36 protein-coding genes are annotated in these 40,823 nt (G+C 65.6%); 21 read left to right on the top strand and 15 right to left on the bottom strand.

The genetic code is table 11. The features are described 5' to 3' along the window. Positions 1-142: 142 nt before the first annotated feature. From ACYPYD_RS05480 to ACYPYD_RS05470, 3 genes are all read right to left on the bottom strand, one after another. Positions 143-823: a DUF2490 domain-containing protein gene (locus tag ACYPYD_RS05480; RefSeq protein ID WP_008828843.1), complete on the bottom strand. Its 681-nt coding sequence runs from the start codon at positions 821-823 to the stop codon at positions 143-145. Between the two features lie 176 nt (positions 824-999). Next, on the bottom strand, positions 1,000-1,641 hold the full coding sequence (locus tag ACYPYD_RS05475) for a class I SAM-dependent methyltransferase (protein WP_069707565.1): 642 nt from the start codon (positions 1,639-1,641) through the stop codon (positions 1,000-1,002). A 6-nt stretch (positions 1,642-1,647) separates the two neighbouring features. Next, positions 1,648-2,874 carry a BtaA family protein gene (locus ACYPYD_RS05470; RefSeq protein WP_069707566.1) on the bottom strand — a complete coding sequence of 409 codons (1,227 nt, stop codon included), beginning with the start codon at positions 2,872-2,874 and terminating at the stop codon, positions 1,648-1,650. Positions 2,875-3,129: 255 nt separating this feature from the next. On the opposite strand from ACYPYD_RS05470, the gene ACYPYD_RS05465 reads away from it, so the two are divergent. The 6 genes from ACYPYD_RS05465 (at position 3,130) to ACYPYD_RS05440 (ending at position 9,583) form a co-directional block, all read left to right on the top strand. Then, positions 3,130-4,341, top strand: a complete 1,212-nt coding sequence (locus ACYPYD_RS05465; protein WP_459662370.1) for a saccharopine dehydrogenase family protein — start codon at positions 3,130-3,132, stop codon at positions 4,339-4,341. Next, positions 4,341-4,769, top strand: coding sequence for a hypothetical protein (locus tag ACYPYD_RS05460; protein WP_459662369.1), 429 nt, complete (start codon positions 4,341-4,343; stop codon positions 4,767-4,769). The genes ACYPYD_RS05465 and ACYPYD_RS05460 overlap by 1 nt, the downstream gene beginning before the upstream one ends. A 5-nt stretch (positions 4,770-4,774) precedes the next feature. Further along, on the top strand, positions 4,775-5,125 hold the full coding sequence (locus tag ACYPYD_RS05455; RefSeq protein WP_008828838.1) for a DMT family protein: 351 nt from the start codon (positions 4,775-4,777) through the stop codon (positions 5,123-5,125). 16 nt (positions 5,126-5,141) lie between these two features. Continuing rightward, positions 5,142-6,320, top strand: a complete 1,179-nt coding sequence (locus ACYPYD_RS05450; protein WP_459662368.1) for a carboxynorspermidine decarboxylase — start codon at positions 5,142-5,144, stop codon at positions 6,318-6,320. Positions 6,321-6,735: 415 nt separating this feature from the next. Further along, positions 6,736-7,959 (top strand): type III PLP-dependent enzyme domain-containing protein, encoded by a 1,224-nt coding sequence (locus tag ACYPYD_RS05445; RefSeq protein ID WP_285021843.1) that lies wholly within the window; start codon positions 6,736-6,738, stop codon positions 7,957-7,959. A 166-nt stretch (positions 7,960-8,125) separates the two neighbouring features. Next, positions 8,126-9,583 carry a hypothetical protein gene (locus ACYPYD_RS05440; protein ID WP_459662390.1) on the top strand — a complete coding sequence of 486 codons (1,458 nt, stop codon included), beginning with the start codon at positions 8,126-8,128 and terminating at the stop codon, positions 9,581-9,583. On the opposite strand, the gene ACYPYD_RS05435 is transcribed toward ACYPYD_RS05440, so the two are convergent. The 4 genes from ACYPYD_RS05435 to murI form a co-directional block, all read right to left on the bottom strand. Continuing rightward, the gene (locus ACYPYD_RS05435; protein WP_069707571.1) at positions 9,573-10,673 is read right to left on the bottom strand and encodes an NADH:flavin oxidoreductase/NADH oxidase; all 1,101 of its coding nucleotides are present in this window, start codon (positions 10,671-10,673) and stop codon (positions 9,573-9,575) included. The two genes, ACYPYD_RS05440 and ACYPYD_RS05435, sit on opposite strands and share 11 nt — an antisense overlap. Positions 10,674-10,838: 165 nt before the next feature. Further along, a complete protein-coding gene (hemA, locus tag ACYPYD_RS05430) occupies positions 10,839-12,053 on the bottom strand; it encodes a 5-aminolevulinate synthase (RefSeq protein WP_069709120.1) in 1,215 nt (404 codons plus the stop codon). A 128-nt stretch (positions 12,054-12,181) separates the two neighbouring features. Beyond that, complete coding sequence (locus tag ACYPYD_RS05425; protein ID WP_459662367.1) at positions 12,182-12,979, bottom strand: hypothetical protein; 798 nt, start codon at positions 12,977-12,979, stop codon at positions 12,182-12,184. 23 nt (positions 12,980-13,002) lie between these two features. After that, positions 13,003-13,854 carry a glutamate racemase gene (gene murI / locus ACYPYD_RS05420; RefSeq protein ID WP_459662366.1) on the bottom strand — a complete coding sequence of 284 codons (852 nt, stop codon included), beginning with the start codon at positions 13,852-13,854 and terminating at the stop codon, positions 13,003-13,005. Between the two features lie 107 nt (positions 13,855-13,961). On the opposite strand from murI, the gene plsY reads away from it, so the two are divergent. The 4 genes from plsY to ACYPYD_RS05400 all read left to right on the top strand — a co-directional run bounded on the left by plsY (position 13,962) and on the right by ACYPYD_RS05400 (position 18,626). Continuing rightward, positions 13,962-14,549 carry a glycerol-3-phosphate 1-O-acyltransferase PlsY gene (plsY, locus tag ACYPYD_RS05415; protein ID WP_008828830.1) on the top strand — a complete coding sequence of 196 codons (588 nt, stop codon included), beginning with the start codon at positions 13,962-13,964 and terminating at the stop codon, positions 14,547-14,549. After that, positions 14,546-15,655 (top strand): DNA-processing protein DprA, encoded by a 1,110-nt coding sequence (gene dprA, locus ACYPYD_RS05410; protein ID WP_459662365.1) that lies wholly within the window; start codon positions 14,546-14,548, stop codon positions 15,653-15,655. The genes plsY and dprA overlap by 4 nt, the downstream gene beginning before the upstream one ends. Positions 15,656-15,813: 158 nt before the next feature. After that, positions 15,814-18,450, top strand: coding sequence for a type I DNA topoisomerase (gene topA, locus ACYPYD_RS05405; protein WP_459662364.1), 2,637 nt, complete (start codon positions 15,814-15,816; stop codon positions 18,448-18,450). Then, complete coding sequence (locus ACYPYD_RS05400; protein ID WP_008828827.1) at positions 18,447-18,626, top strand: hypothetical protein; 180 nt, start codon at positions 18,447-18,449, stop codon at positions 18,624-18,626. Before topA ends, ACYPYD_RS05400 begins: the two co-directional genes overlap by 4 nt. A 34-nt stretch (positions 18,627-18,660) precedes the next feature. Here the strand turns inward: ACYPYD_RS05400 and ACYPYD_RS05395 are convergent, their stop codons facing one another. From ACYPYD_RS05395 to lepB, 5 genes are all read right to left on the bottom strand, one after another. After that, the gene (locus ACYPYD_RS05395; protein ID WP_459662363.1) at positions 18,661-20,094 is read right to left on the bottom strand and encodes a glycosyltransferase family 39 protein; all 1,434 of its coding nucleotides are present in this window, start codon (positions 20,092-20,094) and stop codon (positions 18,661-18,663) included. A 198-nt stretch (positions 20,095-20,292) separates the two neighbouring features. Beyond that, positions 20,293-21,381: an SGNH/GDSL hydrolase family protein gene (locus tag ACYPYD_RS05390; RefSeq protein ID WP_172704977.1), complete on the bottom strand. Its 1,089-nt coding sequence runs from the start codon at positions 21,379-21,381 to the stop codon at positions 20,293-20,295. Beyond that, positions 21,381-22,274, bottom strand: a complete 894-nt coding sequence (era, locus tag ACYPYD_RS05385) for a GTPase Era (protein WP_036522661.1) — start codon at positions 22,272-22,274, stop codon at positions 21,381-21,383. Before era ends, ACYPYD_RS05390 begins: the two co-directional genes overlap by 1 nt. A 175-nt stretch (positions 22,275-22,449) precedes the next feature. After that, positions 22,450-23,118, bottom strand: a complete 669-nt coding sequence (rnc, locus tag ACYPYD_RS05380) for a ribonuclease III (protein WP_008828823.1) — start codon at positions 23,116-23,118, stop codon at positions 22,450-22,452. Continuing rightward, a complete protein-coding gene (gene lepB / locus ACYPYD_RS05375; RefSeq protein ID WP_459662362.1) occupies positions 23,119-23,961 on the bottom strand; it encodes a signal peptidase I in 843 nt (280 codons plus the stop codon). Positions 23,962-24,109: 148 nt separating this feature from the next. On the opposite strand from lepB, the gene pgi reads away from it, so the two are divergent. Further along, positions 24,110-25,630: a glucose-6-phosphate isomerase gene (pgi, locus tag ACYPYD_RS05370; RefSeq protein WP_156799750.1), complete on the top strand. Its 1,521-nt coding sequence runs from the start codon at positions 24,110-24,112 to the stop codon at positions 25,628-25,630. 64 nt (positions 25,631-25,694) lie between these two features. Here pgi and ACYPYD_RS05365 read toward each other — a convergent pair whose 3' ends face one another. After that, complete coding sequence (locus ACYPYD_RS05365; protein WP_459662361.1) at positions 25,695-26,357, bottom strand: RBBP9/YdeN family alpha/beta hydrolase; 663 nt, start codon at positions 26,355-26,357, stop codon at positions 25,695-25,697. A 189-nt stretch (positions 26,358-26,546) separates the two neighbouring features. Here ACYPYD_RS05365 and gor point away from each other — a divergent pair, with 189 nt between their 5' ends. The 10 genes from gor (at position 26,547) to ACYPYD_RS05315 (ending at position 38,923) form a co-directional block, all read left to right on the top strand. Continuing rightward, positions 26,547-27,905, top strand: coding sequence for a glutathione-disulfide reductase (gene gor / locus ACYPYD_RS05360; RefSeq protein WP_459662360.1), 1,359 nt, complete (start codon positions 26,547-26,549; stop codon positions 27,903-27,905). 293 nt (positions 27,906-28,198) lie between these two features. Beyond that, on the top strand, positions 28,199-29,725 hold the full coding sequence (locus tag ACYPYD_RS05355) for an acyl-CoA carboxylase subunit beta (RefSeq protein ID WP_285021866.1): 1,527 nt from the start codon (positions 28,199-28,201) through the stop codon (positions 29,723-29,725). A 93-nt stretch (positions 29,726-29,818) separates the two neighbouring features. After that, complete coding sequence (gene bktB / locus ACYPYD_RS05350; protein ID WP_459662359.1) at positions 29,819-31,000, top strand: beta-ketothiolase BktB; 1,182 nt, start codon at positions 29,819-29,821, stop codon at positions 30,998-31,000. Between the two features lie 5 nt (positions 31,001-31,005). Next, on the top strand, positions 31,006-31,443 hold the full coding sequence (gene mce / locus ACYPYD_RS05345) for a methylmalonyl-CoA epimerase (RefSeq protein WP_459662358.1): 438 nt from the start codon (positions 31,006-31,008) through the stop codon (positions 31,441-31,443). A gap of 185 nt (positions 31,444-31,628) precedes the next feature. Continuing rightward, a complete protein-coding gene (gene scpA, locus ACYPYD_RS05340; protein ID WP_459662357.1) occupies positions 31,629-33,779 on the top strand; it encodes a methylmalonyl-CoA mutase in 2,151 nt (716 codons plus the stop codon). A gap of 82 nt (positions 33,780-33,861) precedes the next feature. Next, a complete protein-coding gene (gene bioB, locus ACYPYD_RS05335; protein ID WP_069707583.1) occupies positions 33,862-34,914 on the top strand; it encodes a biotin synthase BioB in 1,053 nt (350 codons plus the stop codon). A 17-nt stretch (positions 34,915-34,931) separates the two neighbouring features. Beyond that, positions 34,932-35,768, top strand: coding sequence for an alpha/beta hydrolase (locus ACYPYD_RS05330; protein ID WP_459662356.1), 837 nt, complete (start codon positions 34,932-34,934; stop codon positions 35,766-35,768). Next, positions 35,750-37,771 carry an acetyl-CoA carboxylase biotin carboxylase subunit gene (locus ACYPYD_RS05325; RefSeq protein WP_069707585.1) on the top strand — a complete coding sequence of 674 codons (2,022 nt, stop codon included), beginning with the start codon at positions 35,750-35,752 and terminating at the stop codon, positions 37,769-37,771. The genes ACYPYD_RS05330 and ACYPYD_RS05325 overlap by 19 nt, the downstream gene beginning before the upstream one ends. Position 37,772: 1 nt before the next feature. Then, positions 37,773-38,144 (top strand): tRNA-binding protein, encoded by a 372-nt coding sequence (locus tag ACYPYD_RS05320; RefSeq protein ID WP_069707586.1) that lies wholly within the window; start codon positions 37,773-37,775, stop codon positions 38,142-38,144. Beyond that, entirely contained in the window at positions 38,144-38,923 is a 780-nt protein-coding gene (locus ACYPYD_RS05315) for a thioesterase family protein (protein ID WP_069707587.1), read from the top strand. Before ACYPYD_RS05320 ends, ACYPYD_RS05315 begins: the two co-directional genes overlap by 1 nt. Positions 38,924-38,925: 2 nt before the next feature. Here the strand turns inward: ACYPYD_RS05315 and ACYPYD_RS05310 are convergent, their stop codons facing one another. Both ACYPYD_RS05310 and ACYPYD_RS05305 read right to left on the bottom strand, forming a co-directional pair. After that, a complete protein-coding gene (locus tag ACYPYD_RS05310) occupies positions 38,926-39,102 on the bottom strand; it encodes a hypothetical protein (protein ID WP_197524417.1) in 177 nt (58 codons plus the stop codon). After that, on the bottom strand, positions 39,102-40,487 hold the full coding sequence (locus ACYPYD_RS05305; RefSeq protein WP_459662355.1) for a peptide MFS transporter: 1,386 nt from the start codon (positions 40,485-40,487) through the stop codon (positions 39,102-39,104). Before ACYPYD_RS05305 ends, ACYPYD_RS05310 begins: the two co-directional genes overlap by 1 nt. Positions 40,488-40,823: the final 336 nt, after the last annotated feature.

The following is a 40,823-nucleotide window of genomic DNA, read 5'->3' as shown; positions in this document are numbered from 1 at the left end:
TCCGCAGGAATGGGGAGGGGGACCGCACGCGTAGCGGGTGGTGGAGGGGGAGAAACCCCTCCGTCAGCCCTGTGGGCTGCCACCTCCCCATTCCTGCGGAACAGGGAGGATAAGGCGGCATCTTTCCATCACGTCTCCCGTTTCAGAAATTGAACCCCAGTGAAACCGAGGCGACATTGTCGTTGCTGTCGTCGGCATCGGGCCGGAAGCCATGCTGGTGGAGATAGCCGACCTCGAGGTTCACATTCTTCGCCAGCGGGGTCGTCACGGCGATCATGTTGCGCATACGCTCCTCGCCCTGGACGCGCTGGAAGTTCGTTTCGTTGAGGTCGATGAAGCTCTCGTGGCTGAGTACCAGCGCGGTCTTGCTGTCCTTGCGGAAGGGCAGGACATATTTGACGTAAGGGCGCAGCCGGTAGGCGGTGCCGCCGATGCCTTCGCGCCAGCGTTCCTCGACGCGCAGGCGGGCGCTCAGCTGCCCGGGGCCGATCTTCACGATATTATCGAAGGTCACCTGCTGGCGGCCGCGGTGTTCCATCACCGAGAAATGGCCGGCTTCATAGTTCGGATCGTGGGTATAGCCGACCCACACGGTCACCTTGTCGGCCACCCTGTAGCCGATCAGGGAGTTCGATTCGACTTCGTAGAGCCCGTCGCGATCGTCGCTGAAGCGCCCGATCACTTCCTGTGAAAAGCGCCACTTGTCGCCTAGCTTTACCGTCGCGGTGCTGCCCAGCCAAAGCTGCTCATCCTCCGATGCGCAGGCGGGCGCGGCGATGAAGACCACCGCGAGCGTGCATAGGCCATGGATGATCGAGCGCATTGGTTATCTCCCTCCCGAATGGAGTGCGCCGACTATGACTCAATTGTGACAGTTTAATGTCTGTAAGTATTCTGCAGTATGACTCTTTGGTTACAGTCAGCGAAAAAAGCTGCGTGCTCAGCGTGGCCAGTTCCGGGAGCGCGAGGGCAATGGCCCTCTCTTTTCCCTTTCAGCCTTCAGGTCCGCGAAAGTCGCACCATCTGGTAATATCCGAGAGGCCCGCGCCAAACCTCCAGTTCCAACCCCTGCTCATGCGCGACGCGGCCCGCCACGTCGGCAAGGTCCAGCCGGGGCGTGACGTGGAAGCGAGCCAGCCAGCCGAGCAGCAGCTTGCGCAAGGGGCCGGGCAGGCCGGAGCAGTCGCCGAAGTCCACGACGTGCAGCCGTCCGCGCGGAGCAAGCGTCGCGGCGGCCTGTGCAAGCGCGGCCTGCCAGTCCGGGATCATCGAGACGGCGTAGGATAGCATCACGCGCTCGAAGCCTTCGCGGCCCAGCAGCGCGGCGGCGTCGAAGCGGGTGGCGTCGCCCAGCGCCAGTGTGCCGTTCGTGCCCAGCGTCTTGCGCGCGGCGCGCAGCATCTCGCTGGAGATGTCGAGGCCGAACAGCTTCACCCCGCGCCACGTTCTGCCGACATGCGCGAGATTGCGGCCGGTGCCGCAGCCGATCTCCAGCACCGCCATGCCGGGCTTGGCGTCGAGTTCGTCGATCAGGCGGTCGCGGCCGAATAGGTAGTATTTGCGGGTCAGGTCGTAGATCGGGCGCTGCCAGCGGTAGATGCGATCCATCAGCGCGGCGTGGTCGGGGGCGAGAGTTGCCATGCGGGCTCAGCCCTTGAACACGTAAAGGTGGACGCCGCCGTAGATCGACGAGCGGTCGGCCAGCGTCGCCGTCTGCGACTGCTCGACGCGGTAGTCCCAGCGGTCGAGGATGGCATCGGGCACGCGGCCGGGAAGGAGCGAGGGTTCGGCAGCGGTGCGGAACAGCACGCGGGCGCCGGGCTTGGCGGTGCGGGTGATCTCGGTCCACAGTTCGGTAAGCTGCGCGTCGGTCATCCAGTCCTGCGCGTCGAGTAGGACGTAGCGATCGTAGCTGGCGTCGTCCGCTGCGGCGAGGACATGGGTGAAGTTGGCGTGGCGCAGGTCCAGCCGGTCGAGCCGGTCGCGGACCAGCGGCAGGTTGGCTTCCTGCAGGTACGGGGGCAGGGGGGCCTCTGTGCCCTTGCCGTACCCGCGCGAGAACGCCTGCCATGCAAAGTAGTTATCGTTGACCGGGAAGTGGCAGGCCAGCTTCTCCAGCCGGCCGCGCAGCACGTCCGCCATCGACTGGCCGCCCGCCAGCGCGTCGTACTGCGCAGGGGGGATGCCGAGGCCGAACAGCGAGGCGGGGTGCTTGGTCAGCCAGCGCACGAAGCGGCGTTCGAACACCGGGGCGAAGCGCTCGTCGAAGATGCGGCGCTGTTCTTCCATCGATGCAGCGTCGAGGATTTCGGCGGGGTTCACCTTGTGCAGTTTCGCGATGACGTGCGCTGCGCCGATGAAGCCGCCGAGGAGGCCATGGCGGTAGACGCCGCGCGTGAAGGCCCCAATGCGGCGGCGGCCGACGAGGTCGCGGCCTTCCCAGTAGCGGCGCGTCGCCTCGTCGAGGTGCGGGGCCAGCTTCTCGCGGTAGAGGGCGACGTTCTCGGCACGGTCGGCCTCGGCGATGAAGCGGCGCACTTCGACATGGCTGAGGTGGCGCACGGCGGCGTGCTTCAGGTTGTTGAGCGCGATGTGCGCGGTGTTGAGGTCCACCACGGTGATGCCCGCCGGGTCCGCGGTCAGATACGACAGCGCGTTGCAGCCGCCGCTGGCGATGGTGATGATGCGGCTGTCGGGCGTGATCTCCATCGCCGCCATGTCGGCGACCGGGTCCTCCCAGATCTGTGCGTAGACGAGGCCCTTGAAGGCCATGGCGAACGCCTTGTCGAGCAGCTTGCTCTTGCGCGATGCTTCGTCGCGGACGACCGCGTTCTCGATGAGATTTGAACGGTTGCCGGAAAGAGGGCTGGTCATGGCACTGGCTCCTGCGAAGGGATGCGGCGCGGATGACACCGTGGGGTGACCGGGTGATGACGGGTTGAAGGCGGTTTATGACACTTCGGGGCGGCCTGTGCGGCGTTTGCGGTTGCGTTGTGTGCCGTTAGGGTGCCTTTGGGTGCCGTTATGTGCACCTTGGGTGCCGGACAGTTGAGTTGTCACAGAACGGCCCTATATGGCCCGCTTTCGATTGGCCTCGTTCAATCGGCAAGGCGCATTGGAGACAGGTTGATGAGCAAGGTTCTGGTGATCGGTGCGGGCGGCGTTGGATCGGTCGCGGTCCACAAGATGGCGATGAATCCCGATATCTTCTCGGACATTCACCTCGCCAGCCGCACGGTCTCGAAGTGCGAGGCGATCGCGGAATCGGTCAAGGCGCGCACCGGCGTGACGATCGGCACTTACGCCATCGACGCCGACGACGTGGCGGCGACCTCGGCCCTGATCCGCGAGATCGGTCCGAAGCTGGTGGTTAATCTTGCCCTGCCTTATCAAGACCTTGCGATCATGGATGCCTGCCTTGCGACCGGCACGCACTACGTGGACACCGCGAACTACGAGCCCAAGGACGTGGCCAAGTTCGAGTACCACTGGCAGTGGGCCTACCAGGAGCGCTTCAAGGAAGCGGGCCTGATGGCGCTGCTCGGTTCGGGCTTCGACCCGGGCGTCACCAGCGTCTTCGCGATGTGGCTCAAGAAGCACAAGCTGAAGACCATCCGCACGCTCGACATCCTCGACTGCAACGGCGGCGACCACGGCCAGGCCTTCGCGACGAACTTCAACCCGGAGATCAACATCCGCGAAGTGACCGCGCCGGCCCGCCACTGGGAGAACGGCGACTTCGTCGAGACCCCGGCGATGGCCAAGAAGGTGAGCTTCGACTTCGAGGGCGTCGGCCCCAAGAACATGTACATGATGTACCACGAAGAGCTTGAAAGCCTTGCGAAATTCCTGCCGGAAATGGAGCGTGGCCGCTTCTGGATGACCTTCGGCGATGCGTACATCCAGCACCTCACCGTGCTGCAGAACGTGGGCATGACCCGCATCGACCCGGTGATCTACAACGGTGTGGAAATCGTGCCGCTGCAGTTCCTGAAGGCGGTCCTTCCCGAGCCTGCATCGCTTGGCCCCACGACCAAGGGCAAGACCAACATCGGCGACATCGCGACCGGCGAAGCGCTCGACGGTTCGGGCGAAAAGACGTTCTACATCAAGAACATCTGCGACCACGAAGACGCCTATGCCGAGACCGGTAACCAGGCCGTCAGCTACACGACCGGCGTACCCGCGATGATCGGCGCGGCCATGGTCGTGACGGGCGCATGGTCGGGTGAGGGCGTGTTCAACATGGAGCAGTTCGATCCCGATCCCTTCATGGACATGCTCAACAAGCACGGCCTGCCGTGGACCGTCGAGGAACTGTCCGAGCCGCTTCCGTTCTGATGGGCGGCCGCTCGCGCCTCCTGTTCCTGACCGCGCTGGGCGCGCTGGCGCTGGGTGGCTGCACCCCCGCCGCCGCGCCCCAACCCGGGCCGGTCACGCCCACGGCGCCGACCGGTCCCGCCGAGCCTGCAGGCAACCAGTCCTATGCGCGCGAGATGAGCGCGGCGGACAAGGCGGCCTGCACCTCCGGCGGCGGCACGGTGCAGCGGCGCGGGATGCTCGGCATGGAGATGTGCGTGCACGCCTATGCCGATGCGGGCAGGCAGTGCACCGATTCCGCGCAGTGCGAGGGCAAGTGCGTGGGCAGCGCGGGTTCGGTAGCGCCGGACAAGGCGGCGACCGGGCAATGCCAGGCCGATGATCGCCTGTTCGGCTGCTATGCGGAGATCAAGGGCGGCAAGTCCGCCTATGCGATCTGCGTCGACTGAGCGGCATGAACTGGTCCTTCGTCGCCCCCGTGGCTTTGCTGGCGGGCTCCAACCTGTTCATGAATACGGCGTGGTATCTCCACCTCAAGGTGCCCGGAAAGGCGCTGTGGGTGGCGATCGCGATGAGTTGGGGCATCGCCTTCTTCGAATACTGTCTGGCCGTTCCCGCCAACCGGATCGGCAGTTCCGCCTATTCGCTCGGCCAGCTCAAGGTCATGCAGGAGGCGTTCTCGCTGCTGGGCTTCGTGCTCGTGGCCTGGGCGCTGTTCGGGCAGAAGCCGGGCTGGAACGAGATCGTCGGCTTCTGCCTTGTCGGGGCAGGGGCGTGGTTCATTTTCAAAGGCCCGCTGGGCTGACTTGGGACTAAGCATCATGGAAACCAGAGCCGGCGATCCGGGCGCTTTCGCGAACTTCGACCTGTCGCGCGTCGACAGTCCTGCCTTCGTGATCGATGCCGCCAAGCTGCGGTCGAACCTGCGCATCCTGAGCGACATCGGCGAACAGTCTGGCGCGAAGGTGCTGTCGGCGCTGAAGGCCTTCTCGATGTGGTCCACCGCGCCGATCGTGGGCGAGTATCTCGACGGCGTCTGCACCTCGGGCCTGTGGGAAGCGCGCCTCGCCTCGGAATTCTACGACGGCGAGATCGCCACGTACTGCGCGGCCTACAAGGCGGAGGACATGGACGAGATCCTGCGCCTTTCCGATCACGTGATCTTCAACTCGCCCGCCCAGATCGAGCGCTTCTGGCCCTTCATCGAAGGCGCCCGCGCGCGCGGAGAGAGCTTCGACATCGGCCTACGCGTCAACCCGCTGCACCCCGAAGGCGAAGTCCCCAAGTACGATCCGAGCGCGCCGCATTCGCGCCTTGGCTTCCCGATCGACCAGCTTACCGAGGACCATGTCGGCCTGATCGACGGCATCCACTTCCACAACTTGTGCGAGCAGGACTTCGAGCCGCTCAAGCGGACGTGGGACAAGGTTTTCGACTTCCTCGAACCGTTCTTCGGCCAGATCAAGTGGATCAACATCGGCGGCGGCCACCACGTCACCCGCGCGGATTACCAGCGCGAGGAACTGATCGAATTCCTGGCCGACATGGCCGAGGATACCGGCGCCGAAATCTACATCGAACCTGGCGAGGCGGTTGCGCTGGACGCCGGGATTCTCGTGGGTACCGTGCTCGATGTGGGCTGGAACGGCATGCCGGTGGCGATCGTCGACATTTCCGCCACGTGCCACATGCCCGACGTGATCGAGGCGCCGTATCGCCCCGCCATGCTTGGCGAACGCGGCGAGGATGAAGCCGAGGCCATACGCCTCGGCGGCCCGTCGTGTCTCGCGGGCGACGTGATCGGCGACTATGTGCTGCCGGCCGATCCCGAAGCCGGACAGCGCTTCGCGTTCCTCGACCAGGCGCATTACTCGATGGTCAAGACGACGACCTTTAACGGCGTGCCGTTGCCGTCGATCTGGCTGTGGGATTCGGAAACCGACGCGCTCGAATGCGTCCGCCGGTTCGATTACGAGGACTTCCGCAGCCGTCTGAGCTGATCCCCGGAGGTATCCTGACGCGGGCGTTAAGCATGAAAGGGGCGGGTGTCTGCGAAGCTGCAACCACCCGTCGTGCCCATGATGCAGCCAATCCCGTTAAGGCGAATCGTCCGGGACCGATCCTACGCCTTGCCGCGTTGCAAACGATGACACGGACGGCCTGACTGTCACTGGGGTGTCATCACGCTGCAATGGAGTGGATCAATGCAAACCGCTGCAGAAAAACGGAATTTCCTGAGATCGTACGCCCGGTTCGGCGCCCTCTTCCGGCTAGATGACGTTTTTGTGAAAGTCCCCGTTTTTCACTTGCGATTCATGTCCTGAGCCTTATATCCCGCCCCTCGCTGCCCCATGGGGACTTCCAAACCGCAAGGCAGCTCTTGTCTGTTAACACACCGTTTGGGGGTCCCTTGAGTTGCACGCATTCCTCGACGCACCGGCCGTAGCGCGCACCCTCGCGCCTGACGAACCAGTCATTCTGAACCGCCCGCATGCTGCGGCGCGCGCTGCCCGATTCTTCGCCACGAAGTTTCCGGGCAAGTCGCTCTATGCGGTGAAGGCGAACCCGTCGCCCGACCTCGTCCAGATCCTCTGGGACAATGGCATCACGCACTACGACGTCGCCTCGATCACCGAGGTACGCATGGTGCGCGGCGTCCTGCCGGACGCGACCCTGTGCTTCATGCACCCGGTCAAGACCGCCAGCGCGATCCGCGAAGCCTACTTCCAGCACGGCGTGCGTACCTTCAGCCTCGACACCCTTGAGGAAGTCGAGAAGATCGTCGAAGCCACCACCGATGCCGAGGGCAACACCGCCACCGACCTGCGCCTCTGCGTGCGTCTGCGAGTGTCGTCCGAGTATTCGGAACTGAGCCTCGCGTCGAAGTTCGGCATCGACGTCGCCGATGCGGGCGAACTGCTGCAGGCCACCCGTCAGGTCGCCGACTGGCTGGGCGTGTGCTTCCACGTCGGTTCGCAGGCGATGACGCCGTTCGCCTATGTGCAGGCGCTCGAGCGCGCCCGTGCGGCCATTGCGGCCGCTGGCGTGGTCATCGACATGGTCGACGTCGGCGGGGGCTTCCCCTCGTCGTACCCGGGCATGGAACCGCCGCCGCTCGAGGACTACTTCGCGATCATCCATCGTCACTTCGAGGCGCTGCCGATCGCCTACAACGCAGAGCTGTGGTGCGAGCCCGGCCGCGCGCTGTCAGCCGAGTACAACTCGCTGATCGTCAAGGTCGAGAAGCGTCGCGGTGACGAACTGTACATCAACGACGGTGCTTATGGCGCGCTCTACGATGCGGCGCACGTCGCGTGGCGCTTCCCGGTCAAGGCCATCGGCCGCATCGACAAGAATGGGGACGGCGAGCGTTCGTCGGAGCTGAAGGAGTTCTCCTTCTACGGCCCGACCTGCGACGATGCCGACTTCATGGAAGGCCCCTTCCTGCTCCCCGCCGACATCAAGGCGGGCGATTGGATCGAGGTCGGCATGCTGGGCGCCTATGGTGCCGCCATGCGCACGGCGTTCAACGGCTTCGGCGGCGGTGAGGTCGTCCTGGCCCAGGACGAGCCGATGGCCAGCCTCTACACCGGCCGGAAGGACCCGCGCGTTTCGGACAACGTCGTCTCGCTGCGCTGATCCGATCAGTTACGAATAACGAGAGGCCCCCGGGACCGATGGTTCCGGGGGTTTTCGTTTGCGTGGGCGATTGGGGCGATCTTAACCCTCGTGGCGCTAGATGATGCCGATGCCGAAACTCGACGACCGCACCCCGATCCCGCGCTGGCGGATGCTCATGCCTGCGATGGTGGCGCTGGCTTTCCTGCCGGTGCTGCTGGCGCCGGTGCCGGGTTTCGTCGACATGCCGTCGCACATGGCACGGCATCACGTTCTGGCCAACATCACGGCCGATCCTGCGCTGAGCAGGATATTTGCGGTACATTGGCAGTGGATCGCCAACCTCGGTGCCGATCTGCCTTCGGTGCTGCTGGCGCCCCTGCTGGGCAGCGAGCGTGCGACGCTGGTGGTTGGAGCCTTGCTGGCGCCGCTGACGGTCATGGGCCTGTTCCAGCTTTCCCGCGCCGCGCATGGGCGAGTGAGCGCAAGCGCTTTCGTTGCACTGCCTTTCGCCATGCATCAGGCATGGATGTGGGGTTTTCTCAATTACTGCATGGGCATCGGTCTGGCCTTGCTGGTTGCGGCATGGCTGTACACCCGGCCGCGCGAAAGCGGACGCGAGCAGGTGATTCTGGCAGTTGCGGCGCTGGTCGTGTGGACGGCGCATATGGCGAGTTGGGTGGTCCTGCTTATCCTCGCGGCGGGCAACGAGTTGGGGAAGCTCGGAAGCTGGCGCGAAGTGTGGCCGGCGATGCGGCGCAATCTCGTTCTGCTGGTGCCGGTCGTGCCGCTGCTGCTCTGGCGTTCCGAGGCGGCGGGGCACGGGAGCGGCCCGGCCTACGTCGACTTCGTTAACACCAAGATCGTGGTCTTCGCCAGCGTGCTGCGAGGCACGGACAAGCTGGTGGATATCGGTTTGCTGGCGGCGCTGGCCTGCGTCAGTGGGGTTGCCTTGCTGTGGGCGTCGGGGCGCAGGCTGGAGCGGAGGTTGCTCGTCAGCGGGGTGCTGCTCGCCTTCGCGGCGGTCGCGGCCCCCACGACGATCCTCAATGCATGGGGCACGGACTTGCGTACCGCGCCTATCGCGCTGCTGGCCCTCGTGCTGGCGATCACGCCGAGCGCCCGTCCCGAACGGGAGCGCCTGATCGTGATGGCGGGAATCGCGTTGTTCTGCGTGCGCGTGGGGACAGTGACCCGGGATTGGGTGCGCCATGGCCACGTCCTCGAACAACGCCTGACGCTGCTCGGCGCCGTGCCGCGCGGAGGGCGCGTCGGCTATCTCTGGGCGGCGCCGGATTGCGGTTTTCCCTGGCGTCTGGTGCCGGACGAGAAGCTGGGCAGCTATGCGCTCACGCGCAGGGATGTCTACGTCAACACGCTGTTTATGGTCGACAATGCCAAGCTGATGACCGTCCGCGACCCGCTCCTCGCGCAGCGCTGGTCCGGTGGGACGCAGGACGTGGCGCCGCTTTGCCCTCAAAACCGGCCGGACCTTGCCGCGATGAACGTAAAGATTGCGGGCATGCGTGCGGATGGTTTCGACGCGGTCTGGGTTTCGGGCGGGATTCCGGTCGACCTGCCGCCGCCGCCGGGCTTCGTCGTGGCGAAGCGGGCGGGCGGCGACACGCTGTTTGTCAGGCGCTGACGAACAGGTCCTTGTAGGCGCGCGGCTGGCTGCGCAGGAACTGCGGCGCCACGGCGATCTTTGCGCCCAGCGCCGCTGCGGCATGCCACGGCCAGCGCGGGTCGTAGAGCACGGTACGCGCAAGCCCGATCATGTCGGCATCGCCGGTTGCGATGATGGCTTCGGCTTGCTCCGGTTCGGTGATGAGGCCCACGGCGATCACCGGTATCGACACCGCCTGCTTCACCGCCCTTGCCAGCGGCACCTGATAGTTGGGGCCGACGGGAATCTTCTGCTCGATGTGCAGCCCGCCGCTGGAGACGTGGATCGCAGCCGCGCCGCGCGCTTCCAGAGCCCTGGAGAAGGCGACGGTCTGCTCGATGTCCCAGCCACCCTCTACCCAGTCGGTGCCGGAGAGGCGCACTGTCACCGGCTTCTCGGCAGGAAAGGCTGCGCGCACCGCGTCGTAGACTTCCAGCGGGAAGCGCATGCGGTTCTCGAGGCTGCCGCCATACTCGTCCGTGCGCGTGTTGGAGAGCGGCGACAGGAATTGGTGCAACAGGTAGCCGTGCGCGGCATGGATCTGGATGGCGTCGATCCCGAGCCGTGCGGCGCGATGCGCGGCCTCGGCAAAGGCGGTGCGGACGCGGGCTAGCCCGGCGCTGTCCAACGCCACCGGCGCGTTCTCATGCTTCTGGAAGGGCAGGTCGGAGGCAGAGACCGTCTGCCAGCCGTTGGCTGCGTCCGGTGCGATCTGGGCGCCGCCGTCCCATGGCTTGGCGGTGCTGGCCTTGCGACCGGCATGGGCAAGCTGGATGGCGATGGGCATTTTCGACCAGCGGCGGACGCTTTCCAGGACTTTGCCCATGGCTGCCTCGGTGGCGTCGTCCCACAGGCCCACGTCGGCGTAGGAGATGCGCCCCTCGGGCAGGACGGTGGTTGCCTCGATCGTCAGGATGGCGGCGCCCGACTGGGCAAGCTGGCCGAGGTGCTGGGTGTGCCAGTCGGTCATGCGGCCGTCCTCGGCGGAATACTGGCACATCGGCGCGATGACGATGCGATTGGCGAGCGTGACGTCGCCGAGAGTAAGGGGCTCGAAGAGCTTTGCCATGGATGGTCCTCTGGTCATGTCGTTGCAAAGGGGGGAGAGAGCGCTGGAAGCGCCGCAACGCACGTGCACTTGGGAACGGAGCGCGTGAGAAAAAAGGCCCCCCGCGCGGTGCGGAGGGCCTTTCGGACAAGAATATCTTGCAACTGCGAAAGCGTGCCGCTCGTCTCAGGCGGCGAGGCGCATTTCCAGCCTGTCCCAGATTTCGACCAGGGCTTCGGTCAGTTCGCGCATCATCTCTTCGGTGTGCGCGGGGCCGGGGGTGAAGCGCAGGCGCTCGGTGCCGCGCGGGACGGTCGGGAAATTGATCGGTTGCACGTAGGCACCATATTCGGCGAGCAGGATGTCGCTGATCTGCTTGGCGCGCACCGGATCGCCCACCATGAGCGGGACGATGTGCGTGACGGAGTCCATAACCGGCAGGCCCGCATCGCGGAACATCAGCTTCATCATCGCGGCGGAACGCTGCTGGCCCTCACGCTCGACGCTCGAGCTCTTGAGGTGACGCACCGAAGCGAGCACGCCCGCGACCAGCACCGGCGAGAGCGAGGTCGTGAAGATGAAGCCCGGCGCGTAGGAGCGGATGCAGTCGATGATCTTGTTGTTGGTGGCGATATAGCCGCCCATGACACCGAACGCCTTGCCCAGCGTGCCCTCGATGATGTCGATGCGGTGGGCGGCCTCGTCACGGTCGGTGATGCCGCCGCCGCGTGGGCCGTACATACCGACCGCGTGGACTTCGTCGATGTAGGTGAGGGCGTTGTACTTTTCGGCGAGGTCGCAGATCGCGTGGATCGGGGCGACGTCGCCGTCCATCGAATAGACCGATTCGAAGGCGATCAGCTTGGGCAGGGCAGGATCGGTCTCGGCCAGCAGTTCCTCGAGGTGTTCGAGGTCGTTGTGGCGCCAGACCTTCTTTTCGCAGCCCGAATTGCGGATGCCTGCGATCATGCTGGCGTGGTTCAGTTCGTCCGAGAAGATCACGCAGCCGGGCAGCAGCTTGGCCAGCGTCGAGAGCGTGGCGTCGTTCGAGACGTAGCCCGAAGTGAACAGCAGCGCGCCCTGCTTGCCGTGCAGGTCGGCCAGTTCGGCCTCGAGGTCGACATGGTAATGCGTGTTGCCGCCGATATTGCGGGTGCCGCCGGAGCCGGCGCCGACGTCGTGCAGCGCCTCTTCCATGGCCTCGATCACCTTGGGGTGCTGGCCCATGGCGAGATAGTCGTTGGAGCACCACACGGTGATCGGCTTCGGCCCGTTGTGGCCGGCGAAGCACCGCGCGTTCGGATAGGCGCCCTTGTTGCGCAGGATGTCGATGAAGACGCGGTAGCGCCCTTCGGAGTGAAGGCGCTCGATCGCCTGGTCGAAAATGTGCTCGTAGTTCACGGTGTCGACTTTGTCCTGCCTTGCCTGTTCCGGCGCCTGCCCAAAGCGTTGCGCCCGTTGCCCGGACTGCATTTGCTGCGGCCAATAGCTTATCGCGTCTCTCATTGCCAGTCGCTTGTACCTAAGGGCTAATCGGAAAACGTGCCTGCGGAAAACGGGATTTTGGAAGGCTCGTGCCCCGCAACGATCGTCATCTGCGGCGCGGCGCGGTGCAATGCATTGATCGTCATCAACCAGGAGAGGGTTTCTCTGCGGAAAGAGGCAATCTCTCCGCGGGTGGCGATGCGTGCAGGAAGGCGCAATTCCTTCCAGTTGACGGCGAGCTTGGCGATGTCACCGGCGAACAGGAACTCGCGATCGTCCGAGAGCCGGACGTAGACCATGTTCGCTTCCGGCGCGACGCCGCTGGCCGGAATCACCACGACGCCGGGCGCGAGCGTATAAGGCACGTCGCCCGAGGGCGGCAGTTCCTGCTCCACCCGGTGCGTGCCCGTTGGATAGCCGCCGTTGTGAGTCGGCTTGTCGGCGAGCAGGATGACGTGGGAGGCTTTCGACAATGCGGTCTCGATGCGGGCCTGTGCCTCGCCGCTGTACCGATCGAACTCGTGCGTCATGGCCGAGGAGCGGGAGATTCCGGCGTCGATCACGATCGGGCCGTTGCCCGGCACGATCAGTTCATAAGCGCTGATAATGTTGGGAGCTTGCCGCAGACCGCCGCCCGCCACCAGCATGTTGCGCGAGGTCATGCGCAGGCCCACCGTCTCGACGCGCAGTTCGATGGGGCGCTGGCCATCGCTCGCGTCCGCGAGCTTGCGCAGAGCGCCTATCGTCAGCGGCTTTGCCCTGGGCTCACCGCTCCCGATCCCCGCCCCGGCATCGGCCAGGAACCAGTAGTAGGGGATGGCGATGATGAGCAGTACCGACAACAACCATACATTGAGCCGTCGCGTCAAAACCTCTCGATCCTCATGAGCCCGTAATGCGCCAGCTTCTCGGCATAGGCACCGGGCAATTCTCCCTGTCCGGTGAATAGCGCGCGGTCGGGTCGTTGGCGAGAATATTCCTGTCCCGCAGTGAGACGCGCGACCTGCCGCGCGATGCCTTGTGCGCCGTGCACGAAGCGTACGCCTGGGCCGAAAGCCTCGGCGAGTTCGGCTTCGACCAGCGGGAAATGCGTGCACGCGAGAACCACGGTGTCGATGCGCTCGCCATCGGGCTGCATGCGCAGCGCCTGGGCGGCATGACGGATGAGCGCGGGATCGACGGGTTCGCCGCGCAGCTTGGCCTCGGCCGCCTCGACGAGACCGGGCGCGCCGTGGCGGAGCAGCCGCTTTCCGGCGGCGAATTCGTGCTCCAGCCGGTCGACATAGGCCTGCCGGATCGTCGCCTCGGTGCCGAGCAGGCCGATCACGCCGGTCTTCGTTATCGCGGCGGCGGGCTTGATGGCGGGCACGGTGCCGACGATCGGCACTTCCAGCACTTCGCGCACCATGCCCAGCGCGATGGTCGAGGCGGTATTGCAGGCGATGCAGACCAGACGCGGGCGGAAACGCTCCGTCATGCGGCCGAGCAGCCCGGCCACGCGCGCCGCGATCTGCGCCTCGGTCTTGGTGCCGTAAGGCAGTCCGGCGGTGTCGGCGGCATAGATGATCGGCGCATCAGGCAGGGCCTTGCGCACTTCCTCCAGCACGGTGAGCCCGCCGACGCCCGAATCGAACAGCAGGATCGGCGACGTCGCATCGATCCTTGCAAGCGTGGTGGCGACGCTCTGCGGCGCGCTCTCGATATCGGAAGCCATCATCAATCCCTGGACCTTGCCACCTGTTAACCGCGTCGGGGTTGTCCCGGCAACGCCGAATGCTGCAACCTGTCTTCTGCAAAGCGCGATAGGGCGCTAAGGCGCGTCGCATGACTTGGATTCTTCCGCTCGTACTCGGCTATCTGCTCGGCTCCGTGCCGTTCGGCCTCATTCTGACCCGGGTGACCGGCGCTGGCGACTTGCGCTCGATCGGATCGGGCAACATCGGCGCGACCAACGTGCTGCGTACGGGGCGCAAGGGCCTTGCCGCTGCCACGCTGCTGCTCGATTTGCTGAAAGGTCTGGCTGCAGTACTCATCGCTGCGCAGATCTGGCCCGAAACGGCACCGCTGGCAGCCCTGGGCGCGCTCCTCGGCCACTGCTTCCCGGTCTGGCTGCGTTTCAAGGGGGGCAAGGGCGTGGCGACCGCAGCGGGCGTGGCCTTCGGTCTCGCATGGCCGGTCGGGCTGGCTTACGCGCTGACGTGGATCGGGTTGCTGGCGACGGTGCGCATCTCCTCGGTATCGGGCATGACTGCGGCGATCGTCGCGCCGCTTGCCGCGTTCGTGCTGGGCTATCCGCAGGCGGGGTTGGTCCTGACCGTCATTGCCGCGCTCGTGCTGTTCCAGCACCGTGAGAACATCGCCCGTCTGCGTGCGGGAACCGAACCGCGCATCGGAGGCGGCAAGAAAAAGTGAGTGCCCCGGGCGGTCTTTCGCGGGACGAGGCCTTCGCCCGCATTCGCCTGTTACGCTCGCCCCATGTCGGACCGGTCACTTACCGCCACCTCCTGGCCCGGTTCGGCAACGCAGTAAATGCGATCGCGGCCTTGCCGGAGGTCGCGGGGCGATCCGGACGTCCTTACGCACCCGCGCCGGAGCGCCGCGTTCACGACGAGATCGCCGCCGCTCGCAAAACCGGCGCGCGTTATCTCTTCCACGATTCGCCGGACTATCCGCGCCTGCTCGGCGAGACCGAGGGCGCGCCGCCGATCCTGACCTGGCGCGGAGACATGTCCGTGCTGGCGCGGCCGTGCGTCGCCATGGTCGGCGCGCGCAATGCTTCCGCTGCCGCGATCCGGCTGGCACGGGAGTTCGCGCATGAACTTGCCGGAGAGGGCTGGACAGTCGTTTCCGGCCTCGCCCGCGGCATCGACGGGGCCGCGCATCAGGGCGCACTCGCGACGGGTGGAGCGACCGTGGGCATCATCGCCAGCGGCATCGACATCACGTATCCGCCCGAGCACGCAGCCCTGCAGGAAGAGGTCGCGACGCACGGTCTGCTGCTGGCGGAGCAGCCTCCCGGCTCCGAGCCGCTGGCACGCCATTTCCCCTCCCGCAACCGGATCATCGCCGGGTTGTGCCTGGGCACCTTGGTGGTCGAGGCAGCGCCGAAGTCCGGCTCGCTCATTACCGCGCGGCTGGCGGGCGAGATGGGGCGGCAGGTCATGGCGATCCCCGGCTCTCCGCTCGATTCGCGCTCGCATGGCTGCAACCAGTTGATCCGCGACGGCGCCACGCTGGTGCAGGCAGCGCAGGACGTGATCGAGGAACTGACCGACTTTTCGGGCGCGGTGCCGACGAGCCTGCGCGAAGCGCCCCGTGACTGGGGCGAGGAGGTGCCGTCGGCAGCGGCCGCCAATCCCGCCGACGTGGCGGGTCTGCTCACGACCGCGCCGGTTGCCGTCGATGAACTGATCCGCCAGTCGGGCGCGAGCGCCGCTGCCGTTCAGCTTGCCCTGCTAGAGTTGGAACTGGACGGCAGGCTTGCCCGCCACGCCGGTGGGCGGGTCAGTCTTGGGTGAGCGTGCTGCCCGGAAGAAATCGACGGTGCGTCTTTATCCCGCAGCGCTTATGCGGCAAGGGAGCCGTCCCGGCGGGGCTTGACGGCCCGGTCGAACACGACCCACCTTGTACGTGTATGTATGCGTGCGCGCACGCGAGGGGCAGATCGAGTTAGAGAATGCAGCTAGTCATCGTAGAATCGCCCGCCAAGGCAAAGACCATCGAGAAGTACCTGGGCAAGGACTACAAGGTCCTCGCCAGCTACGGCCACGTCCGCGACCTGCCGCCCAAGGACGGCTCCGTCCGCCCGGACGAGGAGTTCGCGATGGACTGGGAACTCTACGGCGACAAGCAGCGCCAGGTGAAGGCGATCACCGACGCGGCCAAGACCGCCGACCGCCTGATCCTCGCGACCGACCCTGATCGCGAGGGCGAGGCGATCTCGTGGCACGTGCGCGAACTGCTGGCCAAGCGCAAGGCGCTGCCCAAGGACGTGCAGCGCGTCACTTTCAACGCGATCACCAAGGAAACCGTCACCAAGGCGATGACCCAGCCGCGCGAGCTGGATCAGGACCTGATCGACGCTTACCTCGCCCGCCGTGCGCTGGACTACTTGTTCGGCTTCACGCTTTCGCCGGTGCTGTGGCGCAAGCTGCCCGGTGCCAAGTCGGCGGGCCGCGTGCAGTCGGTGGCACTGCGCCTGATCGTCGATCGCGAGCGCGAGATCGAGGCGTTCACGCCGCAGGAGTACTGGTCCGTTGCCGCGCAGATGGCGCATGACGGGACCGACTTCACCGCGAAGCTGGTGACCTTCGAGGGCCAGAAGCTCGACCGCCTGAGCCTGGGCGAAGAGGGTATCGCCATGCGCGCCAAGACGGCGGTGGAGCAGGGCGCCTTCAAGGTCGAGGGCGTCGAGACCAAGCCGCATCGCCGCAACCCGCAGCCGCCGTTCACCACCTCGACCCTGCAGCAGGAGGCCGCGCGCAAGCTGGGCTTCTCGGCCAGCCAGACGATGCGCGTGGCGCAGACGCTCTATGAAGCGGGCGCGATCACTTACATGCGTACCGACGGCGTGCAGATGGACCCGAGTGCGATCTCGGCCGCCCGCGCCGCCATCGCCGAGCGCTTCTCCGGCCACTTCGTCCCGGAAAAACCACGCCACTACGAGACCAAGGCCAAGAACGCGCAGGAAGCGCACGAGGCGATCCGTCCCACCGAGTTCACCAAGGACCGCTTCGGTTCAGGGGACGAGGCGCGCCTGTACGATCTGATCTTCAAGCGCGCGATGGCCAGCCAGATGGCTTCGGCCCAGCTTGAGCGTACCACCGTAACCCTGCGCGACGGAACTGGCCGCAACGAACTGCGCGCCACCGGCACCGTGGTGAAATTCCCGGGCTTCCTTGCCGTCTACGAGGAAGGCCGCGACAACAAGGCCGACGATGACGACGAGGCAGGCCTGCTGCCCTTCATGAAGGCGGGCGACATGCCGGCCAAGAAGGACGTGACCGCCGAGCAGCACTTCACCCAGCCCCCGCCGCGCTTCTCGGAAGCCAGTCTTGTGAAGCGGCTGGAGGAACTGGGCATCGGGCGTCCTTCGACATATGCCGCGACGATCCAGGTCATCAAGGACCGCGCTTACGTGCGGACCGAGAAGAACCGTTTCTTCGCAGAGGAGACGGGGCGACTTCTCACCTCGTTCCTCGAACGCTTCTTCCCCCGCTACGTGGCTTATGAATTCACGGCGGGCATGGAGGACGAACTCGACGACGTCTCGGGCGGCCGCCAGGAATGGAAGGCCCTGCTCGAAGCCTTCTGGCGCGACTTCAAGCCCAAGTCCGACGAGGTGATGGAGAAGAAGCCCTCGGAAGTGACCGAGGCGCTGGACGAATTCCTCTCCGATTACCTGTTCCCGCCCAAGGCGGACGGCACGGATCCGCGTGTCTGCCCCAAGTGCGGCGAGGGGCGCCTGTCCCTGCGCGGCGGGCGCTACGGCGCGTTCGTCGCATGCTCGAACTATCCGGAGTGCAAATTCACCCGCAAGTTCGCGCAGCCCGGCGGCAACGCCGAAGGCGGCGATGACGAAGGGCTGGGCAAGGACCCCGAGACCGGCATGGAGATCATGCGCCGTACCGGGCGCTTCGGTCCCTACATCCAGCTCGGCGAGGGCAAGGAGGCTAAGCGTGCCTCGATCCCCAAGGATATCGACGAACTGACGCTGGAATGGGGCATCAAGCTGCTCAGCCTGCCGCGCACCGTGGGTCCGCACCCGGAGACGGGCAAGGATATCACTGCCAGCATCGGCCGTTACGGCCCGTACCTCGCGCATGACGGCAAGTATGCGCGGCTGCGTTCGACGGCGGAAGTGTTCGACACCGGCATGAACGCCGCGGTCTCGATGCTGGCTGACGCCGCCAATCGCGGCGGCGCGGCCTCGCGCACCAAAGCGGAACCGCTCAAGGTGCTGGGCGCGCATCCGACCAGCGGCGGCGAGATCAAGGTCATGGCGGGACGCTACGGCCCTTACGTCACCGACGGCACCACCAACGCCACCCTCCCGCGCGACCAGAAGCCGGAAGACCTCACCGCCGAGCAGGCCGTCGTGCTGATCGACGAGAAGGCGGCCAAGGGGCCGGCCAAGGGCAAGAAGAAGGCGCCAGCCAAGAAGGCGGCGCCCAAGAAGACTGCCGCCGCCAAGACGGACGGTGCCAAGAAGCCGGCGGCAAAGAAGGCAACGGCCAAGAAAGCAGCACCGAAAAAGAAGGCGGCCGCAGATGCCGATCAGGACAGCGCCGCACCGTGGGATGTCGAAGCATGAGCGACAAGGTTGCCAAGCACAAGCAGCCCTGGAAGCCCGAGGAACTGCAGAAGCTGCAGACCCTCGCGGGCAAGGGCAAGGGCCTCAAGGAAATTGCCAAGGCCCTCAACCGAACCGAGGAATCGACCAAGGATGCGGCGCGCCAGCATGGCATGAACATCGCCAAGGCGCGGTGACGGTCTCCTGCCCCGGATCAGTTCCGGGGCGGCGTCATTTCAGCCGCCACAGCGCGAACCGGCGGGTGCCTAGGCTGGCCTGCGCATAAGTTTGGTAATCGCTGCGCAGCGCTTTCATGACGATGTCGCGCGTCTTGTCGTTGGCGCGGTTCGGACGCTTCGACAGCCCGATCACCACCACGCCGGGGCGGCTGGCCATGATGCGGCGTACTTCGCTCACCGGGTCGATGTTCAGCGCGCCCGCTTCATTCATCGCATTGAGGTGGCTTGGGTAGGCAAATCGCGTTGGAATGCAGGTGTTGGTGGTGCGGTAGAGCGCGCTGTCGCCCTCGAAGACGTAAAGGCAGCGGCCGTGCAGTTCGCGCGTGATCGCGTGTGTCATGCTCGCGAACTGCGTGGCATCGCCCCTTTCGCGGACCTGCAGGGCGGGTACCGCGATTGCACCGACGACACCCATGCCCAGGAGCAGTTGGCCGTACCAGCGCTCTCCCGGGCGGCTACGTGCGAGGGCCGGGGCAGCAAGCACGCTCAGCGGCACCAGCACGGGGCCGAGATAGTGGTCGTACCAAGTGCCGAAAACCAGGAACCCGCCGATGCTCGCCAGCGCCCAAATGCGCAGGTACGGCAGGGCGGCCGGACGCTCTCCGCGAACGGGGCGCAGGCGATGGGGCGCCAGAAGCAGGGCGAGCGCGAAGGGGATTAGCGCCAGGCATTCCTTGGCGAGCCGACCGAAGGCATCGGCCATGTCCGTCGTGCGGCCCAGGATCGAGGTAAAATTGGCTTGCACGAAGGCATCGCCGTGGCCGAGCCATGCATAGCCTGTCCAGACCGCCGCAGTCGGAGCCAGCGCCGCCGCGATCCATCCGGCGCCCGTCAGGACCAGTCTCCGGGGCGGCCAGCCGTCCGCCCTGCCGCGTCCCAGCAGCATCAGGCCAAAGGCAGCGCCTTCGAAGACCGCCGTGTACTTGATCTGCATCGCAAGCCCGAACAGCAGCATCGCCTTCAGGCCGCGGCGGGCAAGCAAGGGATCGTGCGCCCGCGTTCGCACATCGACGACGATCAGCGCGGCAAGGGCGACAGGCAGGTTGTAGAACACCGGCGACTGGCCAAGCGCCACGTTGAACACCGGCTGCCAAAGCAGATAGACCAGCCCCGCCCACTGCGCTGCGCGGGGCGGAGCGATGCGGCGGGCAATGCGCTCGATGAGCAGCGCGGTGAGCACCGAGCAGGCAAGGCCGAGCAACTGATAAGTCAAGACCGGATCGAACGGCAGGGCGTAAACGGCGCGATAGAGCGCGAACAGGCCCCAGGGCTTGCGATCCCAGATGTCGACGTAGGGAAGGGCGCCCTGCGCCATGCGCTGCCCGACGAGGAGGTAGAACTGCTCGTCCGACTGGAATGCGGGCTTGCCCAGCATCAGCAGTCGCAATGCGAAGGCGATCGGCAGGTACAGCGCGAGCGAACCCAACCGAAGCCGGGCGCCGATAGGATGGCGAACGGCAATCGGAACATTCCGTTGCGCCGCGGCGGCACTCCGCGCGACCATGAGCGACCCTTTCCTCGTTCCGGCCGCGGGGGGAACGGCGGTTGTTGGGAAAGGGCGCTTAAGGCGTTTTGATTGCAGGAATGCGACGGCGGATCGCGCCGTCGCCAGACTTCCGCGGCGTTACGAGCGCTTCTTCGTCTCGTTCGACGGTTTGGCCGTCGGCGCCGGTGTAGGCTTGGCCGTTGGGGCGGCCGTCGGTGCCGGCACCGGGACGGCGGGAATCGGCTGCCCGGGTGCAGGCTTCGTCGGCGCCGGTCCCGGAGGATTGAGGCCGGGCTCGACCGTCACCGAAGGCTTCACTGGCCTTACGCCGGCCTTGATGAGCCACGAGGAAATGCCGTCCGCCGTCGCCTGCATCCCCGCCTTGTTGAGGTGCCATTGCAGGCCCTGCCGCCCGTCGTAGCCCTGCGGCGAGCCGATCATCCACGGCTCCTTGTCGCAAGGGGTGTGCGTGGCCGAGGACTGGTTCATCTCGACGACGATGGTGCCGTGCGCCTGCGCCACGCGGCCGGTGATCTCGGCAAGGCGGCGGCCGATCTCGCGCACGATCGCGGCGTCGGTCTCGCTGACCGGGGTGTCGGCGCAGAGCTTGCCCGGCGGCGGCACGGGGGTCAGGTACTGGACGAAGACGATGCGCGCCTGCGGGGCGGTCGCCTTGATGCGGCGGGCGATCTCGTTGAGCTGCGCCTCGTCGCGGACGTAGTCGGCCTCGGTGGGGATGCGGACCGGGCCGCAGGCCTTTGTCTTGGCGCCCGAGGCGGCGATGATCTTCGCGTTGAAGGCGCAAGTCGCCGAGAACAGGTTGCCGATGTACGACAGGTCGTTGCCGCCGATGGTGATCGTGACCAGCCGGGTGTCGGGCGTGACGCTGTTGATCTGCGGCGGCACTTCGCCCCAGGGGCCGAGCACGTTGTCGGTCACCGCACCCGAGCAGGAACGGTCGATCAGCACCATGCCGAAGCGCTCGGCGAGCAGCGTCGGGTAGTTGTTGAAGCTCTGACCGCAGCGCGCGGGCCAGCTCGGCTTGACCGGCGGCAGCTGCGGTCCCGCAGCGAACGACGAGCCGATGGCGACGTAGCGTTGCCCGGCCAGGTTCTCTTCCACCAGGGTGACCTGCGCCTTCTCGGCGGCCACGGCTTTCATGTAAGGCGTGGCGCAGCCGCACAGCAGGAATGCGGTGGCAGTGAGGGTCGAGAATGCGGCCTTCATCATTTCACCCAGTCGAGTCCGATTTCCTCGTAGATGTCTTTGGTTTCGGCCCAGTTCTCCTCGACCTTCACATGGAGGAAGAGGTGGACCTTCTGGCCGAGCACTTCGCTCAGTTCCTTGCGCGCGGCCTCGCCGATCGCCTTGATCTTCGAGCCGCCCTTGCCCAGCACGATGGCGCGCTGGTTGTCGCGGGTGACCACGATCTGCTGGCGGATCTCGACCGAGCCGTCCTTGCGGGGGGTATAGGCCTCAGGACGCACGGCGGCGTCGTAGGGCAGTTCCTCGTGGAGCTGGCGGTAGAGCTGTTCGCGCGTGATTTCGCAGGCGAGCAGGCGTTCGCTGGCGTCGGAAACCTGGTCTTCGGGGTAGTGCCAGGGTCCTTCGGACATCTGCCCGGCGAGCCAGGTTTTCAGTTCCGGCACGCCGTCGCCGCTGAGGGCGGAGACGAAGAACACCTCGTCGAACTGCACTTCGGCGGTGAATTCCTGCGCCAGCACCAGCAGCTTTTCCTTGGCGCTTGCATCGACCTTGTTGAGCACCAGCACCTTGCGTTCGGTGCGGTCCTTCAGCGTTTCGAGCAGCGGCATCAGTTCGTGGCGGCGCAGCTTCACCGCATCGACGATCAGCAGGATCGCGTCGGCTTCCTGCGCGCCTTCCCAGGCGGCGGCGACCATAGCGCGGTCGAGGCGGCGGCGCGGCGCGAAGATGCCGGGGGTGTCGGCGAGGATGATCTGTGCCTCGCCCTCGAGCGCGATGCCGAGCAGGCGGGCGCGGGTGGTCTGCGCCTTGGCCGAGGTGATCGCCACCTTCTGCCCGACGAGCGCGTTGACGAGCGTGGACTTGCCCGCGTTGGGGGCGCCGATGACGGCGACGAGACCGCAGTGCTGGGTCATGATTGTGCGGCTCCGGTTGCGCCATGCGGCCTGTGCTTCGACAAGCTCAGCATGAGCGGAAATTCAAGGTTCATGCTGGCATATCCATACATAACGTACTTAAGAATATAAAATTCCCGTATTACAAATCCGCTCACCCTGAGCTTGTCGAAGGGTGATGAAGCAGAACGCCTCGCTAGCCGAATTTCCTCATGAACTCTTCTGCGGCGCCGGTCTCGGCGTCCTGCTTGGAATGGGCGGTGGCCTGTGCCGAACCGACGTTGTGGACCGACACTTCGACCGTGAAGCGCGCGGCGTGATCCGGACCTGAACGCTCGATCAGCTTGTACTCGGGCATCCGGCGGCGGTTGCCTGCGGTCCATTCCTGCAGCGCGGACTTGGGATGCTTGCGCTTGCCGGTCTTGCCCTGGAGCGTATCCGCCCAGAGGCCGAGTACCATATCGCGCGCCGCTTCGAAACCGCGCTCGGTGAAGCAGGCGCCGATGATCGCCTCCATCACGTCGCCCAGGATGTTCTCCGAATCCTGCCCGCCGTCATCGCGCGCCTGCTTGCCGAGGCGCATGTGCGGGCCGAGGCCGATGTCGCGGGCGATCGTGGCGCAAGTGGCGCGGCTGACGAGCGCGTTGAGGCGCTGCGACAGGCGGCCTTCCGCCTCGTCGCTGCCGCGGTAGAGCCATTCGGCGACCGAGAGGCCGAGCACCCGGTCGCCCAGGAACTCCAGCCTTTCGTAATTGCGTTTCTCGCCGGTGGAGCCGTGCGTCAGGGCCGCTTGCCAGAGCGCTTCGTCGAGCGGCTCCTGGCCGGAATGCTTGATCAGAAAGGCGCGGGTATTTGCTTCAAGCACTCAGATCACGCTCCCGATGCGGCTCCAGCGCGCGGCGGTGAACCATGTCCAGGGCTTGATCCATTCGGCCGAACCGTCGGTCGAGAACATCATGACCGCCGCCTTGCCGACAAGGTTCTCCTGCGGGACCATGCCGACGCCGCCGCCCTCGACCGCCGGGAAACGGCTGTCCATCGAGTTGTCGCGGTTGTCGCCCATCAGGAACAGGTGGCCTTCAGGGACCACGAAAACGCCGGTGTCGTCCTGCGGGGTTGGCCCCATGTCGAGCACGGTGTAGCTCTTGCCGTTCGGCAGCGTCTCGCGGAACTGCGGGTAGGAGCAGACGTCCTTGCCCTTGTCCGTGGTCTCGAAGCCGGGGCCGCAATCGGTGTTGGGGCTGACGGGCACGGTGAAGTTGGCGACCTTCACCTTGGGCACCGACTTGCCGTTGATCCACAGCTGGCCCCCCTTCATCTGGATCTCGTCGCCGGGCAGGCCGATGACGCGCTTGATGTAGTCGACGTCGTTGTCAGGCGGAGCCTTGAAGATGACCACGTCGCCGCGCTCGGGCTGGCTGGCCAGGATGCGCCCGGGGATCAGCGGCACGCTGAACGGCAGCGAGTATTTCGAGAAGCCGTAGGACCACTTGGTGGCGAACAGATAGTCGCCGGTCAGCAGCCGTGGCAGCATCGACTCGCTGGGGATGTTGAAGGGCGAAACGATGAAGCTGCGCAGCACCACCACGCCCAGCACCAGCCAGAACAGGAACGAGAAGAAGTTCTCGTCCTTCTTGGGCTTGGCATCAGGGGCTCCGGCGGGTGCCTGGCCGGCTTCGATCTTTGTCGCGCTATGGGTGTCGCTCATGGGCAAACCCTTGCCCATGGCCGCGTGCTTCCGTCAAGAGCGATCCCGACCAACATGAGGTGCTGGCCGATAATTGCACAACTCGGGCTTGGATTTCGCAACTGCGGAACGCATAAGGCGCACCGAATGCTTACAGGAGATGCGTTGTATGAGCGAAGCGGTATGGAACAAGCTGCAGGGCCTCGACAAACCCACCTTGAGGCAGCTTTTCGATGCCGATTCCGGCCGTCTGGATGCTTTCGCGACGCGCTTAGAACTGGGTGAGGAGGAGAACTCCACCGGAATCCTGTTCGACTGGTCGAAGACGCACCTCGACGCCGCGCACGTCGCCGCCTTCGAGGAACTGGCGCAGGCGCAGGACTTCGCTGGCCGCCGCGCGGCGCTGTTCGCGGGCGAGATCGTCAATCCGACCGAAGGCCGCGCCGCCGAGCACACCGCCCAGCGCGGCGTCGGCAAGGACGAGAGCGTCCAGATCGCTGCCGAGAACCACCACCGCATGGCCGCCATCGTCGAGGCCATCCACCGCGGCGCCATGGGCGAGGTGAGGCACCTTATCCATGTCGGCATCGGCGGTTCGGCGCTCGGCCCGGCGCTCGCGATCGACGCGCTGGCCCGTGAGGGCGCGATGGTGGACGTGCATGTCGTCTCCAACATCGACGGCTGCGCGCTGGAGCAGGCCTTTGCCAAGTGCGATCCGGCCACCACGATGCTCGCGGTCGCTTCCAAGACCTTCACCACCATCGAGACGATGACCAACGCCGACAGCGTGCTGATCTGGCTGCGCGAGAACGGTGTCGAAGATCCCTACGGCCGGGTCGTCGCGCTCACCGCCGCGCCGGAAAAGGCGATGGAATGGGGCGTGGACGAAACCCGCATTCTGCCGTTCTCCGAGAGCGTGGGAGGGCGTTACTCGCTGTGGTCGTCGATCGGGTTCCCGGTGGCGATGGCGCTGGGCTGGCCGGACTTCGCCGAGTTCCTTGACGGTGCGGCGGCGATGGACGTGCATTTCCGCGATACTGACGGTCTTGCGAACCTGCCCTTGCGTGCTGCTTTCGCCGACCAGTACTACACCCGCCTGCGCGGCTGCCAGACCCGCGCGGTCTTCGCCTATGACGAGCGCATGGCGCTGCTGCCCGACTATCTCCAGCAGCTGGAGATGGAATCCAACGGCAAGCAGGTGACCTTCGATGGCAAGCCGATAGACGGGCCGACCGCGCCGATCACCTGGGGCGGGGTGGGCACCGATGCGCAGCATGCGGTGTTCCAGCTGCTGCACCAGGGCACCAACCTGGTGCCGGTGGACTTCATCGCCTCGATCGCGCCCGGGCACGACCTTGCGTTCGATCACCACCGCATCCTGCTGTCGAACTGCTTCGCGCAGGGTGCCGCGCTGATGGCGGGCAAGGCGAGCGAGGACCCGGCGCGTGCCTATCCGGGCGACCGCCCCTCGGCGACAATCCTGGTGGATGACCTGACGCCCGCCACCTTCGGCGCCCTCGTGGCGTTCCATGAGCACCGGACTTTCGCCAACGCCGTGCTGCTGGGGATCAACCCGTTCGACCAGTTCGGGGTGGAACTCGGCAAGGAGATCGCCAAGCAGATCGAGCAGGGCGGCGTGGAGTTCGATCCCTCGACCACCGCACTGCTGGCGCTGGCGGGAATCGCCTGAAAATAATACGCCGGGACGACGGTGAGGTCGCCCCGGCGCCCTGCAAGGGTAGGATAACGCGCCGTCAGGCGCGGTGTTCGAGGCCCTCGGCCCAATCGGCATGAGCAGCCAGGGCGGATCCCGGCGAGGATGCGCCGACCTCGATCAACTGCGAGAGCAGGCGCTTGCCGTCCTCCCAGCTGCCGAGGCCGGAATCGGCATTGATATGCCCGGTATTGCCGGCATCCACGAACGTGCTGCCCCAGCGCCGCGCTAGGCTTTTCGAGGTCTCGAAGCCCATCCACGGATCGTTGTGGCTCGCCACCAGCAGCGAGGGGAAGGGCAGCGCATCGGCAGGCGTCGGCGCGAAGCCGGTCACCCGTTCATCGCGCGGGAAGAAATCGACCTCCGGCGGGGCCACCAGCATCGCGCCGATCACCGGGGCCGACCAGCTCGGCTGCTCGAACTTCGACCACCATGCCGTCAGGATGCAGCCGAGGCTGTGGGCGACGATCACCACGGGTCGTCCCGCGCGGTGCACGGCCAGGTTCAAGCGGTTGATCCAGGTGTTGCGGTGGGGGTTGTCCCAGGTGCCCAGCTCCACCAGCTGGGCATTGTCGAACTCTTCCGCCCAGCGCCGCTGCCAGTGGCGCGGTCCGCTGCCGTCGAGGCCGGGGACGAGAAGGATCAGCGGTTCCTGCTTTTCGGATTCGCTCTGGGGTGAACGACTTTGAAGAGAACGGGGCATCGGCGATCTCCCTTGTGCTATGGGCTCGAATGTAAACTCAACCGATAAAGTTGACAATGCGTTCCGAGGTCAAAGCGGCAGGAAGAAATTCTTGAGCGCCGGATGGAAATCCGCCTGCCGCGTCCCCGTGCGCTGGCAATCGCAGGCCCCATGTCCCATATGCCCCCGCGACCAAAGGAGCTTCATCGCATGCCCGCCAAAGACGCCGATTACGACTACGACCTCTTCACCATCGGCGCCGGTTCGGGCGGCGTGCGCGCAAGCCGCGTATCGGCTGCCTACGGCGCGCGCGTGGCGGTGGCGGAGGAGTACCGGGTCGGCGGTACGTGCGTGATCCGGGGCTGCGTGCCCAAGAAGATGCTCGTCTACGCCGCGCACTTCGCCGAAGACCTCGAGGACGCGCGCCACTTCGGCTGGGAAGTGGGCGAGCCGAAGTTCGACTGGAAGACCCTGCGCGACAACGTGCTGGGCGACGTCGATCGCCTCAACGGCCTCTACACGCAGACGCTCGACAACAATAAGGTCGAGATATTCCACCAGCGCGCGACGATCACCGGCCCGCACGAGATCACGCTGGCGAACGGCGAGAAGAAGACCGCCAGGCACATTCTGATCGCCACCGGCGCGCGGCCGCAGGTGCCTTCGTGCCCTGGCCATACCCACGGCATCACCTCGAACGAGGCGTTCCACCTCGACGCGATTCCGGGGCGCGTGCTGATCGCGGGCGCGGGCTATATCGCCAACGAGTTCGCGGGCATCTTCCACCAGTTCGGTGCCCATGTGACGCTCATCAACCGCTCGGACCAGATCCTGCGCGGCTATGACGAAAGCGTGCGCGACCGCCTGCTCCAGATTTCGCTCGCGAAGGGCATGGAGTTCCGTTTCAACGCGAACTTCGAGAAAATCGTGAAGCAGGAGGACGGTTCGCTGGTCGTACACATGAGCAATCACGAACCGATCGAAGTCGATCTCGTCCTGTTCGCCACCGGACGCGTGCCCAATATCGAGGGCCTCGGCCTCGAGGATGTCGGGGTCAAGCTGAACGCAAAGGGCGCCATCGCGGTGGACGAGAACGCGCGCACCAGCGTGCCGAGCATCTATGCCGTGGGCGACGTGACCGACCGCGTGCAGCTCACCCCCGTCGCCATCCGCGAGGGGCAGGCCTTCGCCGACCGCGTGTTCGGCGGCAAGGAGACCAGCGTGGACTATTCGTGCATTGCCTCGGCGGTGTTCAGCCATCCGCCGCTTGCGGGCGTGGGCCTGACCGAAGCGCAGGCGACCGAGCAGTTCGGCACCTGCAAGGTCTACACCAGCGACTTCCGCTCGATGAAGAACGTGCTGGCGCAGCGCAACGAGCGTTCGCTCTACAAGATGATCTGCCATGCCGAGACGGACAAGGTTCTGGGCATCCACATGATCGGCGCGGACACGCCGGAACTGATCCAGGTCGCGGCGATCGCGGTGAAGGCGGGGCTGACCAAGGCCGATTTCGACGCCACCGTGGCCGTTCACCCGACGATGTCGGAAGAACTGGTGCTGATGAAGTGATCTGCGGCGCGCTGCCTTTTCTGAGATAGTGCGCCGCAGATGGGGCTTCGACAAGCTCAGCCTGAGCGGGTTCAAGGGGTTTACACTTAATCCGCTCATCCTGCGCTTTTCGAAGGATCTGGCGCAGTCTGCCGAAGCCCCCTTGCTGCCAACATCCATCGCCAGACGGATAGTTCGCGCACCCACCCCGGATAAGTTTAACCGGTCGATTAAAAACAGTTGACCAGAGGCCTTTCCCGGTCTTACGCGGATGCAGCAATTGACGCTGCATGCGCCGAGGCAAGGGAATCCGGATGTCCGCAAATATCGCCGAAATGGAGAAGCGCCGCTCCGCCGCAAAGCTGGGTGGTGGTCAGAAGCGCATCGACGCGCAGCATGCCAAGGGCAAGCTGACCGCGCGCGAACGCCTCGACGTGCTGCTCGACGAAGGCAGCTTTGAGGAGATGGACCTCTACGTCGAACATGACTGCGTCGACTTCGGCATGCAGGACCAGAAGATCCCCGGCGACGGCGTAGTTACCGGCTCGGGCACCATCAACGGCCGCCTCGTCTACGTGTTCAGCCAGGACTTCACCGTGTTCGGCGGCTCGCTCTCGGCCCGCCACGCGCAGAAGATCTGCAAGGTGATGGACGCCGCGCTGAAAGTGGGCGCGCCGGTCATCGGCCTCAACGATTCCGGCGGCGCGCGCATTCAGGAAGGCGTGGCCTCGCTCGGCGGCTACGCCGACGTGTTCCAGCGCAACGTGCTGGCATCGGGCGTGGTGCCGCAGCTCTCGCTCATCATGGGCCCCTGCGCGGGCGGCGCGGTGTACTCGCCCGCGATGACCGACTTCATCTTCATGGTGAAGGACAGCTCGTACATGTTCGTCACCGGCCCCGAAGTGGTGAAGACGGTCACCAACGAAGTCGTCACGCAGGAAGAGCTGGGCGGCGCGATCACGCATTCCAGCAAGACTTCGGTGTCCGACCTTGCGCTGGAGAACGACATCGAGGCGCTGCTGGCGGCGCGCGATTTCTTCGACTTCCTGCCCTCGTCGAACCGCGACGGCGTGCCGGAACGTCCCTCCGCCGACGCATGGGACCGTCTGGAACCCAGCCTCGACACGATCATCCCGCCTTCGGCCAACCAGCCGTACGACATGCATGAAGTCATCCGCAAGACGGTGGACGAGGGTGAGTTCTTCGAACTCCAGCCGCTCCACGCGGGCAACATCATCATCGGTTTCGGCCGGGTCGAGGGCAAAACCGTGGGCATTGTCGCCAACCAGCCGATGGTGCTGGCGGGCGTGCTCGACATCAATTCCTCGAAGAAGGCGGCGCGGTTCGTGCGCTTCTGCGATGCGTTCAGCATTCCGCTGGTCACTTTCGTCGACGTTCCGGGCTTCCTTCCCGGCACCGATCAGGAGCACAACGGCATCATCAAGCACGGCGCCAAGCTGCTGTTCGCCTATGCCGAGGCGACCGTGCCCAAGATCACCGTCATCACCCGCAAGGCCTATGGCGGCGCCTATGACGTGATGAGTTCCAAGCACTTGCGCGGCGATCTCAACTACGCCTGGCCCACTGCGGAAATCGCGGTGATGGGCGCCAAGGGCGCGGTGGAGATCATCTTCCGCGGTCAGGATGCAGACGGCATCGCCGCCAAGACCAAGGAATACGAGGACCGCTTCGCCAATCCCTTCGTGGCGGCGAGCCGGGGCTACATCGACGAGGTCATCTATCCGCACTCGACCCGGCGCCGCATCGCGCTGGGCCTGCGCAAGCTGCGGAACAAGGAACTCGAGAATCCCTGGAAGAAGCACGACAACATCCCGCTGTGATGCGCGGCAGGTGGCCTTTTTGAGAGTACACGGACCGGATGTGAAAGCCGAATACGGCGCCCGGTCGAAGGATAAGGGATTGGAAGTCAGGTCATGGAAGAAGTCTACATCGTCAGCGGCGTGCGCACGGCAGTCGGCGATTTCGGCGGTTCGCTGAAGTCGTTCATGCCTTCGGACCTCGGCGGCCTCGTCGCTACCGAAGCGCTTGCCCGCGCCGGGATCGAGGCGGACGCGGTGGAGCATGTGGTCATCGGCCAGGTCATGCCCACCAGCGCGCGCGACCAGATGCTGGCCCGCGTGATCGGCATCAATGCCGGCATCCCGCTCGCCACTCCGGCGCTGACGCTAAACCGCCTGTGCGGATCGGGCGTGCAGGCGATCGTCTCGGCCGCACAGATGATGAAGCTGGGCGAAGCCTCGGTGACGCTCGCGGGCGGCGCCGAAGTCATGTCCAACATCCCCTACCATGACCACGGCGTGCGCTGGGGCAGGAAGATGGGCGCCAACACGCAGGAAGACGCGCTGACGCTCGGCCTGTCGGACGCCATCGGCGGCTATCACATGGGCATCACGGCGGAGAATGTGGCGGAGCGCCACTGCGTGAGCCGCGAGGACATGGACGCGCTCGCCGCGACCAGCCACGCCCGCGCTGCGCATGCCATCGCCGAGGGCCGCTTCAAGGAGCAGATCCTTCCCGTCGAAGTGAAGACCCGCAAGGGCGTCACCGTCTTCGACACCGATGAACATGTGAAGGCGGACACCACCGTTGAAGTGCTGGGCAAGATGCGCCCGGCCTTCAAGAAGGACGGAACGGTCACTGCGGGCAATGCCAGCGGCATCAATGACGGAGCCGCCGCCGTGGTGCTCGCCACCGGTGCTGAAGTCGAGAAGCGCTGCCTCAAGCCGCTCGCGCGCATCGTCGCCTGGGGTCATGCGGGCGTCGAGCCGGAATACATGGGCGAAGGCCCGATCAAGGCCGTTCCGATCGCGCTGAAGCGCGCCGGGCTGAGCCTCGACCAGATTGACGTGATCGAGAGCAACGAGGCCTTCGCCGCGCAGGCGGCCGCCGTCGCCAAGGTGCTCGGCTTCGATCCGGCGAAAGTGAACCCCAACGGTTCGGGCGTCTCGATCGGTCACCCCGTCGGCGCGACGGGAACCATGCTGACCATCAAGGCCATGTACGAGTTGAAGCGCATCGGCGGGAAGTACGGCCTCGTCACGATGTGCATCGGCGGCGGGCAGGGCATCGCGATGGTCATCGAGAACGTAGGATAACTGGCATGAAGCTCGGCCGCCTCAACCACATCGGCGTCGCCACGCCCAATCTCGACGCTTCCATCGCGTTCTACAGGGACGTGATGGGCGCTACCGACGTGACCGAGCCGTTCGTGCTCGAAAGTCAGCAGGTGCGCGTCTGCTTCGTCAACACGCCGGGCGAGGATGGCACTGCGGGCACGCAGATCGAGCTGCTCCAGCCCACCTCGCCGGACTCGGCGGTCGGCAAGTGGCTGGAGAAGAACCCGCTCGGGGGGCAGCATCACATCTGTTATGAAGTGCCCGATATCCACGCCGCCAAGGCGTGGTTCGAGGGCCTCGGCAAGCGCGTGCTGGGCGAGCCGCGCATGGGCGCACACGGGACGCTGATCTTCTTCGTCCACCCCAAGGACATGGGCGGCCAACTCACCGAGATCATGGAAACGCCCAAGGGCGCGCATTGAATTTCTTTTCCCCACCCGCTTGCGGGAGGGGAGCGAGACTTGGGCCTGCATCGCAGGTCCTAGTCGCAGCGGGGTGGGCCCCGACCCGACAGGAAAGTGCCCACACCAACTTCGGCTAGGCAGCACGCTGCCAAGCCTTCGTATCCTCTCCCGCAGGCGGGAGAGGAGGCAGAGGACACGGGACAATGGCTGACATCAACGACTGGCAGGCAGCGGCGACCAAGGAAGTCAAGGGCAAGGACCTGACCTGGGACACGCCCGAGGGCATCGCGGTCAAGCCGCTCTACACCGCCGAGGACGTGACCGTGGACCCCGGTCTACCGGGCTTCGCGCCCTTCACGCGCGGCGTGCGCGCCTCGATGTATGCGGGCCGGCCCTGGACCATCCGCCAGTACGCGGGCTTCTCCACCGCCGAGGAATCGAACGCCTTCTACCGCCGCAACCTCGCGGCGGGCCAGAAGGGCCTGTCGGTCGCCTTCGACCTCGCAACGCACCGCGGCTATGACTCCGACCACCCGCGAGTGGTGGGCGACGTCGGCAAGGCGGGCGTGGCGATCGACTCGGTCGAGGACATGAAGATCCTGTTCGACGGTATCCCGCTCGACAAGATGTCCGTCTCGATGACGATGAACGGCGCGGTGATCCCGATCCTGGCGTTCTTCATTGTCGCCGGTGAAGAGCAGGGCGTCGACCGCAAGTTGCTCGACGGGACCATCCAGAACGACATCCTCAAGGAGTTCATGGTCCGCAACACCTACATCTACCCGCCCGAGCCCTCGATGCGGATCATCTCGGACATCTTCGGCTACACCAGCCGCGAGATGCCCAAGTTCAACTCGATCTCGATTTCCGGCTACCACATGCAGGAAGCCGGCGCGACGCAGGTGCAGGAACTGGCCTTCACCATCGCCGACGGCGCCGAATACGTGCGCTACGGCGTCGCCTCGGGCCTCGACATCGACAAGTTCGCGGGCCGCCTGTCGTTCTTTTTCGCGATCGGCATGAACTTCTTCATGGAAGTGGCCAAGCTGCGCGCCGCGCGCGTGCTGTGGCACCGGGTGATGACCGAACTGGGCGCCAAGGACGAGCGTAGCAAGATGCTGCGCACGCACTGCCAGACCTCGGGCGTCAGCTTGCAGGAGCAGGACCCCTACAACAACGTGATCCGCACCACGATCGAGGCTATGGCCTCGATGCTGGGCGGCACCCAGTCGCTGCACACCAACGCGCTCGACGAAGCGATCGCGCTGCCGACCGATTTCTCGGCGCGCATCGCCCGCAACACCCAGATCATCATCCAGGAGGAGACCGGCATGTGCAATGTCGTCGATCCGCTGGGTGGCTCGTACTACATCGAATCGCTGACGCAGAGCCTCGTCGACCAGGCCTGGGAGATCATCGAGCGCGTGCAGGCCGATGGCGGCATGGCCAAGGCGGTCGCCGCCGGCTGGCCCAAGGCGATGATCGAAACCGCCGCCGCCTCCCGCCAGGCGCGCGTGGACCGGGGTGACGACGTGATCGTCGGCGTCAACAAGTACCGCCTCGCCGCCGAGGACGCGATCGAGACGCTCGACATCGACAACGCCAAGGTTCGCGAAGGCCAGATCGCCCGCATCAACAAGATGAAGGCGGAGCGCGACGAAGCCGTGTGCCAGGCCGCACTCAAGGCGCTGGCAGATGGTGCCGCCGCGCCCGCCAGCATCGAGAACAACCTGCTGGCTCTCGCGGTCGAAGCGGCCCGTGCGCGCGCGACGCTCGGCGAGATTTCCTCCGCGATGGAGGAGAGCTTCGAGCGCTACGGCACTCAGCCGACCCCGGTGAAGGGTGTCTACGGCGCGCCTTACGAGGGCGACAGCCGCTGGCAGCAGGTGCTCGACGGCGTGGCTGCGGTGGAGCGCCGCCTTGGCCGCAAGCCCAAGCTGCTCGTCGCCAAGATGGGCCAGGACGGCCACGATCGCGGCGCCAACATCATCGCCTCGGCCTTCGGCGACATGGGCTTCGAGGTCGTCTCCGGCCCGCTGTTCCAGACGCCCGAGGAAACCGTGGTGCTGGCCTTGCAGAACGAAGTCGACGTCGTCGGTGCCTCCAGCCTCGCGGCCGGTCACAAGACGCTGATCCCCGAACTGATCCAGCAGCTCCGCGATGCCGGGCGCAGCGACGTCAAGGTGATCGCGGGCGGCGTGATCCCGGCGAAGGACTACGAATACCTGCGCAATGCCGGAGTTCAGGGCATCTACGGCCCCGGCTCGAACGTGGTCGAATGCGCTGCCGATGTGCTGCGCCTGCTCGGCCACAACATGCCGCCGGCCGGCTCCGAACTGCAGGCGGCCGAGTAAGGGGATGCTGGATCAGCGCGGCATCGCGTTCTATGACAGGGCTTTGGCCCCGAGCCGCGCGCGTGCCGCCTGAGGAATGACTATGACCCAAACCCCCGCCTTCGCCCCCCGCACCGACTGGACCCGCGAGGAAATCGCGGCGCTGTTCGACCTGCCGTTCACCGAACTGGTCTTCCGCGCCGCCGAGGTCCACCGCGCCAGCCACAAGGCGGACGAAGTGCAGCTTTCCACGCTGCTTTCGATCAAGACCGGCGGGTGTGTGGAGGATTGCGGTTACTGCTCGCAGTCGGTTTCGGCCAACAGCGGCGTCAAGGCGACCAAGCTGATGGAGGTGCAGCAGGTGCTCCAGCGCGCGGCGCAGGCGGCGGATCAGGGCTCGACCCGCTTCTGCATGGGCGCCGCCTGGCGCAACCCCAAGGACCGCGACATGCCCGCCATCATCGAGATGGTGAAGGGCGTGCGCGCGATGGGCATGGAAACCTGCATGACGCTGGGCATGCTGACCCCCGATCAGGCCGACATGCTGAGCGACGCGGGCCTCGATTACTACAACCACAACATCGACACTTCACCCGAGCGCTACGATCAGGTCATCACCACGCGCACGATGGATGACCGCCTCGATACGCTGTCGAACGTGCGCATGGCGGGCATCAACGTATGCTCGGGCGGCATCGTCGGCATGGGCGAGACCCGCGCCGATCGCGTGGGCTTCGTCCACACGCTCGCCACCTTGCCCGAGCACCCGCAATCGGTGCCGGTCAACGCACTGGTGCCGGTCAAGGGCACCGTGCTGGGCGACATGCTGGCCGATACGCCGCTCGCGAAGATCGACGACGTGGAGTTCGTGCGCACCGTGGCGGTCGCGCGCATCACCATGCCGCAATCGATGGTGCGCCTCTCTGCCGGTCGCGAGTCGATGTCGGAGATGACGCAGGCGATGTGCTTCCTGGCGGGTGCGAACTCGATCTTCACCGGCGACAAGCTGCTCACCGCGCCGAATGCGGGCGACGACAACGACCTTGCGATGTTCGCCCGCCTCGGCCTCAAGCCGATGGCCATCGAACTGACGCCGGCGCAAGTCGAGGCCCAGCGCATGCCCAAGGGCTGCGCAAAGCTGGAGGCTGCCGAGTGATGAAACGGGCGGGATCAATGCTGCTGGCGTTGTCCTGCCTCCTTTCCGTGCCGGCCGTTGCGGTAGCCGCCTCGTCCGCGCCGACCCCGATCACGATCGGGCAAACACACCTCGTGGATTTTGCCGACGGCGATTCGAGACAGATCAACGTCTATCTGCCCGAAGGCTATGCGGATGGGGCTAAGCGCTATCCGGTGCTGTACCTCATCGACGGGGGGCTTTCGCAGGACTTCCTGCATGTTGCCGGAACGAGCGCGCTGAATGCGGTCTGGGGGCGCTCGCTGCCGGTGATCGTCGTCGGCATCGAAAGCAAGGACCGCCGCGCCGAACTGATCGGCAGCGCGGGCAATGCAGCGCAGCACAAACAGTATCCGACTGCAGGCCAGTCCACGCGTTTTCGCGCCTTCCTGCGCGACAAGGTCAAGCCGCTGATCGAGGCGGATTATCGCACCAATGGCGACGATGGCGTGATCGGTGAATCGCTCGCCGGTCTGTTCATCGTCGAGACGTGGCTGCGCGAGCCTGGCCTGTTCCACCGTTATGCCGCCATCGACGCGAGCCTGTGGTGGGATGACGCGGCCCTCGCCAAAGCGGCCGCAGGGCTGATCGCTACGTCTCCCCGGGCCGGTCCGTTGTATCTGACATATTCGAACGAAGGTCAGGAAACCGCTCGGGCCGCGCAGCGCGTCGCGGCAGCGGGCGGCTCGCTGGTCTGCCTCTCGCCGCGTGAGGATCTGACCCACGCCACGGCCTATCACGTCCTCTCGCCGCAGGCGCTGCAGTTCCTGTTTCCGACCGCCAACAAACAAGACCCCGAATGGGGCTTCGAGGTGCCATGTTCAAAAAAATCCTGATCGCAAACCGGGGCGAGATCGCCTGCCGCGTCATCAAGACGGCGCGCCGCATGGGTATCGCCACGGTCGCCGTCTATTCCGACGCCGACGCCCGCGCGCCGTTCGTGCAGATGGCGGATGAGGCTGTGCACATCGGCCCCGCGCCGGCCGCGCAGTCCTACCTGATTGCCGACAAGATCATCGCCGCCGCCAAGCAGACCGGCGCCGACGCCGTGCACCCCGGCTACGGCTTCCTGTCCGAGCGCACCTCGTTCGCAGAGGCGCTGGCGGCAGAGGGCATCGAGTTCATCGGCCCTCCTGTCGGCGCGATCGCGGCGATGGGCGACAAGATCGAGTCCAAGAAGCTCGCCAAGGCCGCCGGCGTCAACGTCGTCCCCGGCTTCGTCGGCGAGATCGAGGATACCGAGCATGCGGTGCGCATCTCGGCCGAGATCGGCTACCCGGTGATGATGAAGGCCAGCGCGGGCGGCGGCGGCAAGGGCATGCGCCTCGCCTACAACGAAAACGACGTGCGCGAAGGCTTCGAGGCTACCAAGCGCGAGGGCCTGAACTCGTTCGGCGACGACCGCGTCTTCATCGAGAAGTTCATCCTCAACCCGCGCCACATCGAGATTCAGATCCTCGGCGACAAGCACGGCAACATCCTCTACCTGAACGAGCGCGAATGCTCGATCCAGCGCCGCCACCAGAAGGTGGTCGAGGAAGCGCCGTCGCCCTTCGTCACGCCGGCGATGCGCAAGGCGATGGGCGAGCAGTGCGTCGCCCTGTCGCGCGCGGTGGGTTACTATTCGGCGGGCACAGTGGAACTGATCGTCTCGGGCGCGGACCCGACGGGCGAGAGCTTCTACTTCCTTGAAATGAACACCCGCCTGCAGGTGGAGCACCCAGTCACCGAAGCGATCACCGGCGTCGACCTGGTCGAGCAGATGATCCGCGTCGCGGCAGGCGAGAAGCTGGAACTGACGCAGGACGATGTGAAGATCGACGGCTGGGCCATCGAGAACCGCGTCTACGCCGAAGATCCCTATCGCGGCTTCCTACCCTCCACCGGCCGCCTCGTGCGCTACAATCCGCCGGTCGAAGGCTGGACGGATGACGGCGAGGAGAACGGCCGCCGGGGCATCGACGGCATCCGCGTGGACGATGGCGTCTACGAAGGCGGCGAAGTCTCGATGTTCTACGACCCGATGATCGCCAAGCTGATCACCTGGGGCGAGACGCGCGACGAGGCGGCGGACAAGCAGATCGCCGCGCTCGATGCGTTCGAGATCGAGGGTCTGGGCCACAACATCGACTTCGTCTCGGCCATCATGCAGCACCCGCGCTTCCGCTCGGGCGAGCTGACCACCGGCTTCATCGCCGAGGAATATCCCGAAGGCTTCCACGGCGCACCGGCGTCGGACGAGCTGAAGGTGCAGCTGGCAGCCGTCGCCGCCTTCGTCGCCACCGCGCGCGCCGATCGTTCGCGCCGGGTCGAAGGCCAGCTGGGCGCGCCGCTCGATCCTCCGGGTGAGTGGACCGTGACCATCGATGGCGATGTCTTCGCGGTGGAGCTCGACGAAGACCTGCTGACGGTCAACGGCGAGGAAGTCGAGCTGGAGCTGGAATACACCCCGGGCGACCGCTTCGTGGATGCCGAGGTCGATGGCGAGGATCTGACGCTCAAGCTGGACGTCACCCGCACCGGTTTCCGGATGACCACGCGCGGCGCGATCCACAAGGTGGACTGCCTGCCCGCGCACATCGCTGGTTACACGCAGCACATGATCGAGAAGATCCCGCCGGACCTCTCGAAGTACCTGATCTGCCCGATGCCGGGCCTCCTCGTTTCGCTGAGCGTAGGCGAGGGCGACAAGGTCGAGGCAGGGCAACCGCTGGCAGTGGTCGAGGCCATGAAGATGGAAAACATCCTGCGCGCCGAGAAGTCGGGCACGGTGAAGTCCGTCAACGCCAAGGCGGGGGAAAGCCTTGCGGTGGATGCGATCATCCTCGAGATGGAGTGACATGCATCTCGATCACGACCCTGCCGCGCCTCCGGGCGAAACCATAGGCTTCGACGATTTCCTCAAGGTGGACATCCGCATCGGCACGATCGTCGGCGCGGAAGTCTATGAGGGCGCACGGAAACCCAGTTACAAGCTGCGGATCGATTTCGGTCCCGGCATCGGTGAGAAGAAGAGCGTCGGCCAGGTGGCCGCGCTCTATTCTCCTGAGGAGCTGACCGGGCGGCAGGTGGCGGCGGTCGTGAACTTTCCCGTGCACCAGATCGGCAAGGCGCTGTCCGAAGTGCTGACGCTCGGCTTCGCGGACGAGGAAGGGCGGGTGACGCTGTTCTCGCCCGACAAGCGCGTACCCGATGGATCGCGGCTGTTCTGATGGCGGGGCTGGGAGATATGCTTGCCGCTGCGGAGCCGCTCGACGGCGGTTTCGCGCTGGAGATCACCGAGGACTGGCTGCAGGGGCGCACCGCTTACGGAGGACTGACTTCGGCGATCGCATTGGCGGTGGCAAAAGGCGTTTCCGACGATCTGCCGCCGCTGCGCTCGGGTCAGCTTTCGATGGTCGGCCCCTTGGCCGGGCGCATCAAGGCTCGCGCGAAAGTGCTGCGGCAGGGGCGCAATGCGACCTGGGTTTCCGCCGAACTCACCAGCGAGGCGGGAGTGGGCTTCACCGCCGCCTTCGTCTTTATGCGCCAGATCGAGAGCGTGCTGTCGATCGATCACTATCCGCTGCCGGACGGCGTCATTGCGCTCGACGAGGCGAAGGCGGTGCCGATGGATCATGCCCCGGCTTTCCTGCGCAATCACTTCGAGGCGCGCTTCGCCATGCCGAAGAATGCGCTGGGCGAGGCGGACCTCGCCTGGTGGGTGCGGCCGCGTGAGCGTAGGGGCCTCGATCCCGAGGTCGAGTGCTTGCTGTGCGGCGATGTGCTGCCGGTGGCGGTGTGGCCGCTGCTGGGCTTCAAGGTGCCGATTTCCTCGATGCAGTGGCACGTCAACAGGCTGGACGCGAAGCCCTCTGCGGACGGCTGGTGGATGATCCGCTCGACCAGCCTGCATGCGGCGCATGGCGGGGCGAGCGAGCACATCATGCAGTGGAACGCCGATGGCGTTCCAGCCATTGCGGGTATGCAGTCGGTAGCCGTTTTTGGCTGATTTTAGCGGCCGCGAATGCCCTTGATGAAAGCGTAGCTACCGCCGCCGAAGGCCACGAGCGCGACGAAAAAGCCGATCCCGGCGCCCCACTTCGCGCCCTCGACTCCCCACAGGAAGCCGCCTGCTGCGAGGCCCAGCAGAGGCAGGACGATCAGCAGCAGGCAGCCGATGACGGGCATCAGTGCGCGGTGCCCATCAGCCGCTTGGCGAAGAACAGCTTGAACACCGCGAAGCCGACCGTCGCGACCATGGCGGAGGCCATGTGCAGCAGCCAGAACTGCGTCGTCGGCATCGTCGAGAGCAGCGTGCCGATCTTGCCGACAGCCAGGTTCGCGCCGAAGAACGCAAGGTAGTAGATTCCCACGATCGAGGCGTTCAGCGCGCGCGGGGCAAGGCGGGTGAACAGCGCTAGGCTGACTGGCAGCAGGTGCGCGAAGCCGATCGAGTTCACGAGGTGGAACATGACCGGCCAGAATAGACCAATCTTTCCAGCACCTTGCGTCGCCGCAGCCATATAGAGGCACGCCGCGCCGCCGACGATGAAGGCGCAGCCGAGGATCATCTTGCCCAGTTCGTCCGGCTCCTTGCCGGTGCGCTTGCCGACGAAGGCCCAGAACGCGGCGACGGCCACCAGCATCGAGAAGCTGAGCGTCGCGTCGATGGTGATCATCCAACTGGTCGGCAGCGTCTCACCCATGAAGCTGAGCTGGAACTGCTGATCGGCCCAGACGAGATAAGCGTTGAAAATCTGCTGGTTGGTCAGGAGCGAGATGCCCATGATCGGCACCAGTACCAGCACGGCCAGAAGACGTGGGCCGTCTCCCTTCTCGAACGTGGCGCGGGGCTCGGCGGACTTGGCGGCCTTGCTGTCGGCGGGCAGCCAGGGCTTCGCGTAGATGTACAAAAGCAGGCCGAGCACCATGACCACGCCGGCGCAGCCGAAGCCCCAGTGCCAGCCGATCTTTTCGCCCAGCGTGCCCGAGATCAGCGGCGCGACGATTACCGAGACATTGATAAATATGTAGAAAATCTGGAACGCCATCGCGCGGCGGATATCACCCTGCTTGTAGAGTTCGCCGACCTGGCTGGCGATGTTGCCCTTGAACAGGCCGACGCCGACCACCAGCGATATCAGCGCCAGCAGGAAGGCGCTTTCGAACGCCATTAGGAAATGGCCGAGCGACATGACCACGCCGCCCGCGATCAGCGCGGCGCGGCGGCCCAGCAGGAGGTCGGCCAGAATGCCGCCGAGGATCGGGGTCAGATAGACTAAAGCCGTGTAAAGTCCGAATATTTCCGAGGCCAGCGGTTGCCCGGAAAGACCGGGGAACACGTGCGTTGTGACCCAGTCCAGCCCGATCACGCCCTCCTGCCGCCCCGGCACCAGCAGGTACTTGACCATGTAGAGCGTCAGCAGCGTCTGCATCGAATAGTAGGAGAAGCGCTCGCAGCCCTCGACCAGGCCGAGAAGACCTAAACCCTTGGGATGGCCCAGGAAAGCGCGGTCGTCTCGCGCCGCTTCTTCGGGGAAGTCGAGTTTGGGCGTCGCTTCGGGTGCGGTCATGTCTGTCCCGTAATTATCTTGTGCATCGGCGTAATCGCCGTTCCTGCGCGAGCAATGTCATGTCGACGTAACAGGGTCAAACTGAATGCGCGGTGCACAAAAATAGGGGCGAAAAGGCGGCAGGCCGATCGACCTGCCGCCTTCCGCAACGCCCCGGGGGATTCGCACGGGGCGTCTTGGCCCCCCGGCCAGCGTGATAAACGCCTACTCCGTTGAAAGAGCGTGCAAATATACAACGTTCGCGAGCCTGTATCGATCCGGGCTTCGTCGCTGCACGGCCACAAAGCGGCGCATAAGCACTGTGTTTTGCAGGGTGCACTCAACGGCACTCAACGG

The sequence above is a fragment of the Novosphingobium sp. 11B genome, from assembly GCF_054589055.1.
The sequence above is the reverse complement of the archived record's forward strand: the minus strand, read 5'-3'. Positions and strand labels throughout refer to the sequence as shown.

Excerpts from the sequence above, each read along its gene's own strand:
- ACYPYD_RS05480 (WP_008828843.1), bottom strand. The coding sequence starts at position 823 with ATGCGCTCGATCATCCATGGCCTATGCACGCTCGCGGTGGTCTTCATC.
- ACYPYD_RS05475 (WP_069707565.1), bottom strand. The coding sequence starts at position 1,641 with ATGGCAACTCTCGCCCCCGACCACGCCGCGCTGATGGATCGCATCTAC.
- ACYPYD_RS05470 (WP_069707566.1), bottom strand. The coding sequence starts at position 2,874 with ATGACCAGCCCTCTTTCCGGCAACCGTTCAAATCTCATCGAGAACGCG.
- ACYPYD_RS05465 (WP_459662370.1), top strand. The coding sequence starts at position 3,130 with ATGAGCAAGGTTCTGGTGATCGGTGCGGGCGGCGTTGGATCGGTCGCG.
- ACYPYD_RS05460 (WP_459662369.1), top strand. The coding sequence starts at position 4,341 with ATGGGCGGCCGCTCGCGCCTCCTGTTCCTGACCGCGCTGGGCGCGCTG.
- ACYPYD_RS05455 (WP_008828838.1), top strand. The coding sequence starts at position 4,775 with ATGAACTGGTCCTTCGTCGCCCCCGTGGCTTTGCTGGCGGGCTCCAAC.
- ACYPYD_RS05450 (WP_459662368.1), top strand. The coding sequence starts at position 5,142 with ATGGAAACCAGAGCCGGCGATCCGGGCGCTTTCGCGAACTTCGACCTG.
- ACYPYD_RS05440 (WP_459662390.1), top strand. The coding sequence starts at position 8,126 with ATGGTGGCGCTGGCTTTCCTGCCGGTGCTGCTGGCGCCGGTGCCGGGT.
- ACYPYD_RS05435 (WP_069707571.1), bottom strand. The coding sequence starts at position 10,673 with ATGGCAAAGCTCTTCGAGCCCCTTACTCTCGGCGACGTCACGCTCGCC.
- murI (WP_459662366.1), bottom strand. The coding sequence starts at position 13,854 with ATGATGGCTTCCGATATCGAGAGCGCGCCGCAGAGCGTCGCCACCACG.
- plsY (WP_008828830.1), top strand. The coding sequence starts at position 13,962 with ATGACTTGGATTCTTCCGCTCGTACTCGGCTATCTGCTCGGCTCCGTG.
- topA (WP_459662364.1), top strand. The coding sequence starts at position 15,814 with ATGCAGCTAGTCATCGTAGAATCGCCCGCCAAGGCAAAGACCATCGAG.
- ACYPYD_RS05400 (WP_008828827.1), top strand. The coding sequence starts at position 18,447 with ATGAGCGACAAGGTTGCCAAGCACAAGCAGCCCTGGAAGCCCGAGGAA.
- ACYPYD_RS05390 (WP_172704977.1), bottom strand. The coding sequence starts at position 21,381 with ATGAAGGCCGCATTCTCGACCCTCACTGCCACCGCATTCCTGCTGTGC.
- era (WP_036522661.1), bottom strand. The coding sequence starts at position 22,274 with ATGACCCAGCACTGCGGTCTCGTCGCCGTCATCGGCGCCCCCAACGCG.
- lepB (WP_459662362.1), bottom strand. The coding sequence starts at position 23,961 with ATGAGCGACACCCATAGCGCGACAAAGATCGAAGCCGGCCAGGCACCC.
- pgi (WP_156799750.1), top strand. The coding sequence starts at position 24,110 with ATGAGCGAAGCGGTATGGAACAAGCTGCAGGGCCTCGACAAACCCACC.
- ACYPYD_RS05365 (WP_459662361.1), bottom strand. The coding sequence starts at position 26,357 with ATGCCCCGTTCTCTTCAAAGTCGTTCACCCCAGAGCGAATCCGAAAAG.
- gor (WP_459662360.1), top strand. The coding sequence starts at position 26,547 with ATGCCCGCCAAAGACGCCGATTACGACTACGACCTCTTCACCATCGGC.
- ACYPYD_RS05355 (WP_285021866.1), top strand. The coding sequence starts at position 28,199 with ATGTCCGCAAATATCGCCGAAATGGAGAAGCGCCGCTCCGCCGCAAAG.
- bktB (WP_459662359.1), top strand. The coding sequence starts at position 29,819 with ATGGAAGAAGTCTACATCGTCAGCGGCGTGCGCACGGCAGTCGGCGAT.
- mce (WP_459662358.1), top strand. The coding sequence starts at position 31,006 with ATGAAGCTCGGCCGCCTCAACCACATCGGCGTCGCCACGCCCAATCTC.
- scpA (WP_459662357.1), top strand. The coding sequence starts at position 31,629 with ATGGCTGACATCAACGACTGGCAGGCAGCGGCGACCAAGGAAGTCAAG.
- bioB (WP_069707583.1), top strand. The coding sequence starts at position 33,862 with ATGACCCAAACCCCCGCCTTCGCCCCCCGCACCGACTGGACCCGCGAG.
- ACYPYD_RS05330 (WP_459662356.1), top strand. The coding sequence starts at position 34,932 with ATGCTGCTGGCGTTGTCCTGCCTCCTTTCCGTGCCGGCCGTTGCGGTA.
- ACYPYD_RS05325 (WP_069707585.1), top strand. The coding sequence starts at position 35,750 with ATGTTCAAAAAAATCCTGATCGCAAACCGGGGCGAGATCGCCTGCCGC.
- ACYPYD_RS05320 (WP_069707586.1), top strand. The coding sequence starts at position 37,773 with ATGCATCTCGATCACGACCCTGCCGCGCCTCCGGGCGAAACCATAGGC.
- ACYPYD_RS05315 (WP_069707587.1), top strand. The coding sequence starts at position 38,144 with ATGGCGGGGCTGGGAGATATGCTTGCCGCTGCGGAGCCGCTCGACGGC.
- ACYPYD_RS05310 (WP_197524417.1), bottom strand. The coding sequence starts at position 39,102 with ATGCCCGTCATCGGCTGCCTGCTGCTGATCGTCCTGCCTCTGCTGGGC.
- ACYPYD_RS05305 (WP_459662355.1), bottom strand. The coding sequence starts at position 40,487 with ATGACCGCACCCGAAGCGACGCCCAAACTCGACTTCCCCGAAGAAGCG.